This is a genomic window from Leucobacter sp. GX24907 (assembly GCF_053567335.1).
This window is the reverse complement of the sequence record NZ_JBSGPD010000001.1, coordinates 1-55634: the sequence shown is the minus strand read 5'-3', so window position 1 is coordinate 55634 and position 55634 is coordinate 1. Positions and strand designations below refer to the sequence as shown.

The 55634-nt window shown below is 64.1% G+C and carries 59 protein-coding genes and 2 pseudogenes (1 of these 61 running past the window's edge); 47 read left to right on the top strand and 14 right to left on the bottom strand.

Annotated features, from left to right (window positions below; all coding sequences use genetic code 11):
• The 7 genes from ACUYV6_RS00305 to ACUYV6_RS00275 all read left to right on the top strand — a co-directional run.
• A protein-coding gene (locus ACUYV6_RS00305) for a sensor histidine kinase (protein ID WP_449276654.1) crosses the window boundary here: on the top strand, positions 1–1011 show its 3' portion. The gene continues 273 nt to the left of window position 1, outside the view; only the last 1011 of its 1284 coding nucleotides appear in the window; the start codon falls outside the window, past its left edge; it ends in the stop codon at positions 1009–1011.
• A complete protein-coding gene (locus ACUYV6_RS00300) occupies positions 1008–1628 on the top strand; it encodes a response regulator (protein ID WP_449276653.1) in 621 nt (206 codons plus the stop codon). The genes ACUYV6_RS00305 and ACUYV6_RS00300 overlap by 4 nt, the downstream gene beginning before the upstream one ends.
• A gap of 41 nt (positions 1629–1669) precedes the next feature.
• Entirely contained in the window at positions 1670–2128 is a 459-nt protein-coding gene (locus ACUYV6_RS00295) for a DUF2871 domain-containing protein (RefSeq protein WP_449276652.1), read from the top strand.
• A 169-nt stretch (positions 2129–2297) separates the two neighbouring features.
• The gene (locus tag ACUYV6_RS00290; protein WP_449276651.1) at positions 2298–2777 is read left to right on the top strand and encodes a DUF3817 domain-containing protein; all 480 of its coding nucleotides are present in this window, start codon (positions 2298–2300) and stop codon (positions 2775–2777) included.
• A gap of 316 nt (positions 2778–3093) precedes the next feature.
• Positions 3094–3558: a hypothetical protein gene (locus ACUYV6_RS00285; protein WP_449276650.1), complete on the top strand. Its 465-nt coding sequence runs from the start codon at positions 3094–3096 to the stop codon at positions 3556–3558.
• Positions 3555–4481: an ABC transporter ATP-binding protein gene (locus ACUYV6_RS00280; protein WP_449276649.1), complete on the top strand. Its 927-nt coding sequence runs from the start codon at positions 3555–3557 to the stop codon at positions 4479–4481. Before ACUYV6_RS00285 ends, ACUYV6_RS00280 begins: the two co-directional genes overlap by 4 nt.
• Positions 4478–5302 carry an ABC transporter permease subunit gene (locus tag ACUYV6_RS00275; RefSeq protein ID WP_449276648.1) on the top strand — a complete coding sequence of 275 codons (825 nt, stop codon included), beginning with the start codon at positions 4478–4480 and terminating at the stop codon, positions 5300–5302. The genes ACUYV6_RS00280 and ACUYV6_RS00275 overlap by 4 nt, the downstream gene beginning before the upstream one ends.
• A gap of 26 nt (positions 5303–5328) precedes the next feature.
• Here the strand turns inward: ACUYV6_RS00275 and nhaA are convergent, their stop codons facing one another.
• The gene (gene nhaA, locus ACUYV6_RS00270; RefSeq protein WP_449276647.1) at positions 5329–6675 is read right to left on the bottom strand and encodes a Na+/H+ antiporter NhaA; all 1347 of its coding nucleotides are present in this window, start codon (positions 6673–6675) and stop codon (positions 5329–5331) included.
• 854 nt (positions 6676–7529) lie between these two features.
• Between nhaA and ACUYV6_RS00265 the strand changes: the two genes are divergently transcribed.
• Both ACUYV6_RS00265 and ACUYV6_RS00260 read left to right on the top strand, forming a co-directional pair.
• Positions 7530–8903: a TrkH family potassium uptake protein gene (locus ACUYV6_RS00265; protein ID WP_449276646.1), complete on the top strand. Its 1374-nt coding sequence runs from the start codon at positions 7530–7532 to the stop codon at positions 8901–8903.
• Between the two features lie 26 nt (positions 8904–8929).
• Positions 8930–9625: a potassium channel family protein gene (locus ACUYV6_RS00260; RefSeq protein WP_449276645.1), complete on the top strand. Its 696-nt coding sequence runs from the start codon at positions 8930–8932 to the stop codon at positions 9623–9625.
• A gap of 264 nt (positions 9626–9889) precedes the next feature.
• On the opposite strand, the gene ACUYV6_RS00255 is transcribed toward ACUYV6_RS00260, so the two are convergent.
• The 3 genes from ACUYV6_RS00255 to ACUYV6_RS00245 all read right to left on the bottom strand — a co-directional run bounded on the left by ACUYV6_RS00255 (position 9890) and on the right by ACUYV6_RS00245 (position 13427).
• Positions 9890–10093 carry a helix-turn-helix domain-containing protein gene (locus ACUYV6_RS00255; RefSeq protein WP_449277133.1) on the bottom strand — a complete coding sequence of 68 codons (204 nt, stop codon included), beginning with the start codon at positions 10091–10093 and terminating at the stop codon, positions 9890–9892.
• 512 nt (positions 10094–10605) lie between these two features.
• Complete coding sequence (locus ACUYV6_RS00250) at positions 10606–12333, bottom strand: hypothetical protein (protein ID WP_449276644.1); 1728 nt, start codon at positions 12331–12333, stop codon at positions 10606–10608.
• On the bottom strand, positions 12330–13427 hold the full coding sequence (locus tag ACUYV6_RS00245; RefSeq protein WP_449276643.1) for a hypothetical protein: 1098 nt from the start codon (positions 13425–13427) through the stop codon (positions 12330–12332). The genes ACUYV6_RS00250 and ACUYV6_RS00245 overlap by 4 nt, the downstream gene beginning before the upstream one ends.
• A gap of 184 nt (positions 13428–13611) precedes the next feature.
• Between ACUYV6_RS00245 and ACUYV6_RS00240 the strand changes: the two genes are divergently transcribed.
• The 4 genes from ACUYV6_RS00240 (at position 13612) to ACUYV6_RS00225 (ending at position 17713) form a co-directional block, all read left to right on the top strand.
• Positions 13612–14064, top strand: a complete 453-nt coding sequence (locus tag ACUYV6_RS00240; protein ID WP_449276642.1) for a hypothetical protein — start codon at positions 13612–13614, stop codon at positions 14062–14064.
• 608 nt (positions 14065–14672) lie between these two features.
• Positions 14673–15902 carry a hypothetical protein gene (locus ACUYV6_RS00235; protein ID WP_449276641.1) on the top strand — a complete coding sequence of 410 codons (1230 nt, stop codon included), beginning with the start codon at positions 14673–14675 and terminating at the stop codon, positions 15900–15902.
• The gene (locus ACUYV6_RS00230) at positions 15895–16275 is read left to right on the top strand and encodes a hypothetical protein (RefSeq protein WP_449276640.1); all 381 of its coding nucleotides are present in this window, start codon (positions 15895–15897) and stop codon (positions 16273–16275) included. Before ACUYV6_RS00235 ends, ACUYV6_RS00230 begins: the two co-directional genes overlap by 8 nt.
• A gap of 160 nt (positions 16276–16435) precedes the next feature.
• Positions 16436–17713 (top strand): hypothetical protein, encoded by a 1278-nt coding sequence (locus ACUYV6_RS00225; protein ID WP_449276639.1) that lies wholly within the window; start codon positions 16436–16438, stop codon positions 17711–17713.
• A 29-nt stretch (positions 17714–17742) separates the two neighbouring features.
• On the opposite strand, the gene ACUYV6_RS00220 is transcribed toward ACUYV6_RS00225, so the two are convergent.
• Positions 17743–18396: a GntR family transcriptional regulator gene (locus tag ACUYV6_RS00220; protein WP_449276638.1), complete on the bottom strand. Its 654-nt coding sequence runs from the start codon at positions 18394–18396 to the stop codon at positions 17743–17745.
• A gap of 263 nt (positions 18397–18659) precedes the next feature.
• On the opposite strand from ACUYV6_RS00220, the gene ACUYV6_RS00215 reads away from it, so the two are divergent.
• From ACUYV6_RS00215 to ACUYV6_RS00205, 3 genes are all read left to right on the top strand, one after another.
• The gene (locus tag ACUYV6_RS00215) at positions 18660–19352 is read left to right on the top strand and encodes a DsbA family protein (RefSeq protein ID WP_449276637.1); all 693 of its coding nucleotides are present in this window, start codon (positions 18660–18662) and stop codon (positions 19350–19352) included.
• Positions 19353–19374: 22 nt separating this feature from the next.
• Positions 19375–20202, top strand: coding sequence for a cytochrome c biogenesis CcdA family protein (locus tag ACUYV6_RS00210; protein ID WP_449276636.1), 828 nt, complete (start codon positions 19375–19377; stop codon positions 20200–20202).
• An 87-nt stretch (positions 20203–20289) separates the two neighbouring features.
• Positions 20290–21585, top strand: coding sequence for a bifunctional o-acetylhomoserine/o-acetylserine sulfhydrylase (locus tag ACUYV6_RS00205; RefSeq protein WP_449276635.1), 1296 nt, complete (start codon positions 20290–20292; stop codon positions 21583–21585).
• Between the two features lie 128 nt (positions 21586–21713).
• Here ACUYV6_RS00205 and ACUYV6_RS00200 read toward each other — a convergent pair whose 3' ends face one another.
• Positions 21714–22223 (bottom strand): hypothetical protein, encoded by a 510-nt coding sequence (locus ACUYV6_RS00200; RefSeq protein ID WP_449276634.1) that lies wholly within the window; start codon positions 22221–22223, stop codon positions 21714–21716.
• A 106-nt stretch (positions 22224–22329) separates the two neighbouring features.
• On the opposite strand from ACUYV6_RS00200, the gene ACUYV6_RS00195 reads away from it, so the two are divergent.
• Complete coding sequence (locus ACUYV6_RS00195) at positions 22330–23037, top strand: DsbA family protein (RefSeq protein ID WP_449276633.1); 708 nt, start codon at positions 22330–22332, stop codon at positions 23035–23037.
• 3 nt (positions 23038–23040) lie between these two features.
• Positions 23041–23895 carry a cytochrome c biogenesis CcdA family protein gene (locus ACUYV6_RS00190; RefSeq protein ID WP_449276632.1) on the top strand — a complete coding sequence of 285 codons (855 nt, stop codon included), beginning with the start codon at positions 23041–23043 and terminating at the stop codon, positions 23893–23895.
• A gap of 41 nt (positions 23896–23936) precedes the next feature.
• Here the strand turns inward: ACUYV6_RS00190 and ACUYV6_RS00185 are convergent.
• Both ACUYV6_RS00185 and ACUYV6_RS00180 read right to left on the bottom strand, forming a co-directional pair.
• A pseudogene (locus ACUYV6_RS00185) lies at positions 23937–24317 on the bottom strand (thioredoxin family protein); the annotation flags it as partial.
• A 113-nt stretch (positions 24318–24430) separates the two neighbouring features.
• Positions 24431–25129 (bottom strand): DsbA family protein, encoded by a 699-nt coding sequence (locus ACUYV6_RS00180; RefSeq protein ID WP_449276631.1) that lies wholly within the window; start codon positions 25127–25129, stop codon positions 24431–24433.
• A 111-nt stretch (positions 25130–25240) separates the two neighbouring features.
• On the opposite strand from ACUYV6_RS00180, the gene ACUYV6_RS00175 reads away from it, so the two are divergent.
• The 4 genes from ACUYV6_RS00175 to ACUYV6_RS00160 all read left to right on the top strand — a co-directional run bounded on the left by ACUYV6_RS00175 (position 25241) and on the right by ACUYV6_RS00160 (position 27435).
• The gene (locus ACUYV6_RS00175; RefSeq protein ID WP_449276630.1) at positions 25241–25813 is read left to right on the top strand and encodes a hypothetical protein; all 573 of its coding nucleotides are present in this window, start codon (positions 25241–25243) and stop codon (positions 25811–25813) included.
• Entirely contained in the window at positions 25810–26205 is a 396-nt protein-coding gene (locus tag ACUYV6_RS00170; protein WP_449276629.1) for a BlaI/MecI/CopY family transcriptional regulator, read from the top strand. Before ACUYV6_RS00175 ends, ACUYV6_RS00170 begins: the two co-directional genes overlap by 4 nt.
• Positions 26206–26207: 2 nt before the next feature.
• Positions 26208–27188, top strand: a complete 981-nt coding sequence (locus ACUYV6_RS00165; protein WP_449276628.1) for a M56 family metallopeptidase — start codon at positions 26208–26210, stop codon at positions 27186–27188.
• 76 nt (positions 27189–27264) lie between these two features.
• Positions 27265–27435, top strand: coding sequence for a hypothetical protein (locus ACUYV6_RS00160; RefSeq protein ID WP_449276627.1), 171 nt, complete (start codon positions 27265–27267; stop codon positions 27433–27435).
• 72 nt (positions 27436–27507) lie between these two features.
• Here ACUYV6_RS00160 and ACUYV6_RS00155 read toward each other — a convergent pair whose 3' ends face one another.
• A complete protein-coding gene (locus ACUYV6_RS00155; protein ID WP_449276626.1) occupies positions 27508–28293 on the bottom strand; it encodes a PIG-L deacetylase family protein in 786 nt (261 codons plus the stop codon).
• A 209-nt stretch (positions 28294–28502) separates the two neighbouring features.
• On the opposite strand from ACUYV6_RS00155, the gene ACUYV6_RS00150 reads away from it, so the two are divergent.
• Both ACUYV6_RS00150 and ACUYV6_RS00145 read left to right on the top strand, forming a co-directional pair.
• Positions 28503–29519 (top strand): alcohol dehydrogenase catalytic domain-containing protein, encoded by a 1017-nt coding sequence (locus ACUYV6_RS00150; RefSeq protein WP_449276625.1) that lies wholly within the window; start codon positions 28503–28505, stop codon positions 29517–29519.
• Complete coding sequence (locus tag ACUYV6_RS00145; protein ID WP_449276624.1) at positions 29516–30607, top strand: flavin monoamine oxidase family protein; 1092 nt, start codon at positions 29516–29518, stop codon at positions 30605–30607. Before ACUYV6_RS00150 ends, ACUYV6_RS00145 begins: the two co-directional genes overlap by 4 nt.
• Positions 30608–30610: 3 nt before the next feature.
• Here the strand turns inward: ACUYV6_RS00145 and ACUYV6_RS00140 are convergent, their stop codons facing one another.
• The 3 genes from ACUYV6_RS00140 to ACUYV6_RS00130 all read right to left on the bottom strand — a co-directional run bounded on the left by ACUYV6_RS00140 (position 30611) and on the right by ACUYV6_RS00130 (position 32907).
• Positions 30611–30940, bottom strand: coding sequence for a hypothetical protein (locus tag ACUYV6_RS00140; RefSeq protein WP_449276623.1), 330 nt, complete (start codon positions 30938–30940; stop codon positions 30611–30613).
• Between the two features lie 15 nt (positions 30941–30955).
• The gene (locus ACUYV6_RS00135) at positions 30956–32236 is read right to left on the bottom strand and encodes an MFS transporter (protein WP_449276622.1); all 1281 of its coding nucleotides are present in this window, start codon (positions 32234–32236) and stop codon (positions 30956–30958) included.
• A 200-nt stretch (positions 32237–32436) separates the two neighbouring features.
• The gene (locus tag ACUYV6_RS00130) at positions 32437–32907 is read right to left on the bottom strand and encodes an Lrp/AsnC family transcriptional regulator (protein ID WP_449276621.1); all 471 of its coding nucleotides are present in this window, start codon (positions 32905–32907) and stop codon (positions 32437–32439) included.
• A 110-nt stretch (positions 32908–33017) separates the two neighbouring features.
• On the opposite strand from ACUYV6_RS00130, the gene ACUYV6_RS00125 reads away from it, so the two are divergent.
• The 9 genes and pseudogenes from ACUYV6_RS00125 (at position 33018) to ACUYV6_RS00085 (ending at position 43817) form a co-directional block, all read left to right on the top strand.
• Positions 33018–34265: a MalY/PatB family protein gene (locus ACUYV6_RS00125; protein WP_449276620.1), complete on the top strand. Its 1248-nt coding sequence runs from the start codon at positions 33018–33020 to the stop codon at positions 34263–34265.
• Between the two features lie 146 nt (positions 34266–34411).
• On the top strand, positions 34412–35821 hold the full coding sequence (locus tag ACUYV6_RS00120; protein ID WP_449276619.1) for an APC family permease: 1410 nt from the start codon (positions 34412–34414) through the stop codon (positions 35819–35821).
• Between the two features lie 35 nt (positions 35822–35856).
• Positions 35857–36936: a branched-chain amino acid aminotransferase gene (locus tag ACUYV6_RS00115; RefSeq protein WP_449276618.1), complete on the top strand. Its 1080-nt coding sequence runs from the start codon at positions 35857–35859 to the stop codon at positions 36934–36936.
• Positions 36937–37012: 76 nt separating this feature from the next.
• Positions 37013–37900, top strand: coding sequence for a LysR family transcriptional regulator (locus ACUYV6_RS00110; protein ID WP_449276617.1), 888 nt, complete (start codon positions 37013–37015; stop codon positions 37898–37900).
• Between the two features lie 117 nt (positions 37901–38017).
• The gene (locus ACUYV6_RS00105) at positions 38018–38299 is read left to right on the top strand and encodes a hypothetical protein (protein ID WP_449276616.1); all 282 of its coding nucleotides are present in this window, start codon (positions 38018–38020) and stop codon (positions 38297–38299) included.
• A gap of 222 nt (positions 38300–38521) precedes the next feature.
• Positions 38522–40585, top strand: coding sequence for a cytochrome c oxidase assembly protein (locus ACUYV6_RS00100; protein WP_449276615.1), 2064 nt, complete (start codon positions 38522–38524; stop codon positions 40583–40585).
• Positions 40572–42836 carry a heavy metal translocating P-type ATPase gene (locus ACUYV6_RS00095; protein WP_449276614.1) on the top strand — a complete coding sequence of 755 codons (2265 nt, stop codon included), beginning with the start codon at positions 40572–40574 and terminating at the stop codon, positions 42834–42836. The genes ACUYV6_RS00100 and ACUYV6_RS00095 overlap by 14 nt, the downstream gene beginning before the upstream one ends.
• 473 nt (positions 42837–43309) lie before the next feature.
• Positions 43310–43420 (top strand): annotated as a pseudogene (locus tag ACUYV6_RS00090) (cytochrome c oxidase assembly protein); the annotation flags it as partial.
• Between the two features lie 67 nt (positions 43421–43487).
• A complete protein-coding gene (locus tag ACUYV6_RS00085; RefSeq protein ID WP_449277149.1) occupies positions 43488–43817 on the top strand; it encodes a hypothetical protein in 330 nt (109 codons plus the stop codon).
• Here ACUYV6_RS00085 and ACUYV6_RS00080 read toward each other — a convergent pair.
• Positions 43814–44275 (bottom strand): MarR family winged helix-turn-helix transcriptional regulator, encoded by a 462-nt coding sequence (locus tag ACUYV6_RS00080; protein ID WP_449276613.1) that lies wholly within the window; start codon positions 44273–44275, stop codon positions 43814–43816. The two genes, ACUYV6_RS00085 and ACUYV6_RS00080, sit on opposite strands and share 4 nt — an antisense overlap.
• A gap of 165 nt (positions 44276–44440) precedes the next feature.
• On the opposite strand from ACUYV6_RS00080, the gene ctaF reads away from it, so the two are divergent.
• The 9 genes from ctaF to ACUYV6_RS00035 all read left to right on the top strand — a co-directional run bounded on the left by ctaF (position 44441) and on the right by ACUYV6_RS00035 (position 49632).
• Positions 44441–44857: an aa3-type cytochrome oxidase subunit IV gene (gene ctaF, locus ACUYV6_RS00075; RefSeq protein ID WP_449276612.1), complete on the top strand. Its 417-nt coding sequence runs from the start codon at positions 44441–44443 to the stop codon at positions 44855–44857.
• 215 nt (positions 44858–45072) lie between these two features.
• Positions 45073–45351, top strand: a complete 279-nt coding sequence (locus ACUYV6_RS00070) for a hypothetical protein (protein ID WP_449276611.1) — start codon at positions 45073–45075, stop codon at positions 45349–45351.
• Between the two features lie 423 nt (positions 45352–45774).
• Positions 45775–46035, top strand: coding sequence for a helix-turn-helix domain-containing protein (locus tag ACUYV6_RS00065; protein ID WP_449276610.1), 261 nt, complete (start codon positions 45775–45777; stop codon positions 46033–46035).
• A 79-nt stretch (positions 46036–46114) separates the two neighbouring features.
• The gene (locus ACUYV6_RS00060) at positions 46115–46363 is read left to right on the top strand and encodes a hypothetical protein (RefSeq protein WP_449276609.1); all 249 of its coding nucleotides are present in this window, start codon (positions 46115–46117) and stop codon (positions 46361–46363) included.
• Between the two features lie 76 nt (positions 46364–46439).
• The gene (locus tag ACUYV6_RS00055) at positions 46440–47213 is read left to right on the top strand and encodes a metallophosphoesterase (protein WP_449276608.1); all 774 of its coding nucleotides are present in this window, start codon (positions 46440–46442) and stop codon (positions 47211–47213) included.
• 122 nt (positions 47214–47335) lie between these two features.
• Positions 47336–48301 (top strand): beta-ketoacyl-ACP synthase III, encoded by a 966-nt coding sequence (locus ACUYV6_RS00050; RefSeq protein WP_449276607.1) that lies wholly within the window; start codon positions 47336–47338, stop codon positions 48299–48301.
• A 51-nt stretch (positions 48302–48352) separates the two neighbouring features.
• Positions 48353–48802: a MarR family winged helix-turn-helix transcriptional regulator gene (locus ACUYV6_RS00045; protein WP_449276606.1), complete on the top strand. Its 450-nt coding sequence runs from the start codon at positions 48353–48355 to the stop codon at positions 48800–48802.
• Positions 48803–48877: 75 nt separating this feature from the next.
• Complete coding sequence (locus ACUYV6_RS00040; protein ID WP_449276605.1) at positions 48878–49351, top strand: hypothetical protein; 474 nt, start codon at positions 48878–48880, stop codon at positions 49349–49351.
• The gene (locus tag ACUYV6_RS00035; RefSeq protein WP_449276604.1) at positions 49348–49632 is read left to right on the top strand and encodes a hypothetical protein; all 285 of its coding nucleotides are present in this window, start codon (positions 49348–49350) and stop codon (positions 49630–49632) included. Before ACUYV6_RS00040 ends, ACUYV6_RS00035 begins: the two co-directional genes overlap by 4 nt.
• Positions 49633–49838: 206 nt before the next feature.
• Here ACUYV6_RS00035 and ACUYV6_RS00030 read toward each other — a convergent pair whose 3' ends face one another.
• Positions 49839–50327 (bottom strand): hypothetical protein, encoded by a 489-nt coding sequence (locus ACUYV6_RS00030; protein ID WP_449276603.1) that lies wholly within the window; start codon positions 50325–50327, stop codon positions 49839–49841.
• Positions 50328–50870: 543 nt separating this feature from the next.
• On the opposite strand from ACUYV6_RS00030, the gene ACUYV6_RS00025 reads away from it, so the two are divergent.
• The 5 genes from ACUYV6_RS00025 (at position 50871) to ACUYV6_RS00005 (ending at position 55289) form a co-directional block, all read left to right on the top strand.
• Positions 50871–51098 (top strand): hypothetical protein, encoded by a 228-nt coding sequence (locus ACUYV6_RS00025; protein WP_449276602.1) that lies wholly within the window; start codon positions 50871–50873, stop codon positions 51096–51098.
• Positions 51095–52183, top strand: coding sequence for a DUF6414 family protein (locus tag ACUYV6_RS00020; RefSeq protein ID WP_449276601.1), 1089 nt, complete (start codon positions 51095–51097; stop codon positions 52181–52183). Before ACUYV6_RS00025 ends, ACUYV6_RS00020 begins: the two co-directional genes overlap by 4 nt.
• Before the next feature lie 275 nt (positions 52184–52458).
• Positions 52459–53313: a sce7726 family protein gene (locus ACUYV6_RS00015; protein ID WP_449276600.1), complete on the top strand. Its 855-nt coding sequence runs from the start codon at positions 52459–52461 to the stop codon at positions 53311–53313.
• Positions 53314–54255 (top strand): sce7725 family protein, encoded by a 942-nt coding sequence (locus ACUYV6_RS00010; protein ID WP_449276599.1) that lies wholly within the window; start codon positions 53314–53316, stop codon positions 54253–54255.
• Positions 54252–55289 (top strand): RES family NAD+ phosphorylase, encoded by a 1038-nt coding sequence (locus ACUYV6_RS00005; protein ID WP_449276598.1) that lies wholly within the window; start codon positions 54252–54254, stop codon positions 55287–55289. The genes ACUYV6_RS00010 and ACUYV6_RS00005 overlap by 4 nt, the downstream gene beginning before the upstream one ends.
• Positions 55290–55634 lie beyond the last annotated feature (345 nt).

Here is a 55634-nt window from a genome sequence, read left to right as displayed (position 1 = left end):
ATCTGGATCGCCGCGGTCGCAGTCTCCGCCGAGTTTGTCTGGCTCGCGTTCCTGCTCTGGCTCCTCGCCGGGCACCTGCTGCCGCTTCGTTGGGGACTGCTGTTCTCAGGGTTCGTGCTCGCGGTCGTGATCATCGCCCCGATCCTGCATCACGGCACCACCAGCTACGCCAACATCTTCGGGCCGCTCATCGGCGGCATCTTCGCCTTCGGTATCTCCCGCGGCTACCTGCAACTCCTCCGCGACGCCGCCGAGCGCGAACGCCTCGTCACCTCGCTCACCCGAGCCCAGGCCGAGACGGCCGAGCTGCAGGACGAACTCGCACTCGCCCAACGCCATTCGGGAGCCATCGCCGAACGCACCCGCATCTCACGAGACATTCACGACACCATCGCCCAAGCCCTCTCCTCGATCCGACTCCTCGCCCACGCCGGAGCTGGCCGCACCGACGACCCCGATGCGGCACGCACCCTCGAACAGGTCGAAACACTCGCAGGCGACAGCCTCGCCGACGTGCGCCGGATCGTCGCCGCGCTCGCACCCGCGGAACTCGATGACGACGCCCTCGCGTCCGCACTGCAACGGATGCTCGACCGTATCCACGACGAGACCGGGCTCCAAGGGGAGCTGCACGTGGATGACACGCTGCCGATCTTGCCGACCGAAGTAGAAGTCGCACTCCTGCGCACCGCGCAGTCGGCGCTCGCGAACGTACGCCTCCACGCCAACGCGACGCGTGTCGTCATGAGCCTCATCGACGCCGACGACACCGTGCGGCTCGACATCCTCGACGACGGCACCGGCTTCGACCAGCCCGCCTGGGAAGAAGGCACCGATGCCGGATCGAGCTACGGCCTGCGCTTCATGCGAACCCGCCTCCGCGAACTCGGCGGCGGGCTCGACATCGAGAGCACCCCCGGTGAGGGCACCGCGCTCTCCATCCACCTCCCGATCCATCCAGACCAGGCCTCAGTCACCGTCGCCGACCCCACCACAGAGGAGAAGCCATGACCACCACCGTGCTCCTGGTCGATGATCATCCGGTCGTACGCAGCGGGCTCCGTGCTGTGCTCGACTCAGCCGAAACCGTACACATCGTCGGGGAAGCCGCCACCGGCGAAGAAGCACTCACCCTGGCAGCACACCTGCACCCCGATGTGGTGCTCTGCGACTTGCGACTCGGCAACGGCATCGACGGCATCCAGACCACTTCCGCGCTTCGTGCTCTCGATCCCGCCCCTGTGGTGCTCATCCTGACCACCTTCGATCGCGACGCCGAAATCCTCGGCGCAATCGAAGCAGGCGCAGCGGGCTACCTCCTCAAAGACATCGACCCCGAGGTCATCATCGACGGCATCCAGCGCGCCGCCGCAGGCGACACCGTACTCGCCCCCGATCTCGCCTCCCGGGTGATCAAGGGCATGCGCAGCCCGCTCCCGAAACTCACCGACCGCGAGATCGAAGTGCTCCGTCTCCTCGCCACCGGATCGGCGAACAAAGAGATCGCACGCGCACTCTTCGTCACCGAGGCCACCGTCAAAAGCCACCTCGTCCACATCTTCACCAAGCTCGGCGTCGACAGCCGCTCCCGCGCGATCCACGTCGCACAAGAGACCGGACTGATCTGATCCGACTAGACATTCACCCCCTCGAAAGGAACCCCCGAACTGTGAAGAAACTACTCAACGCCTCATTCATCTACATGCTCGCCGGTGTCGCCGCCGGCGTGTTCTACCGCGAGTTCACCAAGTTCAACGACTTCCCCGAAGGCCAGTTCACGCAACTCGGCCTCGCCCACACGCACCTGCTCACCCTCGGGTTCATCGTGCTGCTGATCGTGCTCGTCATCGAAAAGGTCTTCGCGATCTCCCGCAGCCCAAAGCTGTTCGCTTGGTTTTTCTGGCTCTACAACGCCGGCGTGATCATCACTTCTGGCATGCTGATCTGGCACGGCAGCCTGACCGTACTCGGCCAGGAGTCCAACGCGATGATCGCGGGGATCGCGGGCCTGGGACACATCGCGATCACAGCGGGCATGATCGTATTCTTCGTTGCCCTCCGCCGCGCCGTCACTGGCCGTACGCCTACACCCGCCGAAACCGCACCCATCAGCATCACAGCAGCCTGACCATGGCCACACTGACCGACCAGGAGAGCGCACCGATACGGCGGATGGCTCGGCCTCACCGTCCTATCCGTCGGGCTCTAGCGTTCGGACTCATCGGCGCGCTTCGCCTGCGCCGCGTATGGGCTTCAGCTCCCACCAACTCGTCAGCACAGCAAGAGGCTCAGCGTTCATGACCACGACAGAAAGACCCAAGATTGTCAGCCCGCGCGTGCTCTTCCGGAGCTTCGCCATTGCCGAGATGCTCACCTGGGCCGGTCTCATCACCGCACTGATCCTCCGCGCGTTCGATGTCGCCGACCTTGTCCCAATCGCCGGAGGCATCCACGGATTCATCTTCCTGTGCTACTCCGCGAGCACGATCTTCGTATGGGTGAACCAGAGATGGCGTTTCCGAATCGGCCTCACGGGGCTGCTATTGGCGATCGTGCCCTTCGCCACGGTGCCGTTCGAGATCGTCGTTGATCGCAGAGGACTGCTGACTGGCGATTGGCGGCTCGCGCCCGGCGGTGAAGCACCGCAGGGGTTCATCGAGCATGTCCAGGCCTGGGTGCTACGACATATACTCCTGTCGATCATCCTGCTGATCCTGCTCGTGGCGACGCTCTTCATGGCCCTGCTCTGGCTGGGGCCACCCGTACCCCGAAACTGAGGAAGAAGGACGATACGTTGGCGGCCCAGTCCTCACCGCGAAAAGTGCTAACGAAAGTGCTAAGCAACCTGTAGCTCGGCGTATCGCACTACCGGGCGGTCCTTGATCCGAACCCGGCCCCCGCAGACGGGGCATCGGGAAGCCACCTGGGCAAGCTCGACCAAGAGCTCCGCTCTGGGGCCGGTGCGCTGATATGAGAGCACGCGTATGTTCTTCAACCCGACCAGGGCGTGCAAGACACGGGTAGGCTCAGTGAGGACGAGGGTATTCCGATTTTTGATGGTCACACTTCAAAGATGGCAATGCCCTCGTTCTCATGTGTGAACGCCACGCCCAGGCAACGCCAACGAATGAGGAGTCAGCACCCCGCCAAAATCCGAAGCGCCACCGAACTGGCGGCTACTTAGATCGATCGTGGTCCAGTGATGCCTACCCCGCCAATATCCGAAGCGCCGAACTGTTCGTCCGACTCGTAGCGGGCACGCAGCAAAATTTTGCCGACGGGCGCGAGTCGGGTTCGATCCAGCCTGCGTTTGACCCCGAGGTGACCGCGCTTTTGGTGACGGTGTTCGGGCTTGCACAGTTCCTCGTGCGTGACCGCTTGGCAGGGGTACTGGGTGCTGACCCGTTCTCGGTTGAGGGGGCTGCTCGGCTTACGCTCCCGACGCTTGAAATCTTCACGAACGGTATCTACGCTGACACAGGGCTGCTGGATGCGGCTCGAATCGCCCTCGCGCAGCAGGGTGAAGCAGTAACCAATGACGGAAGGGATGAATCGTGACCACCGTTATTGAGACACGCGAGTTGCAAAAGAAATACGGCAAGCACCTTGCCATAGACGGGATCGGCCTGCGAGTCGAAGAAGGCTCAGTGTTCGGGCTGGTCGGCCCCAACGGCGCGGGCAAGACGACCGTGCTCCGGATGCTGGTAGATATCATCCGCCCGACAGCGGGAGATTTGACGGTGCTCGGTTCCGTACCGCGACGCTCGGGTGCCTCGTTGCGCCGCCGTATTGGGTATCTCCCCGGCGAGTTGAAACTTGCGGAGCGCATTCAAGGCGGCACTCTCTTGCGCCACCTTGCACGGCTCAGTGGCCCGGTCGAAACTGGCACGATCGAGGCGCTTGCCGAACGACTAGGGCTTGACCTGAACCGCCCGGTACGCGCTCTATCGAAAGGGAATCGGCAAAAACTCGGACTGATCCAAGCATTCATGCACCGGCCCGAGTTGTTGATTCTCGATGAACCAACGAGCGGACTCGACCCGTTGATGCAACGCGAGTTCCTGACAATGGTGCGCGAAGCCCGCGAAGCCGGCCAGACAATCCTGCTCAGTTCACACATTCTGAGCGAGATCCAGCACACCGCCGATGATGTGGCCGTACTCGCACAGGGCAGGATCGTCGCGCAGGGCGATGTGTCGTCGCTGACACTCGCCAGCGTCTCTCGGTTGCGTGCTGTGCTCTCCGACACGACAGATGAAACCGTGAGGGCAACTCTTTCCACGTTACCGGTGCTGCACAACCTCGACACGGAATCGACTACCTCAGGTGGCCTCGTGAGAATCACGGCCTCCATCAGAGGTGAAGCCGATGCGGTTGTGAAAGCACTCGCGCAGTTCACTGTGCGCGATCCTACCATCGAAGACCCCGATCTGCAAGAGTCGATCCTCGACCTCTACGCGCGGGCGGAGGGCACGAAATGATCACTGCAACACTTACCCAAGCTTTCAAACCCACGTTTCCGATCTTTCTTCGACTTCTGCTTGACGGGTGGCGTGGGCAAGTCGGATGGTCGCTCGGTATCGCGGCGGTCATTGGCCTGTATCTGCCGTTGTTCCCGTCGTTGCAATCGCCAGAGCTTGGGCAATTGATTAACAGCCTTCCGGCTGACTTGGTGAACGCCCTTGGGTTCGATCAGATCGCCAGCGGCGCTGGTTACACGCAAGCCACGTTCTTTGGTCTACTCGGTTACTTGCTCGCAGTGATTGCCAGTATCTCTTGGGGTGCGGCCTTCATTGCGGGCACCGAAGAAACCGGACGTCTTGAACTCACCGTCGCGCACGCAGTCGGTCGCACACAGTACGCACTCGAAAGCGCGGCAGCACTCATCGTCAAGATGCTCGCCCTCGGTGTAGTGGCATTCCTGCTGATCCTCGCCATCAACACACTCTCCGAACTCGACCTTGAAGCGACGAACCTCCTGGCTGTCACGCTCGCGTGGGCGAGTCTCGGCCTGCTGTCCGGTGTTGCCGCTCTCGCATTCGGTGCACTCACCGGGCGGCGACCCTGGGCTATCGGAGCCGGAGCCGGTATCGCTGTCCTCGGATATGCTCTCGATGCTGTAGGCAGCATGAACGAGGAGCTGGACTGGCTGTGGAACCTCTCGCCATATCACTGGGCCTTCGGTAATACTCCACTCGCGGAGGGGTTCGACTGGGGCGGTCTTGGTCTGCTTTGGGGTCTGTCGGCTGTGTTCATTGGTCTCACTGCCTGGGCGCTCTCCCGCCGCGACATTCTGGGATAACCACCTGATGCCCGAGGGATTCTGGCCTACTTGCGCGGCGCTTCACTCTGATACACATCAGGGATCCCGTCATCATCTGCGTCCACGCGGTCGCGTGCGCGGATCCTGCCGTACTGGTGGTTGCGGATGCTGAGCAGGATCGCGGCCAGCAGTGCGGCGATGAGGGAAGCTATCAGGATCCCGACCTTGGCATAGTCGTATTGGGCAGCACCTGCCGCGAAGCTGAGCTCCGCGATAAGCAGCGACACTGTGAATCCAATGCCCGCAAGTAGCCCGACACCGGTAATGTCAATCCACCGGAGCGCGGGATCGAGGCGGATACGAGTGATTTTGGCGAGTACCCAGGTGGTGAGGGTGATGCCGAGAGGCTTACCGAGGACGAGGGCACCGATGATTGCGAGAGTGACAGGGTCTGTCATCGCTGTTTGAAGCCCTGCCCAACCTCCGACGGACACGCCGGCGGCGAAGAATGCGAATACGGGCACAGCGAAGCCAGCCGAGAGGGGTCTGAACCGGTGCTCGAACTCTTCCGCCAACCCCTTCCTTGCTTTGGAAGAATCGCTTGTGAATCGCTTGTGGAGCACGGGAATGGTAAAGCCCAGTAAGACTCCGGCAATGGTTGCGTGGACACCCGAAGCGTGCATGAACGCCCATGCCACAACACCGATCGGCAGCAGAATTGTCCACGCAGCGAACGGGCGGAGTCCGAAGAATGCACGGTAGCGTTGTGCGATAATCCCATATATCACGATGACGGCGAACGCGATGCCTAGGGGCAGGATCTGGATCTCGTCAGTGTAGAAGATCGCGATAATGCCGATCGCGAGAAGGTCATCAACCACCGCAAGAGTCAATAGAAAGATGCGCAGTGCACTTGGGAGGTGCGAGCCAATGATAGCGAGCACCGCGACAGCAAACGCAATATCGGTAGCTGTAGGAATTGCCCAGCCCTGCACGAGGGCGCTATCACCACGTACCAAGAGCAGATAAACAAGGGCGGGTACGGCCACTCCGCCGACCGCGGCGGCAATGGGTACAACTGCGGTGCTGAATTTGCGAAGATCTCCAGCGACGAATTCGCGTTTGAGCTCCAGCCCAACGAGAAAGAAGAAGACTGCGAGTAATCCGTCTGCTGCCCAAGCTCCGAGGCTGAGCTTGAGGTGCCAGGGTTCATAGCCGATCTCGAAGTCGCGGAGTGCGAAGTACACGTTCGCGGCGGGGGTGTTTGCCCAAATGATCGCAATCACCGCGGCGATGACGAGAAGGATTCCGCCAACGGTCTCCTTACGCAGGATGCTCCCGATGCGTCGTGCCTCCGCGAAAGTGCCGTAGCGCGGGAACAATCGCTGGAGGTTCTTGGTGGGCTCAGTCATAGATTCTCCTGTGGGGCGAGCTGTGCCGTTGCCGATGCAGTTGTCGGTTCTGTCTGTTCAGAGGGTATCGCTAGCCCATGCATCAAGCACGCTACTGTCAGCGATGGTTCCCCAGGTGAGCGTGAGATCACTCCATGGCACCGGCGCTGTGAGCGCTTCACAGAGCCGGTCATAGAGGAGCTCCTGGTCGCTGCAGCCGGAGAGGTCGATTACGAGTACGCACACATAGCGGGCCCGATCGCGCTCAAAGTCGTTGTGTAGTCGGCGCGCGAGTCCCTCAGGCATTCGTACAAGAGCTGATTGCGGAAAGTGCGTTGGTCGCTTGTACGCGAGGCAGATGCGCCGAATCTCGGGGTGAGCGTCAAGCTCTGCTCTGATCCCAGATATTGCCTCATGCCAGACGTTTCGTGCCTGCCGGCGGGTTCCACATTCGGCGAGGTCGACTTCCCACAGCAGCCCGCGCGCGCGTTCACTCCTTGACCCTTCCGCAAGGCCTCCGAGTTCCGGCAGCGTGTCACCGCGCACAAGGAATGGTGTGGTCATATGTGGGGCTTTTGCTCCTTCAAATCTGGTTCGTTGGATCTATCGCCGACCAGACTTCCCGGCACCCCGTTCGTTGCGAAACTGCGCCTAGCAACGATTTCCCATCCTACGCTTTCAACGGCCGTTGTGCACCGCACAGAGGGCGGCACCCCCAGCTGATTGAGCACTCGTTCTTCGAACGTATTCGCCTGAGGGGGAGTAAGATTGGTGCGGTGCGGGGGAAAAACCGATCGATACGCTACTTCAAACCCGAGACGACATCGAAGAAGCAGAATACGAGACTGGTGAGCTCTGGCACCCAAATCGATCGCTTGCTGAGGCTGCGCGAAGTGTTACAGCGTCTGAAGAATCGCGTCAGTTACGCGGCCGGACACGCACCAGCGAGAATTGCGATCATGGTGTTTGTCGCCGCCACGCTTGTGTTCACCGGGCTCCTCTCGCTGCCCGTGGCCTCGGCAAATGGCACTCGAACCGAACTGCCAGATGCCCTATTCACCGCCGTGTCGGCGGTGACCGTGACTGGGCTTACGACGGTTGACACCGGCGAACATTGGTCAATGTTTGGGCAGGTCGTGATCCTTGTCGCGATTCAGACTGGTGCTCTCGGCGTCGTGACGATCGCTTTACTGCTCACGATGATGGTTACTCGCCGCCTCGGACTTTCTGGTCGTTTCTTTGCCAAAGAGAGTATCGGTGCTGACGGGATCGGCCGAGTCGGGCATCTTCTGCGCGTTGTTGTAACGACCACGCTGGTCATAGAAGGCACCATAGCCGCATTCCTAATACCTGCCTTCATTGTCGCGGAGGACTCATGGGGGTCGGGGCTCTGGTACGGGATCTTTTATGCTATCTCTTCGTTTGGAAACGCGGGTTTCACTCCACATGAGGGTGGTTTGGCGCTCTTCGCAGACAATCTATTTGTGCTCACCCCAATCGCGGTCGGTGTCTTCGTCGGCAGCTTTGGGTTTCCGGTGTATCTCAATCTCATCCGAGCGAAATGGATGAGGCACAAGTGGACGCTGCACACCAAGCTCACACTCATCACCACCACAGTTCTTTTGGGCCTCGGAGCAATCGCGTGGGCAGGATTCGAATGGAACAATCCCGAGACAGTCGGATATGAACACTGGTGGGAAAAGATCGGGCATGCGTTTTTCGCATCCACGATGCTGCGCTCGGGCGGGTTCTCCCTCGTCGATATGGAGTCCTCAACAGCGACCACAATGCTGCTCAGTGACGCACTCATGTTCGTCGGCGGAGGATCCGCATCGACCGCGGGCGGCATCAAAGTCACCACCCTCGCCGTACTGTTCCTCGCGATCGTCGCCGAAGCCAAGGGCACGCAGAACACGAACGCACTCGGCAGGCGGCTTCCGAAGGGAACTCTTCGACTCGCCATCAGTGTGGTGTTTCTCGGTGCAACTCTCGTGTTCGTCGCCGCTGCGCTATTGACTATAGTGAGTGACGCGAAGCTCGACCGGATTCTGTTTGAGGTGATTTCGGCTTTCGCCACTTGTGGACTGTCGGTCGGGATATCTTCCGAGGTCGGAGCGTTCGGAAAATTCGTGCTCTCAGCGCTCATGCTTATGGGGCGTGTCGGTCCCATCGTGCTGGCTTCGGCACTGGCTATCCGGCAGCGCCGTGAACTCTACGATCTCCCAGTCGAACGCCCCATTATTGGCTAATCTGATTTAAGAAGGAACTCGTACTCATGACTAGACGTTCGCACAATGTTGGTTCGATGCATCGCATAGCCGAAGCGGATTCCGTCGCCGTGATTGGTCTTGGGCGCTTCGGCACCTCCCTCGCACTCGAACTCATGGACACAGGCATCGAGGTTCTCGGAATCGACGTCGACGAAGTCATCGTGCAAGCGCTCAGCGGACGCCTCACCCAGGCTGTTCGCGCTGACTCCACAAAGCTCGAGGTGCTAGAAGAGCTCGGTCTTGGTTCATTCGATCGCGTTGTCGTCGCTGTCGGCTCAGACATTAAGGTGTCGATCCTCACTGCATCGCTTTTATTGCAACTCAAAGTTCCTGTTGTGTGGGCGAAAGCTGACGACGAACAGCACGCCATCATTCTCGAGCAGATCGGTGTACATCGGGTTCTATCCCCGGAACGCGACATGGGTCGACGCGTTGCTCATCTCGTGCGCGGGGCTGCAGCTGACTACGTTGAGATCGATTCCGGCTATGCGATGGTGAAAACTGCGGCACCCTCTGCTCTCCAGGGGATAACGCTCAGCGAAGCTGGAGTACGCAGCGATCATCATGTCACCGTTGCTGCCTACCGCACGAGCGACGGGCAATGGCAAAATGCCGAAGCCAGTACGGTGCTGCATGCCGGAGATACACTGCTTGTGGTGGGCTCGACAGCTCGAGTCGAAGCATTTGCGCAACTGCGCTGACCCCACAACGTCAGGCTCAAGCTCAGCACAGATCAGAGGAAGCGACCTTGGCGCATGTGTTGTCATGAGCAGGTTCTTGCGGTATATGGTCCTCGACCTTCTCGACGTGCGTTTGCGCACTTGCACATTCGATTAAAATCCATGGAAGCAATGAAGTGAAGTTTACCGCCTGAGGCAGAAGAGACACCCAGATGATCAAGGATCTGGTTCGAACGGGATACTGGCGGGTCACGTAGGTTAAGGTTCTATGATCAGCATCTGACATTACTTCTGTGTCTGACGCTGAGTCTGAGAACGCAATTCAACCCCTTCCCGCTTCAAAGCTCGCCAAACCATCGCATGACCGACGCCCAACTCCTTGGCAATTTCCCGCGTGGTCAATCCAGATGCATATCTCCGAATAACGTGCGCAGTCTGGCTGTCATCGAGGCCTTGGCGTCGAATTCTGATGCCGGCTTCAGTGAGCATTCGCCGAACGGTCTGCTTGCCGAGCTGCCAATCTCGTCCAATCGCGGCGAGGGTCGCACCTGATTCATAAGCTGTAATCATCTGTTGCAGATGCTCAGCAGGGAACGGGGTTACAGTCGTCCCAATTGGCGTTACTACTGGGCCACGATCGTCGCTTCGAGGTACAGATTGACTGAAATCAATCGCATTCTGATTACCGGAAGATCCGCGTGAAATCAACGATTTCAGGGTATTGAACGAGGTTACAGTTTTGTCCACGTTGGGGCACGCGGGGTGTTTCACGTAATGTGAGGCCCCGAGTTCACGAAATACAGAAGCGGGTCGGATTTCTACGGAGATCCGGCCCGCTTCGTCGTTTGCGGCGGTGCTGCGGGCGGTCTGAAGCCGTCGTACCGGGGCTTGGCCCCGTCATCCTGCGCCCAGTCGCAGGATCCCGGTGTGCTGCTGAAGCACTTGTAGCCCCTCGCGGGGCTGGTATCAGCTTTGTATGAAGTTCCGGGGTGAGCTAATAATTAGCTCGTGCTGCCCGGCGGTGACTTGTCGTCGGTCGCAGCGACGAGGTCGTGTTCGTAGGGGCGTCTGAGCGGCTGGCCGCTGCTGTCTTTGCGGCGTCGGGCACGGGTTTTCTGGCCCGAGGCTTCCGCGATGGTGTTCTTGATGCCGGTGATGATGCGCTGGATGTTCGTCGCGACGACGGCGAGGGCGGCAACGAGGTAGGTGTAGGCGTAGCCGCGGCCAGGGCGGCTCTTCGGATCTCCCAGGTTCGACGCCCACGCATCCTTGAGGGTCTTGTTGCTCGTCTCGACCTGGTTGCGCTGACCATAAGCGCGGTACCAGTCCTCGGATTTCCAGGGGTAGCGCTGGAGGTGTTTGATGACTTCGGCGTCGAGGCCGATCTGGATCGTGCCGGTGGGTTTGTTCTTCGTCTTCTTCCCGGTCGCGGGATCAAACGCGAGGTAGTTGGCGGGATCGGGATAGGTGAAGCGCTGGTAGCCGTCGGCGTCGACGCGGCTGTGGCGCTTCATGAGGTATCGCTCGCGGGCGCGCATGATCTTGTCGCGATCCGTGATCGTGTAGGGGAGACTCGTGGCGGGGTTGGTTTTCTTCTCTGCGACCCAGCGGCTGATCTGTCGGAAGTTCTCGGGCATGCGGTCGACGTAGAGTGCTCCGTCGACGACGATCACGGGGTGTCCGGGGACTTTGCCCTGCTGGCCGAGCTGGTTCGTGCGGTAGTCGTAGACGGTCTCGAGTCGCGATGCGCGTACGGGTTCTTGGAAGTAGTGCGGTGTGAGGTTGTTGAACGCGCGGTCGACGACGACCAGGCCGCGCTGCTCGGTGAACGCGATGTGCTGTTCGATGGTCGAGCGCGGGCCGTGCTTGAGCTTGCCGGGGTGGTGCAGGTTGATGCCCGTGATCAGTGGGAAGTCGAACGACCCGTTCCTCGTATCGACGAGCACGGTGGTGTCGAGTTCGTAGGCGGCTTTCGATCTGGCGACTTTGGTGCCGTCGTGGTCGTCGTGCCGGGTGTACCAGCCGCACTGATAGTCACCGTTGAGGCGGTCTCGTGCCGGGGCGTTCTCTTTGTCGTTCGGGTTCGGCGGCCCTTGTACGAGGAGCGCGGTCGAGTCGAGCGCGAGATCACCGCGGTAATGCTTCAGGTACTTGCGGGGGAGGAGCTTGATGCTCGCCCGGATCAGGGCTGCGGCGAGCTGATCGGCTCGCGCTGCCCGAGCAGGGTCGTAGTGCTCGCGGGCGCGGTCGAATTCTTCGCCGGTGAGTTTTTGTTTCAGAGGTGTGTGATGCCAGGGGTCAATGAGTTTGCGCAGGCGTGCAGTGCTGCGCCAGAAGCGGTGGTACCAGTCGCTCGAGCTCGTACCGGTGCCGGTGATGCCGAGCTTCTCGCGTTGCTCCGGGGTGAGGCCGTGGGCGAGGGTCTTCGCGGTGGCTTCGAAGCCGTAGTTCTTGTTCCAGAACGCGTTGAGCAGGATCACCATGAGCACGGCCTTCAGGGGGATCAGTTCGGGCCTGCCGCTGTTGGCTTTGTGGTCTTCCTGCCGCCAGGTCTTGAGGAGTTCCACGGCACCCGAACGCTCGATCACGGACAGGAACTTGTTGAACAGCGCGTTCGGGAGGTGGCCGCTGACGGCTTGGGATCTCTCGATGCCGCTCGCGTCGAGTCCGAATACTTCGGTGAGGGCTGCATCGACAGTGAGGCGCAGCTGGTTGGTCGGGGCGCTCATGCGGCCTCCGTTCCGCGAAGCCGGTCGAGGTAGGCGTCTCCGAGCAGCGGTTCGCAGTAGTCGAGGAAGTTTGCGAGGTGGTCGGACTTGCTGGTGCCGGCGGCGTAGAGGAAGTCTTTGAGCGGGGTCGCGTTCCGGAGGTGCCACACGGTCCAGGTATTGCGGAGGCGGTCGCTGCGGGGGCCTTTGCCTTGGGCGTTCTCTACGAACGAGGAGAGCGTGTTCGATCCGTCGCGGCGCCCGACCGGCCCCCACACGAGCGCACCGGCAGGGATGTCCTTGATCGCGGCGAGCAGCCACTCGTCCCACTCTTTCAGCAGCGGCGTCTGGCGGGCACGGTTGCCGGGCACATCGATGATGATCCCCTTGGGGCTCACGATGATGTGCTCGCGTTCCAGGTGCGCGACCTCGTTCGAGGCGAGGCCGGCGCCGGCGCAGAGGGCGAGCATGAGCATCGCGCGGCGGCGCTTGGACGGGTGGGCCTGCCCGGTCGCCCAGGAACGGTGCAATTCCATCTCCGCCGGCGTGTATGGCGCGAGGGCCTTGTTGCGCCGGTTCAGCGGCCGGTACTCGTGCGGATGCTCATCGGGGACGAGCGCTTTACTGATCCGGTTCAGGTAGGAGCGGTAGTTGCGCCTCGTACCCTCGGCGAGGTGCGAGTACTTGTCGTTCACGAACAGGTCGATCAGTTCCCGTGACCAGATCACCTCCCCGTCGAGGGGGAGATGCTGATCGAAGTGCGCCCAGCCGACGTAGGAGGCGGCGACACCATGGAGGAGATGGGCGGAGAACTCGGTCTTCGGGAGGGCGACCGCGACTGCGTCCTCGACGAACGCCTGGATGCGCGGCCAGCGCGCCGGATCGACCCGCTTGGGTTTCTTGGTTCGCATGATGTCGAATGCTGCTTCCGGGATCTCGTAGTACCCCAACGCCTCGAGTACTCGGCACACCTTCCCGGTGGGATGCCGAAAAGTTCCGAGGTAAGCTGCCAGCACCTGCTGATCCGCGAACCCCTCTGGGGAAGACGCGAACCGCAGATGCTTGCGGCGCTCGTGGGCGTGGGATGTTCTGATTTCCGCCGTGGTCTCATTCATGCCGGAGTTCATGCGAGGGTATGCACCGCCGAACCCCGACTTTTTGAGTTAACAAGAAATCAGTGGGTCTAAAACGCAACTATAGGGTCTATTTAGCTGATATCTCAAGCGTTGGTTGCATGTTGAGTGTCGGAAGGTTTGGGGAGCGTCAGACTGGACAGGTAGTCATCTCTGGGAGGTTCGCATGGGGCGTGTGGCAAGCGGCGGCGTTGTCGGGAGTAAGCCGAAGCTGCTGTTCGCGAACCAGGCCGCTTTTTCTAAGCTGCAAGGCGAGCTTGTTCCCAGAGCTGATCTCAGCGAGCGTCTCCTGCGTGAAGTGCCTGCAGCGCAACTTCAACATCTGGTGATGTATGGCATGCGTTACCGAGCTACCCGGGATGGGATGACGGGAGAGGAGATGGCTGAAAGGATAGGAATCGCGAGAGATCGGTACTACCGCCTCATGAGGGGCGAAGTCTCACTCACGCTTGCAGACTTTCTTCTCTGCGTGCAGGTCTCAGACGTTTCGGCGAAACTGGCGGGCCAGTTTCTCGCGGTGCACGGCGAAGTGCCCGTCGAGACTTTCGTGACGCGAGAACGGCTAACCGCTGCGGTAGCCCGTCGCGTCGAACGAACCCGAGACAAAGAGGGCCGGTAAGAACCTTCGGTATTCCGCCTGAACTCAGTAAGCTCCCGGTGGCACGCGTCTCCACGCGGTGGCGTTACGCACCGATGCCGTTGGTGAAGTGCTCCCTGCGAAACTCACTTCGACTGGCTCACCGATGGCACGCGCCTCGAGTGTGACTCCGTTCGTACGTCCCGCGGCGCAGCAGTGCGAGATTTACTGCCCCGGGCTGACGAAGCCCGCCCACCTAGCCAGTTCCCCGAGAACCGCCGTAGGCGTGGACTGGAACTGAGAAGTTTGCACGCGACTGCCGCCCGATTCCTGCTGCACGATCGGGAAGTAGCCGAGACCAGCGCACAGGTGAGGGACACAGCGCGTACGGGTGGCCTACTATGTCGCCGAAGCACAACTGAGCGCCAGCTAGCACACGTCAAGGCAGCGCGACATCGGATGTGACTGAAGCCTCCGCGCGGCCGAACCGTCGACCGGGCTGGCGTGTCGCGTTCGACGCGACTCGGACCTCGGGCGCCGGAGCACCGATTCCTGAGAATGTGACGCCAATCGGGGTGGCGTCGACTTCAGATCCGGCGTGTGTCGACGGTACGGTGTCGACCCGACCTGAAGCAGAAAGGTGGCACGTCGTGGCATTTCGGAGGAACGACCAGTACTTGGTATGGCGTACGAACGGCGGCCTGTACGTCAGTTCGCAGGGGCGCACGGGAAAGTTGTGCGTGCTGCGCGAGAGCCCGTACGGGGTGGAGTGGCTCGGGCCCGACCTGAGCGCTCACTACGAGGTGATCCGCACCCGGTACGGGCGGCGGTACCGTCTCATTGAACCGGAGGAGGTGTGGCCCGGGATGACGGTCTACATCAGCCCGCTTCTGGGCGGATGGTGGGTGCAGACCTCCGAGATCCAGGAGGTGTACCGGGGTGTGCGCGTCGACTCGGTCGCCCCCGGGGCCGAGTTCCTGGTCTTCGGGCGAAACGAGGCAGCGCTCTTCACCGATCCTGACGAGGGAGCCTGCGTGATGCCGCTGTACGAGAGCGGCTGGTTCGGCCAGCCGGCGAACCAGCAGTCGTTCGGCCGGCCCGACTCGGAGCACCGAACGATCCTCCGGGTCGAACCGGCCTACTGCCTGGAGCCCGGCGGGAATGAGTCGAGAGAGACGGTGCCGGGCTGGCAGCACGTCGTGGCGACGCTGCGGCGGGAACTGAGCGCCATCGACCCCCAGATCGAGATCGAACACGTTGACGCCAACCCGTCCGACGGGCTGCTCAGAGTAGAGCTGAGCGAGGTGCCCGGCGAGGAAGGACGGCCGCTGCAGGAGGTGCGCGAAGCTGTCCTTGATGCGATGGTGGTCTCCGCGGTGACCTGCACGGAGTGCGGTAATGCGGGAACGATCACGACGATCCGGAACGAAGACGGTGCGAGCATGAAACGAGCGCTGTGCGAGGGCCACGCGGTCGAGCAGCTCGCCGCAGAGGCCGTGTTCCTGGAGGAGCCGGTGGTCGCGTTGCCGCCCGAACTCGAGCACGTCGGGCTCGAGGTCGGGCCGGGCTGGTACCGGCTCCTCGCGAAGCTCTGCCGGCAGGTGGGCGAGCTGACTCCGTACACGCTGCTGGGATGCCGGCAGGACCAGGGCGACTTGGTGACGCAGATCGATCTGCCCGCGGACACCGCCACGAACGTGAGGATCGAGGTGCGGAGGCTGGAGCAGCAGGCCCGGGAGGAAGCGGCCGTCACGTGCGAGCACTGCGGCGACCCGGGCGAACGCGACGAGTTTCCCTGGCTGCACCCGTGCTGCTCCGAGTGCGACGACGCCGAACGCGAAATGATGCAGCTCGAGACGGAGAGCGACGACGATGAGTGAGACCCAGTACCTCGACGAAGTCGACGGATCCGCCTGCGAGACAGGGATCTACCTGATCACCACGGTCAACGGCAGCGTGTACGAGATCGTGGTGACCGAGGATGCGGCAGCGACGATGCGGCGGATGGTGCACGCGGTTCCGCCGGACCCGGAGTACGGGCGCCAGGGGAACAGCCTCTACGGCGACGGCGAACTGATCCCGCTCATCGCGTGGAGCGCGCGCCGCGGGCAGGCGGGCGCAGCGTTCTACTTCTACGCGGAGGGCGCCCGCCAGGCCGAACGGGTCGAAGACTACCCCGGCACGCTCCGCCGCACGTCCGCGGTCATCTCGATCCAGCGCGTCGACCTCCCGGACGAGCAGGAGCCGGAGTAAACCTCAGATTGCCGACGAGCAGAGCCCTGAATCAGAGATAAGCGCCGGGAAGACCCGCAGCTTCGGGCGGGGTTCTGCAGGGTGCCGCGTACCGCGCATTGGGGTGAGCAAGGCGCCGACGTGGCGCCCCTCACCCCCATCCTGAAAGCAGGCAAAGATCATGAACACCTTCCCCACCGCGCAGCGCATGTCCGTCCTCCAGACCCGCGACCAGCTCTTCGCCGTCACCAGCCTCGGCGCCAAGCAGGGCATCGGGTTCGGCGGTGAAGTCACCGACCTCGCGCCCCGGCCCGGCAGCATGCGCTTCCTGGGCATGCAGCCGTGCTCGATCACCGAATACACCCATGTCGGTGACGACGTGGTCGTGCGCGAGCACCCCGACCCGCGCACGATCACCCTGTCCAGCATCCTCGAGTTCCGGTATTCCAGCACGCTCGAGGACCGGGCCCTGAACTTCGTCGCCGCCTTCCACGGCACCACCGCCACGACCCTCACCCGCGGACGCTACCTCGCCTACGACCAGCACGAGGCCTGGCTCATCGACGCCACCGCCGGCACCGCGACCCGCCTCCTGCAGCACGGGTGGGAAGGCCAGGCGGAGCCGGTGCCGGCGATGCTCGACGGGTTCACGCTCCTGCGGATCGAGGAAGACGCCCGCGCCGCGGTGCATCCTCTGACCTGGATCGCCGAGTACGCGCCCGGCTGGAGCCCGATCGTTCAGGACCTCGCGACGGCCGCTGCGCACCAGGTGCCCGGCGTGAGGATCATCGACGCGACCGTGCGCGACGCCGGTGAACTGCACATCCGCCTCGCCGGCGTGCCCGCAGACCAGGCGCCTGTCCTCGAGGAGCTCGTGGCCGAGGCGCGCGGAGCAGCGGCAGAACGGTGCATGGACTGCGGGATGCCCGGCGCGCAGGTTCCCGAAACCGAATTCCGGAGCCTGGTGCTCTGCGCCGAGCACGTGCGTGCGCGAGGCCTGGACCCGCACCCCGCGGCACGGAGCCACTGGCGGATCCTCGCCCAGCCGGTCGCCCCGCAGTTCCTCGAAGCCCCCTCTGATATCGAGATCGGGTGGCGTCCGCTCCTGGCGATCCTCAGCCGCCGTCTCTATGACCTGCGCGTGCCCTACGAGATCGAAGAAGTCCTCGAAGAACACGGCGGCATGCGCATCCAGGCCGCCTTTGGCGATGCCCCGGCCGAAGATATCGCACGCGCGCGCGAGGCCGTGCGCGCGGCGGAAGCGCAGAGCTGGCACGTCTGCGAGCTGTGCGCGGCACCTGGCATGCTCAGCGAAGACCCGACTGGCCGGTACCGGACGCGCTGCAAGGAATGCAACGATTACGAACAGGGCCCTGCGATGAGGCGGTTTAGGCCTGAAGCGGAAGAAAGCTGCTCGGATATCGACAGGGGAAGGCGCGTTCGCGGCTGCTCGAGTTGAACGTGCTGGGAAACTGGGACCCGGTTCGATCACGGTATGTGAACGGGCGGCATCCGGTCGGTATGCACGTCGTTGATGTGCCTCCGTAGGCTCTCGGCGAACCGGGCAGGATCCTCGGCCCGCAGTGCCTCAACGAGTTCTCGATGTTCGTCGAGCACGAGCTGGCACTGGTTCAGTAGCCGCGAACCCAGCCTGAACAACATGTAACGCTGTCGGTCGGCGAGCCGATCGCTAAGTTCGAGGAGTACCTGGTTTCCGCTGACCTCGACGAACGAACGGTGGAACGCCGTGGCCAAGTCGACGAAGCGGTGCACGTCCTGCTCTTCGAGCGCGGTTTGCTGCTCAGCGATCTGGTGGGTGAGTTTCTCGCATAGAGCGGTGATCTGTGAAGCGTCTGCCCGTTGCACCGCTGCGGACTCCAGAATGTAGCGAGTGTCGGAGAGGTCGGAGATCGCGCGGTCGCTGAGGCCCTTCACCAGGGCGCCGCGCTTCGGGTAGATCGTGATCCACTGCTCGTCTTGCAGCCGGACCAGCGCAGAACGGATGGGTGTGCGACTCAGTGACAGCTCCGCGGCTAGCCCCGACTCGCCGAGCATGTCGTCGGTCCGGTAGCGCCCCTCGATGATCCCGTCGCGGATGTGCTCGTACGCGCGGACGGCCGCGGACTCCGGATCCTGCACCATGGTGAGAGCACCTCAACTCGTCTCGGGCGATGGTAGACACAACTAGTATCCATGCTGCAGTACCCGGCGGGAAATTCTTGATACCGCGCGGTCTGATCCCGCTCGTACCCCGTCGTCAGTCAGTTTCCCGAAAGGTGCCCCACGGGTGCGGCGGCTTCTAGGGCTGGGAGCCGGTAAGTGTGGGATTCTTCTTGTATCCTAGATTGATGGCTTTCCCTCCTGTATCGACTGTCCCCCTGCAGAAGTACCGTCGACTGAAGATTGTGAGCCTTCTGCTTTTGGCCGTGAGCGTGTTCTTGGGCATCGCGCTATTCGCTCAGTCCACCGAGCAGGGGGTGAAAGCTCCCGCAGAGGGTGCGACGGGTTCGAACCCGTCTACCGAGCAAAGCGGGCCGGAAGCAGCGGCCTACGTGCGCGCCGACCCGAATGACCCGATGGCGATCGGCGACCCCGATGCCCCGGTCGTGCTCAGCGAATGGACCGATCTGCGCTGCCCCTTCTGCGCAGTGTTCAGTCGGGATACGCTCCCCGCCATCGTCGAGGAGTATGTTGATGCAGGCAAGGTGCGCATCGAGATCAACGACGTTTCCTACTTCGGCGACGAATCGACCAACGCTGCAGTCGCGGCTCGCGCAGCGGGAGAACAGGGCCGGTACATCCAGTACTTGGACGCAGTGTACGCGGCCGCCCCGGAAGATGGCCACCCCGAGATGCCGCGCGAGAAGTTGATCGACTTCGCCAAGACTGCCGGCGTCTCGGATCTCGCTCAGTTCGAACAAGATCTCGACGACCCCGGATTGCGGAGCGCGGTCGAAGCGAGCACGGCACAGGCGCAACAGCTCGGCGTCAGCGGCGTACCGTTCTTCGTCGTCGACGGGAAGGCACTCTCAGGCGCTCAGCCGGTCGAGGCTTTCCGGGAGCTCCTTGACGAGGCGCTCGCCGAAGCGGAGAAATAGCAGAGCGGGTCGGAGGAGAATCGTGGATATCGGCCTGCTCGGCGCATTGCTCGGCGGCGTGCTCACACTGCTGAGCCCCTGCTCCGTGATGCTGCTCCCCGCGTTCTTCTCCTACGCGTTCGCCACGCCCCACCAGGTCGTCTCGCGCACCGGGATCTTCTACCTCGGCCTCATCACGACGCTGATGCCTCTCGGGATGCTCGCGGGCACGCTCGGCGCCTTCGTCAACCAGCATCGCTTCGTGTTCGTCACGGTCGCCTCGATCGTGGTAATCCTGCTCGGCGCGATCATGCTGCTGAATCTGCCGTTCCTTCGACGACGCCGGGTGTCAGGTCTGAACAGCACCTCCGGCCTGTCGGTCTACGCCCTCGGCACGGTGTACGGTCTCGCCGGTGTGTGCGCGGGCCCACTGCTCGGCGCTGTGCTCACCTACGCCGCGATGGGCGGCAACGCACTCTACGGCGGACTCGTGCTCCTGGTTTTCGCGGCGGGGATGGCGCTTCCGCTGTTGACCCTTGCGCTCTTGTGGGGGCGGATCCCTGTAGTGAAGACACTCGTACGGCCACGTGAGATCAGGATCGGGCGGTGGCGCAACACCTGGACCGGGGTGATCGGCGGTCTGCTGACAATCGCGATCGGCACGCTCCTCCTTGTCACTCAAGGCACAGCCAGACTCGGCGGGGTGCTCGGCGCCACCGACCAGATGCGGCTCGAGGGGTCCGTGCTCGGGGCGACTGGGAAGGTCTCGGACCTGTGGGTGCTGCTCGGCGCTGCGGTGCTCAGCGGAGGTGCGCTGCTCGCCGTCCGTCTCCGCAAACAGCGCGCTACGGATCCGGCAGCCGAGGAATAGATGGCAGCCGAACCCCTTCAACCTGACACCCAGTACAGACGATACTCGCCGCGGGAAGGCCCACGGCAGTGACGGAAAGGACAGCAGATGACACAGCAGAATTGGCGATTCGAGACCGCACAGATCCATGCCGGAGCCGAAGTCGACCCGGTCACCCAGTCGCGGATCACCCCGATCTATCAGACGACGTCGTATGTATTCGATGACGCGAAGCAGGCCGCGGATCGTTTCTCGTTGTCGGTGCCCGGCAACATCTATACCCGGATGATGAACCCGACCACGGCCGTGCTCGAAGATCGCATCGCCTCGCTCGAAGGGGGCAGTGCGGCGCTCGCCCTTGCCAGTGGCCAGTCGGCGGAGATGATCGCGGTACTCAATATCGCGGGTGCCGGGGACCACATCGTGTCGGCGGCAGGGATCTACGGCGGGACCTACAACCTCTTCGCGCACACCTTCGCGAAGCTGGGTATCGAGACCACGTTCATCCGGGATCAGGACGATCTCGCCGAATGGCGCGCGGCAATCCGCCCGAACACGAAGCTGTTCTTCGCGGAATCGATCGGCAACCCCACCACAGCCGTGCTCGACACCGAGGGTATTGCGAGGGTCGCGCACGAGGCCGGGATTCCGCTCATCATCGACAACACGATCGCGACACCGTACCTGTATCGCCCGCTTGAGCACGGTGCCGACCTCGTCATCCATTCGGCGACGAAGTTCCTAGGCGGGCACGGCGCAGTGCTCGGCGGAGTGCTCGTCGACGGTGGGGTGTTCCCCTGGACGCAGCACGCGGACAAGTTCCCGGGTCTCACCACTCCTGATGCCTCCTACCACGGTGTCACGCACGCTGAGGCCTTCGGAGAGTCGCTCGCGTTCATCATGAAGGCTCGAGTACAGATGCTGCGCGACCTCGGGCCGGCGATCGCCCCGCAGAGCGCTTGGCAGCTGTTGCAGGGCGTCGAGACCCTGTCGGTGCGCATGCGGCAGCACGTCGTCAACGCACGGGTCGTCGCCGAATGGCTCGAGGCGCACCCGCAGGTCGAGCGTGTGCACTACGCCGGCCTGCCGTCCTCCCCCTGGTACGAGCGGGCCGATCGAGTATTGCCGGGTGGCGTCGGTGCCGTGTTGTCCTTTGAGATCGCCGGAGGCCTCGAAGCCGGTGTTGCGGTGGTGAACAGCGTCGGTCTGTTCAGCCATCTCGCGAACATCGGGGACGTGCGCTCGCTCATCATCCACCCCGCTTCGACCACGCACTCGCAGCTCACCCCCGAGCAGCTCGCCGAGGCAGGAGTCGCCCCCGGGCTCATCCGCCTGTCCGTCGGACTCGAGCACACCGACGATCTGATCGCCGACCTCGAGCAGGCCTTCCGGGCGGCCCGCTGAGATCCTGATCGGCCCACCGCCCGTTTCTGCTACTCCGAGCGGGTGGTGGGCCTTCCTCAGTAACACGAGCCGGATCCGGCACTCGAGGAGTGACCCGTCCCGCCCGGCGGGCTATTCGCCGAGCGGAGCTATTCGACGGGCCGGAGACCGACGAACTTCATCTTGTCCTCGCCGTAGAAGCAGGTCTGCAGGGCGAGATCCCCGTCGAGGCCTTCGAGGTCGTCGATCGTCGCCCAGACCTGCGGCGTGTGCCGGATGTCGACGACCTCGTAGACCTGGTCGCTGTCGGCCACGCGGATGTGCTGCCCGACCTCCCAGGGGAGGAGCGCGTCTCCCTGGCAGTTGTTGTGCGCGGCCCAGATGGGTGGCACGCGGGACTCGTCGTAGGACTTCATGTGGGTGAAGGTGCCATCGCAGCTGTCGAGCTCCGCGACATCACCGGATCCGCCGAGGGTGACGGTCGGCAGCTCGCCGAAGACGTCCCGCTGTACCCCGTCCACGGCCCTCCTCACCTCGGTCTTGAGCGTGCCGTAGGTGCGTTCGACCTCTGTGGGCGCGAACGCCATCGCGGCGAGAAGCCCGCCCCCGGCTATCAGCAGCGCGGCCCCGAACACGGCGAGACCGCGGTGCTTTCTCAAGTGTTTACTATGCTGCATAGTTTACTATACTGCATAGTAAGTTCGTCGATGTCCAGTGCGCTCGCGGCGTCGCCTGTCCGGCGTTTCGAGCGGGTGAAGGAGAAGCATGTCCCAGACCACCGCCCAGAAGCTCCGCTCCTGGTCCATCCCGATCGGGATCGTCGTGATCGCGGGCCTGCTCATCGCGGTCCTCATCATGCAGGTGAAGAACGGTGCGGGATCGCAAACCGCGGATCCCGCGGCGACGCAGCAGGAACAGCCGGATCTGACCTTCGTCGAAAGCCGCGACGAAGCCGATGTCGAGACTGCCGGACCGGCCGACGCGCCGGTGGCGATGGTCGTCTACTCCGACTACCAGTGCCCGTTCTGCGCGAAGTGGTCGAACGATGTGCTGCCGACGATGATGAAATACGCCGAGGCTGGCGATCTGCGGATCGAGTGGCGCGACATCGTCATGTACGGCCCGGACTCCGAACGCGCGGCCCGCGCCGCTCACGCCGCGGGTATGCAGGACAAGTTCTGGGAGTACCACGACGCGCTCTATCCCGATGGGGAGCACCTGCAGCCGGATCAGCTCACCGATGAAGCGCTCGTCGCGCTCGCCGCAGACTTCGGCCTCGACACCGAGCGGTTCACGACCGATATGAACGCGCAGGAGACCAAGGACATCATAGCGGGGTACAAGGCTGAGGCGGGGGAGCTCGGCGTCTCGGGCACGCCGACCTTCGTGCTCGGTGGCGAGCCGATCGTCGGCGCGCAGCCTGAGAGCACGTTCGTCGACACGTTCGAGAAGAAGCTCGCAGAGGCCGAGTAGCCCGTGCAGGTCGGCCTCCTCACAGCGTTTCTCGGCGGCGTTCTCGCACTGCTGAGCCCCTGCAGCGCGCTGCTGCTCCCCGCCTTCTTCGCCTCGACCGTTGGGGCGAAGCTCAAGCTGCTCGTGCACGGTGCGATCTTCTACCTCGGGCTCGTCGTCACCCTCGTGCCCTTCGGCCTCGGCCTTGGCGCGCTCGGCTCCCTGTTCATGGATCACCGCGGCATCGTCATCGGGATCACCTCGATCGTGCTCGTCGTGCTCGGCGTCCTGCAGGCGCTGGGCTTCGGCTTCGACCTCTCCCGCGCCCTGCCCGGCGTCGCGAAGACGCAGCAGAGCGCGCACCGGCGGAAGGGCCTCGTGCGCACCTTCCTGCTCGGCGCGGTCGGTGGGGTCGCGGGCTTCTGCGCCGGGCCCATCCTCGGCGCCGTGCTCACCCTCGCAATGGGGCGCGGGAACACCTGGGAGGCGGGTGCCCTGCTCGCCGTCTATGGTGCGGGCATGGTCGTCCCGCTCGTGCTCATCGCGGCGCTGTGGGGGCGGATCGGCGCCCGCGGGCAGCGGCTGCTGCGCGGACGCAGCGTCACGATCCTCGGTCGCCAGCTGCACACGACCTCGCTCATCACCGGGATCCTCATCATCGCCGTCGGGCTGCTGTTCTGGTTCACGAACGGCCTCGTCGCGATGCCCTCTCTCGTGCCCATCTCGGTGCAGGCGTGGGTGCAAGAGCAGGGCGCCCTGCTCGCGAACCCAGTCTTCGACATTGCCGCGATCGTCGTGGTGGCGCTCATCGCGCTCACGATCTGGGCGCTCGGCCGTCGCCGGGCTTCCCGGAACGCAGAGACCGAAGTACTGAAGTAACTTCAGGGTCTCGGCCTCTAGCGGGGTGTCGTTGAGCGGTCCTACTTGTCGGACTCGGCGGTCTGCTCGGCGATCTTGGCGCGGACCTCGTCCATGTCCAGATCGCGCAGCTTGCCGATGAGGTCCTCGAGCGCGGGGGCGGGCAGGGCGCCTGCCTGCGAGAACACGCCGATCCCGTCTTTGAAAGCCATGAGCGTCGGGATCGAGGTGATCCGGAAGCCCGCCGCAAGCTCCTGTTGGGCCTCAGTGTCGATCTTCCCGAAGACGAGATCCTGATGCGTTTCCGCTGCGCGCTCGAACACCGGCCCGAAGGCGCGGCAGGGGCCGCACCACGCGGCCCAGAAGTCCAGCAGCACGATTCCCTCGCCGGAGAGTGTCGGCTCGAGAGTGTCCTTGGTGATTTCGATAGTGCTCATGATGCGGTCGCGCGTTCGATGCGCGCTGCGTCCTTTCTTTGCTGGTCATGGTCTTCGGAATCCGGTGTTACAGGCCGGAAGCTTCGGTGTCCCGCGGGTGGGCTGATCCGTTTCGATGCTCACCCGCCCTGCTGGAGCGCGGTCTCGATATTCTCGATGAACGCGTCGGTGGGCTGATAACCGGAGATGAGTTCATCGTTGAAGCGAAACGAAGGCGTCTGAGTGACTCCTCGGCTTCGACCTTCCCGCTCATTCTCCACGATGGCCTGCTCGACTTCAGGGGAGGTCATGTCGATCGTGAAGCGATCGATCTCGAGGTCAAGCTTCTCGGCGAGCGCGATGAGTGCCTCCTCGGTCAGCTCGTCGTCGGGCGCGCCTTGCGGGTTCTCCATGAGCGCGTTGTGGTAATCGAGGAATCTGCCTTGGAGCCCAGCGGCGTAGGCGGCGCGTGCGCCGCGCTCGGAAGCTTCGTCGGGGGCGCTGACATCGCGCCACACGATGCGCAGCTCGCCGGTGTCGACGTAGTCGATCAAGGCGGGTAGCGTCTCCCGGTTCCAGTGGTTGCAGAACGGGCACTGGAAGTCGGAGTAGACGACCAGTTCGAGAGTGGCGTTGCTCTCGCCGAGCACGAGCGGATCCTCGCCGGAGGCGCGCTGCGCCTGCCACGCCGCTTGCTCCTGGGCGGTCGGCTGCTCCTCTTTCGGCTCCCATCCGCGCTGCAATAGGAACGAGCCGACGATGACGAAGGCGATAATCCCGAAAATCGTGAGCGGCACGCCGACGGCGACGCTCGGGGAGCGTCGTGCGCCATCGGCCACAGTGCATCCTCTCGGGTCGTTCACAATTCGGGCTGTGAGTATTGCGATCTCGGTTACTATTCTTAATAGTAGACTATGGCGCCTAGTAGAAGTTCGATGAAGGGAGACCGTATGGCCCAGCGTTTCACCTTCGCGGCCGCTCGGGAACAGCTCGTGCTCGCCGGTCGCGGTCTGCGCGCTTGGAGGGCCCGGCAATACCTCGTCGCCGGGGCTGCAGCAGTCGGCTTCGGACTGCTGGTGGGTGTTGTCACGGTGCTCATCCCGAACTCCTGGTTCGCCCGCGACATCGACACGGTGTGGTGGAACTATCCGGTGTGGATCCTCACCTCGATCGGCGCGGGCATGCTCACCGCCACGTACATCAGGCTTGCAGGATCCGATTCGAGGGTCGAGGGGAATGTTGAGGAGACACCGGCCGAGCGCCGTACGGCTCGCATGGGAATCGTCGGCGGTCTCCTCACCTGGTTCGCGGTCGGCTGCCCGGTCTGCAACAAGATCGCGCTCCTCGCGCTCGGCTATTCCGGGGCGATCACCTGGTTCGCCCCCTTCCAGCCGGTGCTCGCGGTCGCCGCGATGATCCTCACCGGGCTCGCGTTGATCTGGCGGCTCAAAGGGCAGGTCGCCTGCCCGGTGACCCCCGCACCTTCCCCGACCTCCTCTCAGCAGATGGAGCCAGCCGCATGACCCGTCCAGACGAACACGCGCAGCACCGCGTCTACAGCGGGGAGCCCGCGCGCCTCGGCGCGCTCGAATCCCAGGTGATGGATCTGCTGTGGAACGGAGACACCCACACGGTGCGCGGCATCATCGACCTGCTGCCGTCGGATCCGGCCTACACGACGATCTCCACGGTGCTCGCGAACCTTCGCAAGAAGGGTCTCGTGTGCGCCGGGAAGGACGGATACACCACGCTCTACGGCGCCTGCGTGAGCAGAGAAGAGCACACCGCCCGGATCATGGGGCACGCCCTCGACGAGAGCGGTGATCGAGAGGCGGCGATCCTCCGTTTCGTCGACAGCATGCCCGAAGACGAACTCGACTTACTCCGCCGGCATCTGCTGGGAGAGAGCGAGTAGCGATGTCTGCGGCCACCATGACGATGATCCTCTCTGGGGTGCTCATCCTGGCTGCACTGGGCGGCCCCTGGGTGGTGCGGCAGGCCGCTCCGGCGCTGGCATCCGCGCCGCGCCTGGCGTCGGTCGCGCTCACCGCGACCGCGCTCCTCTGGATCACGGCCCTCGTCGCGCTCGGGCCGGTCGTCGCCTGGATGAGTCACGGCCCCGCCTGGCTTCCGCAGCAGGCCGCCGAGATCTGCGACCGTTGCCTGAGCGCGGCCTCCCCGTTCGGCGAGTCCGCCGTCACGCTCGGAGTCCCGGCTATCGTGCCGTTGGCCCTGCCCGCGCTCGGGATGTTCGCGGTGCTCGCGGGCCTTCTCCGGGAATACTGGCGAGTCCGGCGCTCCCAGGCTGCTCTCGCGAGGACGATCCTCTCCTCCAGCGAGACGGCGATGCTGCTCGGCCGTCGGGTGCGGATTACGGGGGAGACCCGGCCCCATGCGTTCTCGCTCCCGCACCGACATGGCGGCATCGTCCTCTCGCGCGGCGCGGTCGCGGCGCTGTCGACCGCCGAACTCGACGCCGTGCTCGAACACGAGCAGGCCCATCTCGACCAGCGGCATCACCTGTGCCTCACGATCCTGAACGGTGCGACGCGCTATTTCAGATGGATCCCGTTCATCCGAGCCATTCGCGATGCCGTGCCGCACTACTGCGAGATCGCCGCCGATGAGGTCGCCAAGCGGCGCACTGGGACCACGGCGCTCGCGGGAGCGCTCGTCAAACTCAGCCAGCCCGGGACGCCCGAGACCAGCAGCCCGATCGTCGCCCATGCCGCGCTCCACGCCGCAGGATCCGAGCGCATCCGGCAGCTGCTCGGCCAGCCCCGCCCGCCCGCGAGCCTCGCCCTGGCCGCGGCCGCGGCCGCCTACGCGTTCATGCTCGCGGCTGCGATAGCCGCCGTGCACTGGCCCTACCTACTCGCCCTGCTCACGGGGTGCTGAAAGTCTCCCGCTGACGCGGAACACGACCAGACCATCTCCAACCAGACAAGACCATGACCAGAGAGGACACGAGCCTATGTCCAGCATGACCGGCCCATCCGTCGAACCGAGGATCCTGAAGAGGCCGCGCAAACGAGAGGTCGCGTTCCTCGTGTTCGGGGCGGCGGTGTTTGCGCTGGGAGTCTCGGCGGTCAGCACCATCTGCGTCATCTGCGCGCATCCCGCAACGGTCGCGGCTGTCGGCTGAGGCGAGCTGAGGAGGTCGGTACGTTCGATACCTGAAGTGTTGCCCGGCCTCCGGCACGTGGCCGTGTTCGAATTACGATTCTCCGTGCCGCGTCGACGCAGCGGCCAGTTCTGCGGCGGTCGGCTCCCTGAACATCTCGCTCGTCCACCACTCGAAGAAGCGGTCTTCGCCGAGGATCGTGACCGGCCCGACCACCTGCGACGCGTGCGCCGCCAGAGCTTCGCGCTTGATCTTCGCCTCTTCCGGCGTCGGGTGCAGGTGCATGGCGAGGGCATCGTCGGGGCAGGTGATCGGCTCGCCGCGGAGGGTGAGCGGGAACTCGGGCGGGTACTCCAGGTGGTGGCGCGCCACGAATCCGTCGGTCATGGTGGCGTAGAGCAACTGCGCACCGGCGGGCAGCCCACCGCGCCGCTCGAGGTCGAGCCAGGCTGCGGTGGTCCACCGGCTCACGGCGATGTGATCGGGATGCCCGGTGATCCCCTCGGGGCCGAAGGTCACGACGAGGTCGGGGCTGAGGTCGGCGAGCGCCGCACGCACCGCTGCGACCCCGTCGGAGTCTGACACGGTGTGGCACTCTCCGTCTGAGAAGCCGAGTAGCTGGAGATCGTGCACACCGAGCACACCCATCGCCGCGGTGAGTTCCCGGTCCCGCAGCTCGGCGACTGCCTCCCGGTCGATCTCCGGGTACGGCGCCCCGACCTCGCCGAGCGTCGCGTGGATCACGCGCACGCGGCCTCCAGCTCCGATCGTGCGGAGCATCAGAGTCGCGGTCAGGTACAACTCGTCATCGGGGTGCGCCCACACTCCCGCGATCACGCGAGGGGTCTCAGACGGCTCGTTCACGTGGTTGCTGCTCATCAGCCCCAAGATATCGGAATCGCCCATAATCCGCGGCTATGCCCGGATTCATGACAGGGGCCTACCGGCCTCCTGAGCCCGGGTCGTACCCTTGCGCAGGCAGACCCGAACGGCAGCGGCGGGACACCGCGAGCGATGAGCCCGGGCCCGGGCTAGACATCAGACCCTGCCCGGCACGGCACGAATATGAACACGGAGGCTCTCTCGTCATGAGCAGTATCGCGATGCGCGTCGACCCCGAGCAGGGCGGACTCGTGCCTCGAACCGTGGACTCGGCTTCTCCCGCCCCGGGGTGGGTGACGGTGCGGGTGGCTGCCTGCGGCGTCTGCTTCGCCGACATCGGCACCAGCAAGAACACGGCCTCCGAGGCGCCGGTGACCCCGGGCCACGAGGCCGCGGGCATGATCGCCGCTGTCGGAGACGGAGTCAACGGCTGGCAGGCGGGGGAGCGCGTGGCAGTCGGCTGGTTCGGCGGCAGCTGTGGCCACTGCACTCACTGCCTCGCCGGAGACCCAGTGCACTGCGCCGAACGGAAGATCCCCGGCGTCTCCTACCCGGGCGGCTGGGCTGAAACTGTCGCCGTTCCCGCAGACGCGCTCGCCCGCATTCCCGACGGCCTTGACGACTTCGATGCCGCTCCGCTCGGCTGCGCCGGTGTGACCACGTTCAACGCGATCCGTCGCGCGGGTATTGCGCCCGGTGGCCGCGTCGCCGTGTTCGGGATCGGGGGTCTCGGGCACCTCGCGGTGCAGTTCGCCGCGAAGCTCGGCTACGAGGTCGTCGCGATCGCACGCGGCGCTGAACGAGCTGCTCTCGCTCGCGAGCTGGGAGCCGACCACTACATCGACAGCGCGGCATCAGAACCGGGGGCGGCGCTCCGCGAGCTGGGCGGAGCGGATCTCATTCTGTCCACCGCATCCACCACCGCGCCCGTCGCCGAACTCATCGCGGGGTTGCGCACGCACGGGCGCCTCGTGATCATCGGCGTCGACGGCGGCACGATCGAACTGCCCGCGGCGCAACTCGCGATGCACTCGATCGTGGTCACCGGGCATCTCACCGGCAGCGCCCTGGACATCGAGGAGACCATGCGGTTCGCGCTGCTGAACGACGTGCGTCCGATGGTGGAGCGGATGCCGCTGGAGCACGCGAACGAGGCGATCGCAGCACTCGAAGCGGGCAGCGCGCGGTTCCGGATCGTGCTCGACGCCAGGAGCGAGCGATGAGCGCGGAGGCGAGTGCAGGAGTGAGTGTCGAGCGCGCCGACGTCATCGTCGTCGGCGCCGGCTTCGCGGGTCTCGCGGCAGCCGATGCGCTGCACGAGACCGGTCAGTCCGTCATCGTGCTCGAGGCGCGCGATCGGGTCGGCGGGCGGGCACGGAGCACGCACACCTGCGGGGGATGGGTCGACCTCGGGGCGACCTGGTTCTGGCACAACGAGCCGCTCGTGCGCGAGTACGTCGAGCGACTCGAAGTGCCGGTGTTCCCGCAGCATCTCGATGGGGACGCGGTCTTCGAACCGGGCCGTGAGCAGCGACAGCGTCTCGCCGGCAACCCCATCGACGCACCCGCCTCTCGGTTCGCACACGGGGCCGAGGATCTCGCCCAGCGCATCGCCGCGCAGCTGCCAGACGGTGCCGTCCGGCTGAACGAGGCGGTCACCGCGGTCGAAGCGACTGAAGACGGCGTGGCGGTGACAAGCGGGGCCCGGCGATACGTGGCGGATCACGTCGTGCTCGCCGTGCCGCCGGCACTCGCGGTCGAGCAGATCTCGTGCACGCCCTCGCTCCCCGACGATCTCGCCGCCGCAGCAGGGCAGACGATGGTGTGGATGGGGACCATGGTCAAGGCCGTCGCCATCTATCGGCGCCCCTTCTGGCGCGAGGAGGGGCTCGCGGGCTCCGCTGTGAGCTACGTCGGCCCTTTCCGCGAGTTCCACGATCACTCCGGACCGGGCGGATACCCGGCCGCGCTCTTCGCGTTCGCTCCGTCGCAGGCACTCGCCTCGCTGACCCGGGATCAGATCGAGGAAGCTCTCCGCTCGCAGCTGCATTCGCTGTTCGGTGCGGAAGCGGCGGACCCGTGCGAGGTGTTGCTCGCAGACTGGCGTCTCGAGGGCTACACCTCTCCGGCGCACCCGGTCGCGACCGCGGGCGCCGAGGGATATGGGGCGCCCGTGCTCCGAACGCCGGTGCACGAGCGCCTCTTCCTGGCCTCGACCGAGACGGCGCCGGGCTTCGCAGGGCATATCGAGGGCGCGCTGCTCGCGGGCCGCGACGCTGCGCGGCGCATCTGCGCGCGCGTCGCCGTGTAGGGCCTAGAGCCGGATGTAGGCAGCGCCCGCGAACTGCTCGCGCACGAGCACGACGGGCGCCCGCTCGGACCCGTCGATCCTCTCAGGCAGGTTCGCGGGGTCGATGCCGTGGCGCTCGAGGCCAACCGAGCAGGCCGAGACGACGGCATCGTCGGGAAGGCCGCTGGTGTCGAGCTGTTCGAGGGAGCCGAGCGCGGCGCCGTTGAGCACGATCCTCACCTGGACCCCGGGAAACTCTTCGCGGAGCATCGAGGCGAGCGATACCGCGCGCGTGGCGTCCTCCGCGGCCGATACGGCGTGGAGAATGACGCGCTGCTGATTCTGATCTGACACGGTGATCCCTCTTTTCTATTCCTGATGGGCGGGGATGCGGCGAATCACGAACAGCACAAGCGGCACGAGCACGACCATCGCGATGACCGAGAGCGTCGCGAAGCTGCTGACCGCGAGCAGCGGGCCGGCGGCGAACGCGGCCGTCGCCCCGCAGAGGTTCGCGAGCGCGTCAACGCCGCCCTGAGACGACGCCCGCACCTCCGCCGAGACGGTGGAGGCGAACAGCGCGGATCCCGCGACGTTGACGAACGACCAGCCGATCCCGAGCAGGATCAGCGAGGCGATGATCCAGCCGGTGTCGTCGGGCCACACCGCGCCGAAGAGCAGCGACAGTAGAAAGATCCCGATCCCCGCCCAGATGGAGAAGCGATGCCCCTGGTGGTCCGTGATCCATCCGACGACGGGGGCGAGTGCGTACATGCCGAGGATGTGCAGGCTGATCGTGATGCCGACGAGGTTCACCGTGCCGCCCTGGTGCACCATGTGCACCGGCGTCATCGTCATGATCGAGACCATGACGATCTGTGCGGTGAGGATCGCGACGACTGCAATGCGCGCCGGACGGTTCGTGCGGATCTCGGCGAAGATCGGTGCGAAGCGGCTGCCCTTGCGCTTCGAAGTCGCGGCCGGGCCCGTCTCGCTCTCCGAGTTGAGGAGCAGCAGCGGGTCGGGTCGCAAGATCAGGAACACTACGAGGCCGGCGATCGCGAGGCACACGGCGGCGATCAGGAATGCGCTGGCGTAGACGGTGAGCCCCGTCGCGTCGCCGATCAGCCCGCCCGGCGCGCCCAGGTTCGGGCCGAGCACGGAGCCGATGGTGCCGACCCAGACGATGAGAGCGAGAGACCGGGCCTTGTGCCGGGGCTCCGCCAGGTCGGTGGCGGCGAAGCGCGACTGCAGGCTGACAGCCGATCCCGAACCGATGAGCAGCAGTCCGATGAACAGCGGCACCACCAGATTCCACTGCGCGGCGGGGACGAGGATTGCGGCCCCCGCCGCGGCGATCCACCAGCCGGTGGTGAGCGCGAACCGGCGGCCGCGCCTCGCGGCCAGATTGCCCAGCGGTAGCCCGAGCAGTGCCGCGCCCAGAGTGCTCGCGGTGCGGGCGAGACCCGCCCAGGCCTCGTTCTGCGTCACCTCTCCCGCGAGCAGCACGCCGATCGACGGTGCCACCCCGACGCCGACCGTGCCGACGATCTGCGAGATCACGAGCACGATCATCGTGCGCCGCTGCACCCGCGCGAGGCGGGCTTCGCGGTCGGAGGCTTGAGGGGAAGTGATCGTACGGGGTTTCATGGGCGCTTTCTCTGCGCTGGCCGACAGCACATCTCGAATCGGACACCACCGTCTCGCACGGGGCATCGCGTCAGACATCTAGGATACAAGAAGAGTCCCAGGCTGTGTGTTCTCAAAGGTTCGAATTATGCACCCGGTCCCTGGGGGAGGCCGCGGTCCCCGTGGGAGGTGTTCGTCGGTAGCGTCCGTGACGTGTGGATTCAGAGGTTGCCCGCGGCCTTCCCGGTGGGAGGGAGGGGGCGGGTGGCTACGGCCTGCTTCATGACGAATGTGGAGTTGAGGCCGCGGAGGCCCGGTAGGCGGGAAAGCACGTCATCGTAGAAGGTTTGATACGACTTCCGGTCGACGGCCACGATTCGGAGCAGGTAGTCCGGTTCGCCGAAGAGACGTTGCGCCTCGATGATCTCGGGGACCTTCGCGATCGCAGAGTCGAACTCGGTCACCGAGTCTGCGCGCATGAGCGTGGCGAAGACGATCACTTCGAAGCCGAAGCCGACCTTTTCGGCGTCGACCACGGCGCGGTAGCCCTGAATCACGCCTTCCGCCTCCAGTTCGCGCACCCGTCGCTGGCACCGGGACACGCTCAGCTGCACCTCACGGGACAGATCTGTGAGCGTCATTCTTCCATCTGTCTGCAGCAGCGCAATAATTTTGCGATCAATGGCATCCATAGTGAGGATCCTAGCTTTCTGGGCGCGTTTTGAAGCAAAGGAGGCGAACACTTTGACGCATCTCCCTTCTAGCCTGGATGCATCCGATATTCCACGAGCAAAGGATGACCTTGAGTAACGAAGCTCAGCCGACCGACGATCCCTCGACCGCAGACCTTCTTGCGACGTTCGACGAGGTGACCGATCGCCGAACCTCGAACTCCATGAAGTGGGCCTTTGCGGAGCAGCTCCTCGCTGATGATCAGGCGGCGGCGGATCCGCTCCCTATGTGGGTCGCCGATACCGACTTCAAGGCACCGCAGGCTGTGCTCGACGCGCTGCATGCGGCGGTGGATCACGGCATCTTCGGCTACCCGGGCGGTGCCGCCGAAAGCTACCTCGACGCGATCGTCGGCTGGCAGTCGCGCCGCTTCGGCTGGGACGTGGAGCGTGAGTGGATCATCCAGACCCCGGGCATCATCACCACGCTCAAGACGGCGGTGCAGGCATTCTCCGCCCCGGGGGACACCGTGCTCGTGCAGACCCCGGTCTATGCGCACTTCCTCGACGACGTCCGGCTCAACGGCCGACACCTCGCAATCGCCCCGCTCGAGCGCGTCGCAGACGGTTACCGCTTCGACGCGGATGTCTTCGAGGCGGCAATCCGGCCGAACACGAAACTCTTCATTCTGAGCCACCCGCACAACCCGACTGGAAACGTGTGGTCGGAAGAAGAGCTGCGCACCATGGGCGAGATCTGTGCTAGGCACAGAGTCCTGGTGATCTCCGATGAGATCCACGAAGACCTGATCATGCACCCCGATAAGCGGCACATCCCCTTCGCTAGCCTGGGTGCGGACTTCGCGCGGAATAGCATCACCTGCACCGCGCCCAGTAAGACCTTCAACCTGCCCGGCCTGCAGAGTGCGAACGTGTTCGTCCCGGATCCGCGCATCCGCGCTGAGCTCGCCCGGCAGATCGAACGCAACATGTTCCCCCTGGTCAACGTGCTCGGCATGGTCGCGGCCGAGGCCGCTTACACGCACGGCGACGACTGGGTCGATGAACTGGTCCGCTACGTCCGGGCCAATCACGAGCACTTCGCGCAAACCGTCAACACCACGATCCCCGAACTCGAGGTGCTGCCGGCGGACTCGCTCTACCTGGCGTGGATCGACTGCCGCGGCCTGGGGCTCGAGGCCGAGGCGCTCAAGCACTTCATGCTGACAGAGGCAAAACTCTGGCTCGATGAGGGGCAGAAGTTCGGGCCGGAGGGGCACGGCTATATGCGCATCAACCTCGGTTGCCCCCGATCCACCGTCGATGAGGCCATCAGTCGCCTGCAGGCCGCTGTCTCAGGGTGGAGGGAGCGCGCATGAGCGCCGACGACGAGACAGGTGCCGTCCTGGAGGTCTCTGTCTAGCGCATCCACGGATTCCGGCTCTGCGCGACTACATCGAATCGATCCACGCCGCATAGCGCGTACCCGCCCCACTGCCAACTTCAACGACGAAGGACACAGATCATGACGGCATCCCATCCGCTCCCGCCCGGCGACCGCACCGGCATACTCACCGTGCAGGCTTCCTCGGGGAGGAACCAGGACAACCTCAAGCGCACTATCGGGCTTCCCGGTGCGATCGGCATCGCGGTCAACCAGATCATCGGCGGTGGCATCGTCTCACTCACCGGTGTCGCGATCGCCATGACCGGTGGGGGCGTCGCGCTCTCCTACGTGATAGCTGTGATCGCAGTGATCATCAGCGCGATCCCCTATGCTTCACTCGCCGCGGCGATGCCTGCTGCGGGCGGAACATATGCCTGGCCGGCGCGGGTCATCCATCCGGCTGCTGGATTCGGCCTGGCGTGGGTGCTCGCGCTCGGCAAGACCGCCCTGAGTCTGTACGGTCTGTCAGCCGGGGCATATCTGCATGCGATCAATCCGTGGTTCAATCCGGTCTGGGTCGCAGTGGCGCTCGTCACGATCTTTTTCATCGCCAATCTGGCAGGAGCCGTTGTCTCCGCCCGGTTCGGCGTGGTCCTTATGGTCATCATGCTGGTCGGTTTCGCCACATTCGCGTTCTACGGTCTTGCGATGGTGGATTGGCAGTTGTACCCGGAGGTCATGCCCAACGGACTCGTGGAGCTCCTGAGCGCCGCTGCTCTACTCTCCTTCGCGACCTCGGGTGCCTACGGGGTCGGGGAGCTCGGCCGCGAGATGAAGCGTCCGGGCCGCGACATCCCGATCGCCATGATCGGCGGGACCGCGATTGTCGGCGTGATCTACGTCCTCGTGGCGCTCCCCGCCGCGGGTGTGCTCCCGATCTCCGAGGTCGCGGGGGAGCCCCTGTCCACCGTCGCCGCAGAGTTCCTACCGCGGGGCCTCTGGATCTTCTTCATCCTCGGCGGAGCCCTGGTCGCGATCGTGAGCACCATGAATGCGGAACTCCTCTGGGGCACCAAGGCGCTCCTCGCCGCGAGCGACGACGGCTGGCTCCCCAAGTGGCTCGGTGCGGTGAACAAGCGCTTCGGCACTCCGCACTGGTTGCTCACCATCCTCTACTTCATCGGCATCATCCCCGCGATCGCGGGCGTCGACATCGACGTCATCGGCACGGCATCGTCGGTATTCGTGCAGCTCATGTTCGTTGTGGTCGTTATCGCTTCAGTGGTCCTGCGGTACAAGCTGCCCGAGGTGCACGCGGCCTCGCCGTTCAAGCTGCCCAAGGGCCTGCACTTCACGATCGCCGGTGTCGCGATCCTCATGTCGATCTACCAGGGCTATCTGCTGATCGTCGACTTCGACATCCGCGTCTGGAGCGCCGTGGGTATCTGGATGCTGCTCGGCCTCATCATCGGCGTCTCCCGTTACCCGAAGGTCAAGCGAATCCTCGCCGCCCGGCGGGCAGAGGCAGAGGCCCTTTCCGAGCGGTGACCTGCCCCTTCACGACCAGAATGAAAGCTTCTTCTATGCATGCCTTCACCGTGCGGCCCGCTCATCGCGAGGCCTCGCCCTCCGAGCGTTCGCGCATCCTCGCCGATCCAGGCTTCGGCAGGTACTTCACCGATCACATGGTTACCGGAACCTGGTCCTCCGGGGGCGGCTGGCATGACCTCTGCGTCGTGGGCCTCGAACCTGTCGCCCTGCATCCTGCCTCCGCCGTACTGCACTACGCGCAAGAGATCTTCGAGGGGCTCAAAGCCTACCGGCACCCGGACGAGAGCGTCTGGTTGTTCCGGCCCGACGCGAATGCTGCGCGTTTCGCCCACTCGGCACGCAGACTTGGCCTCCCAGTGCTCGGCGAACAGCTCTTTCTCGATGCCGTCGTTCAGCTCGTGCGGGCCGACCATCGGTGGGTACCGGCCCACGGCGCAGAAGACAGCCTGTACATCCGACCGTTCATGTTCGCCTCCGAGGCTTTTCTCGGCGTGCGCTCGGCAGAGGAAGCGAGGTTCTGCACGGTGGCCTCGCCGGCCGGCCCCTACTTCTCGAACGGGCCGGTGGGGATCTCGCTGCGGGTGAGCCGCACCCACGCGCGTGCCGCCCCCGGCGGCACCGGAGACGCGAAGTGCGGGGGCAACTACGCCGCCGGTCTCGCGGCCCAGGCCGAGGCGCGGGAACACGGCTGCGATCAGGTCCTGTTCTTGGACAGCGCGGAGCACGAGTGGCTCGAGGAATCAGGCACGATGAACATCTTCGTCATCACCTCCGACGGAGAGCTCATCACTCCCGAACTCGGCACTATCCTCGCGGGAGTGACCCGGGACAGCGTGATCGCTCTCGCGCCCGAGCATGGCCTCGCGCCTGTCGAACGCCCGATCGGCATGACCGAGGTGCGGGAGCGGTGCGCGAACGGCACGATCACCGAGATGTTCGCCACAGGGACCGCAGCCACCATCACGCCGATCTCCAGGCTGCACGACGGCGACGAGATCTCCGTCGGAAACGGCGTGCCGGGCCCGCAGACCCTCGCACTGCGGCACCGGCTCCTCGGGATCCAGCGCGGAACGCTGCCCGATACGCATCGCTGGCTCACGCGGGCCGCCTGAGCGGTCCTGCCTCGTCGGCCTCATCGGTGTCGTGCCCGCTCCGTCATCCGTGCGAACAGGGCGATACACTGAGGCTATGGCTGAGCGGATGAACCCCGAGAGCCTGCGATACGTGCAGGCTGTGGCGGAGGTTGGATCGTTCAGCGCTGCGGCGCGGGCCTATGGCGTGACGCAGCCCGCGCTGTCGAACGGCATCGCGCGGCTGGAGGAGCATCTCGGCGGGCCGCTGTTCGAGCGTTCGCCGCGTGGCGTCACACTCACGCCCTTCGGCCGTCATCTGCTGCCGTACATCGAGACTGCGATTCAGGGCTTCGACGGCGTGGTGGCACAGGCGCGCAGGTGGACAGCGCCCCCGAGCTCGATCGTCCGCATCGGCGTCTCGCCGCTCATCAATCCCGCTCTTATCTCCCGGGCTTACAGCGCTGTCTGCGGACTCGGTTCGTCGGAGGCTCCCCGTGAGCTTGTGCTGCGGGAGGCGAACCTCACGGAGCTGCAGAACGCCCTGGTCGCAGGCGCGCTCGACCTCATCGTGATCCCCTCGGTCGGCCCGCTGCCGCGCTATGAGCACCGGGTCATCGATTCCGAGCCGGTCGTGCTCGTGGAGTCGGGGCCCGAGACAACCGATCCGATCGACTTGCGGGAGATCGCGGATCGGCAGCTGATCCTGGTTCCCGAGACCTGCGGGCTCACGACGTTCACGCGCGACCTGCTGGCTTCCCATGACCTGCCGATGCGCACCTACTCGGGCGAAGCCCTCAGCTACAGGGTGCTCGAAGAATGGTCGACCCTGGGGCTCGGTGCCGCGCTCCTGCCCGTCTCGCGCGTCACCGAGACTCGGCACCGATCCGTCGTCGACGAGGGCACGGACGTGGAGATCTTCTATGAGGCTGTCTGGGATCCGGGATCGCAGATGGCAGACGAGTTGCGGGCCCTCGTCGATCTCCTGCGACCGTCACCGGCGTAGGGCCATATCTTCGGGCTATGTCTCCATTCGCAGGGCGGGCCTACCGAAAACGTGCGCTCCTTCCTATCGTGAGCGTGGGCACGATCTTCGCGCCCGCGAACTCAAGGAGGCCCTGATATGGCATATCTCGAAATCACGCTCCAGATCGACGATGAGAACCGCACAGCAGCGGCAGCGGTCTACCAGAAGTACAAGCAGCCCTTCCTCGAAACCATCCCCGGTGCGCAGAGCAAGGAGCTCCTCGTCCGCGCCGAGGACGTGCAGGTGCTTCACGGCTTCGACACGGCTGAGAACGCCAGTGCCTACCTCTCGACCGCGCTGTTCACGGGCGATGTCGTCGGCGAACTCGGCCCGCTGCTCGTCGCCGATCCCGAGATCCGCGTCTACGACGCGGCCTGATCCCGGCAGAACGCCGTGCACGGGCAACCGTGCATTCGATCGGTTCCGATGGCTCGTGCGCGGCACGGCGAGCCATCGGAGCTCTATCGTGCTGTTGCGGGCAGAGCGGATCCTGCCGCCCTCCGGGTCGGGATCAGGTCGGTGTGGGAGGATAGTGCACACGAATAGTTTGCGCGCTAATCATGTCGACGAATGCTTGCTGAAAGCGGGGCACACCTTCAGATGTTGCGACGGTACTGGCTGCTCGGAGCGTTGATCATCGGTGGGGCGAGCAGCTTCGTCGTCCCGCTGGTGACGACGCTGGCGCTCGGGGAGGAGCCGTTCGCGCTCCGTCAGCTCGGCTTTCCGGGTTTCGACGTGGCGGTGACGACGACGGTCTTCCAGGTGGGCGCGGAGATCAGCGGGATGCTCACCGTCGGTTCGCTCCTGCACCTGCTGTTCCTCGGCCCGGGGAGGAAAGCGCGCGACCCGGAGGTCAGCGCGGGCCGTTCCTCGAAGATTCTCCAGGCCGCCTCGGGCACGTGGGCGGCGTGCGCCGGGGCGCTGGTGTTCTTCACAGCACTCGACAGCAATGGGATGCCGTTCAGCCGCGCTGCGCAGCCCGGTGCGTTCAGCACGCTGTGGGGCGCGGTCGACGCGCCGCGGGCGTGGACGGTGACGTTCGTCGCGACGCTCCTAATCTTCTTCGCCTCGATGTTCGCCTCCCGCTGGACGGGGCTGCTGATCCCGCTCTGGGCATCGGTCTTCGCAATCCTCGCCCCGGTGGTCACGGGACAGGTGCTGGTGGGGCCCGCGCATGATCTCGGCGGGGATGCGGCTGTGTTCCAGTCGCTGACGACCTTCGCGCTCTTCGGGGCCGTACTCGTCGCCGCGATCCGAGTCGCCCTGGGGGAGCTGCTGCCGGTGGAGACGCTGCGCCGCGCGGCGACCCTCGCAGCGATCGGGATGCCCGTGATCCTCATCACCGACGTCGTCATCGCACTGTTCAAACTCGCGGGTTCCGCTCCGTGGGAGTCGCTGACCGGGCGGTTCATCGTCGCTCGGCTCGTCTTGTGGGCCGCGCTCGCCGCGATCTGGGGGCTCGCGGTCGTCCTGTGGCGGCGCGGCCGACTCCGGGCGCAGCTCATCGCGGGGCTTCTCGCCGCCGCGGCATTCGCCATCGGTGTCTGGATCGCCGTCGCCGTGGCGATGACGCGGATGCCGCCGCCGCAGTATTTCGTTCCGACGAGCATCCAGCAGGTGTTCATGGGCTTCGAGGTGCCCGACGCCCCGACCCTGGCCGTGCTGTTCACGCAGTGGCGGCCGAACCTGCTGCTGCTCGGGACCGCGCTCGTCGCGGTCGTCGTGTACCTCCTCGCCGTGGGGCTCCTGCGCCGTCGGGGTGATCAGTGGCCGGTCGGGCGGACGGTGTCGTGGCTGCTCGGCTGGGCGGCCGTGGTCGTGGTCACCAGCTCGGGCTTCGGGAAGTACTCCGCCCCTGATTTCGGGGTGCACATGGTCGTGCACATGACCCTGAACATGCTCGCGCCGATCCTGCTCGTGCTCGGCGGCATCGTCACGCTCCTGCTGCGCGCGACCAGCGGCGACTCCCCGTGGGCTCCCGCGCACGCGTGGATCACGCGGGTGCTGCACTGGCGGTTCTTGCGCGTCGTCTACAACCCGCTGCTCGTGTTCGCCCTGTTCGTCGGTTCCTACTACGGGCTGTATCTCACCGGCATCTTCGAGACGTTGATGACCTACCACTGGGGCCATCAGCTCATGAACGTGCACTTCCTCATCGTGGGCTACCTGTACTACGGTCTCGTGATCGGCGTCGATCGTCCACCGAGGCCGCTGCCGCACATCGGGAAGCTCGGGTTCGTGCTCGCGGCGATGCCGTTCCACGCGTTCTTCGGGGTGATCCTCATGACGGGCAGTCGGGAGGGCCCGTTTATCGCAGAGAACTTCTACGAGTACCTCGGTCTGCCGTGGGCCGACCTCGCCGCATCCCAGGCGATGGGCGGCGGGGTTGCCTGGGCGGGCGGAGAGATTCCGCTGATGCTGGTGGTCATCGTGCTCGGGAACCAGTGGAGTCGGCAAGATTCGCGGGAGGCGAAGCGCAGGGATCGGCACTTCGACGTCGGCCGCGACACCGAGTTCGACGACTATAATGCGATGCTCGAGAAGCTCACCGCCCGACAGCACGCGACCCGCAGCAGCGGCCCGCGCCCCGTTGCAGACCGTGCGAACGTCGGTGAGGAGCCTGTCGAGCGCGGAGCAGGAGGGAGCGGTCGTGTCCAGCGGTGACACCATCAGCCAGACCGGCCAAGACCATCAGACCGCGCCGCTCGAGTTCGATATCTCGGGGATGACGTGCGCGGCGTGCGCGAACCGGGTCGAACGCACTCTCGGCAAGATGGAAGGGGTGCGCGCCTCGGTGAACTACGCGACCGAACGCGCGATCGTCACCGGGGTTCCCGAGACCGAGGCCGCTGCGGTGGTCGCGCGCATCGAGCAGGCCGGGTACGCCGCCCGGCTCCGAGAAGACGCCGACGACGCATGGTCGCAGCGCGCGACCGAGAACCGGATCACCTCGCTGCGCCGCAGGCTCATCGTCGCAGCGGTGCTCACGGTGCCGCTGATGGACGTCACCATCATTCTCGCGCTGGTGCCGGAGTGGCGGTTCCCCGGCTGGGAACTGTTGTGCGTGCTGCTGACGCTGCCAATCGTGACCTGGGCGGCGTGGCCCTTCCACCGCGCGACCCTGCGCAACCTGCGTCACGGGCAGGCGAGCATGGACACGCTTGTCTCGCTTGGCATCGTCGCCTCCTACGGGTGGGCGGTCGCGACGCTGTTGTTCGGGGTCGGCCACACCGATGCCGGGGGCTACTGGCTCGGTTTCGGCGACACTCCGGCCGGGGCCGACTCGGTCTATCTCGACGTGGCCGCGGGGATGACGACTCTGCAACTCGCGGGCCGCTACTTCGAGACCCGCTCCCGCCGAAAAGCCGGTGACGTGCTCGGCGCACTGAACGGGCTGGCCGCCACGGAGGTGCGGATCCTGCGCGACGGCACCGAGACCATCGCGCCCGTCGGCGAGCTCCGCGTAGACGATACCTTCGTCGTGCTGCCGGGAGAGACGATCGCGACCGACGGCACCGTCACCGCAGGCACCGCGGCGGTCGACGCGTCCATGATGACCGGCGAGCCGGTGCCCGTCTCGGTCATGGCCGGTGACGAGGTGACCGGAGGGACGATCAGCACCGACGGCCGCCTCGAGATCGTCGCGACCTCGGTCGGGGCGCGCACGAAGCTGGCGCAGATGGCGTATCTGACCGAGCGGGCTCAGGCCCGCAAGGCCCGCGTGCAGGCACTCGTGGACCGGGTCACGGCATGGTTCGTGCCGGTCGTGATCGTGCTCGCGATCCTCGTCGGCGCCGTGTGGGCGGTCGCGGGCGCCGACGCGCAGCGGGCGATCGGGGTCGGGATCAGCGTGCTCATCATCGCCTGCCCCTGTGCGCTGGGGCTTGCGACTCCGACCGCGCTCATGGTCGGCATCGGGCGGGGCGCATCCCACGGAATCCTCATCAAGGGTCACGACGCACTCGAGGCCAGCGGCACCGTCACGACCGTGGTGCTCGACAAGACCGGCACCCTCACGACCGGGGAGATGCGCGTCGCCGCCACCACCCCGCACGGGGTGACCGAGGAGGAGTTGCTCAGGCGCGCGGCGGCCGTGGAACGGGGGTCGGAGCACGCGATCGCCCGCGCGATCGAACGCGCATCATCCGAACGAGGCCTCTCGCTAGCCTCCGCGACCGAGTTCACCGCGCTGCCCGGCCTCGGCGCGGCCGCCGAGGTCGATGGGAGCACCGTGCTCGTCGGCAGCCGTGCTCTCATGGCGGAGCGGGGCATCGCGGTCGACGCTCGGCTGGTGTCCGTGATCGATCAGGCGGAGGCGACCGGTCGTACCGTTGTGATCGTGGCGCGCGAAGCGGAGGCGGTCGGGGTGCTCGAGGTCGCCGACGAGTTGAAACCGGATGCGCGCCGCGCCGTCGACGCGCTGCACGGGCTCGGGCTTGAGACGATCCTGCTCACCGGGGACTCGCAGCAGGCCGGTGAAGCGGTCGCTGCCCGGCTCGGCATCGATCACGCGCGCGGAGGCGTGCGGCCCGATCAGAAGGCCGAGGTGATCCGCGAACTCCAGGAGCAGGGCAAGCGGGTCGCGATGGCGGGAGATGGCATCAACGACTCCGTCGCCCTGGCCACCGCCGACCTGGGGCTCGCGGTCGTCACCGGCTCGGATATCGCGCTGAAAGCGGCAGACATCATCCTCGTTCGTGAACAGCTCATGGCCGTGCCCGAATCGCTCGTGCTCGCGCGGAAGACGCTGCGCACGATCCGGATCAACCTTGGCTGGGCCTTCAGCTACAACATCGCCGCGATCCCCATCGCCGCAGCCGGGCTGCTCAACCCGTTGATCGCGGCGGCTGCGATGTCGCTGTCGTCGGTGCTCGTGGTGACGAACAGCCTGCGACTGCAGAACACGCGGCTCTGAGGCGGAGCTCCGGCGGGGACGGAGCTCAGGCCGAGGCGGAGCGTTGCGTTACACGGTGCGCTTCGCCGCGCTGGTGGGCATCAGTGCGCTCGTGAACCTGATGTTCCTGCGCCCCGACGGCAGAGGATCGGCTCCGGATCTGGCCGACGGGTTCGAGCTGCGGGTCTGCGGGCCGGCGCGACGGCGTGGGCGGGCTGGTGTTCTTCACTGCGTTCGACAGCAACGGCCTGCCGATTGTCCCGGTTCGCCGAGCGGGGGCGTTCGCGACACTGTGAGGCGCGACCGATGCGCCACGTGCGTGGACGGTCGTGCTCGTTGCACTCTCGTCGTGCTGTTCAGTGCACTCTTCGCAATGGGGGCCGAACCTGCTTCTCCTCGGCACCGCGACCGTCTACCTGCTCGCGCTCTGACCCCTACGGCGTCGCGGCGACGCCTGGCGCGTCGGACGCACCGTCTCCTGGATCCTCGGGTGGGTGTCGGTCGTCGCTGCGACGAGCTCTGGGTTCGGCAAGTACTCTGCCCGGGACTTCGGGGTGCACATGGTCGTGCACATGACGCTGAACATGCTCGCCCCGATCCTGCACGTGCTCGGCTGTATCATCACCCTCGTGCTGAGGGCGACCAGCTCCAGGCCGAGGGAAGCAGGTTGCGATGGCCGGCGACGGGGTCTACGCTTCCGTCTCTTTTGCCTCCGCGGATCTCGGTCTTGCGGTGGTCACCGGCTCCGACATTGCGCTCAAAGCTGCCGACATCATCCTTGTCCGCGAACAGCTCACGGCGATTCCCGAGGCTCTCGTGCCCGCGCGGAAGAGCCTGCGCACCAACCGGGCTAACCTCGGCTGGGCACTCGGCTACAGCATCGCGGCCATCCCCATTGCCGCGGCCGGTCTCCTGAGCCCGCTCATCACAGCAGCAGCGATGTCTCTGTCTTCAGTGCTCGTCGTCACGAACAGTTTGCGGCTGCAGAGTACGAGACTCTAGCGGGAACGCTGCTTCGCGGGCCCTGCCGCCTCGATCACGTGCCAGAGCGTCTCGCGCAGATGGGTGAGCTGATCAATACTCATATTCAGCTGCTCAACCACGGCTTTCGGCACCTGCGGCGCTTGTTCCTTGAGCCGCCTGCCTTTGTCAGTGAGTTCCACGTCGAGGCGTCGTTCGTCGACGTTGCTGCGTCGGCGGGTGATCAGCCCCGCCGCTTCGAGTCGCTTCAGGAGCGGGGAAACAGTCGGTGCATCCTGCAGCAGCACTTCGCACAGGTTGCTCACCGAGCGAGGACTCTCCTCCCAGAGAGTCAGCATGACGAGATATTGAGGGTGGGTGAGACCCAGCGGTTCGAGCAGCGGTCGGTACAGACTGACGATCGCGCGGTTGGCGACGGAGACGGCGAAACACACCTGGTTGTCGAGCTTCAGCGCCTCTTCAGTGTCGATATCACTCATCGCCCTCTCCTCTCGCAGCTTGCAACATGAATGAGACCAAACTAGCATCGACACAAATACTTAATGCATGAACAATTAACGCACCGCATTGCGATTGACCCCTTCGCTGGAAGCGGTGGGCGCCAGTTCATGCACCGAATCGAACACGTCGGCTGGAGGCCCCGCATGCGCACTCATATCGTTATCTACTGGATCCTCGCGATCTTTCAGATCTTCCTCGCCGCGCTCTACACCGGCTGGAACCTGCTCGAGACAGCACGGGTTGAGTGGTTCGGTACCATCGCGTTCACATTCGGCGGTGCGTTCATGGCGTGGCTGGCCTTCTACCTACAACTGGTACAGAAGAAACACGGGACACCGCTGGTCGAGGATCTCGACGATGCCGACATTGATGACGGTGACCCGGAGATCGGTCACTTCAGTCCCTACAGCTGGTGGCCCATCTTCCTCGCCCTGGGGGCGAGCCTGGTCGTGCTTGGCATAGCCATCGGCTTCTGGTTCGCGTACATGAGCGTGCCGCTGCTCATCGTCTCGGTCGTTGGTTGGGTGTACGAAGACTACCGCGGGAATTTCGCCAGGTAACCACAGTTAGGGACCAAGGCTGGACACGGCTGAGGTGAGAGGGCCGACAGCGACGATAGTCGCCTTGGGGATCCGGCGAGCAATATCGGTCCCGATTCTCGGCATGGCGAGCGAGGATATCAGGCACTTATCGCGCGGTTGATCGCTCATTACCAGCCAGTTACTCCAGCCGCATATGACTGCCATCGCGCCCTCCAACGCAAGGAGAACCCGACATGGCATATCTCGAAATCACGCTCCAGATCGACGAGGAAAACTGCGCCGCCGCCGGCATCTACCAGAAATACAAGCAGCCGTTCCTCGATACCATCACCGGCGCCAAGGGCAAGGATCTCCTGATCCGTGCCGAAGACGTGCAGACGCTCCACGGCTTCGACAGCCCGGAGAACGCGAACGCCTACCTCTCGACCGATTTGTTCACCGGCGATGTCGTTCGCGAACTCAGCCCGCCCCTCGCAGCTGACCCCGAAATCCGTGTCTACGACGTCGCGTAAAGCACCGGAGTCGGCTTCGCCGCATGGCTCTGGTGGCTCCGATGGCTCGTGCGCGACACGGCGAGCCATCGGAGTTCCGCGTACGCGCGAGATCAGCCGGGCGACCGCTATGCCGGCAAGTGCCGTGACGAAGGTTCCAGATCGTCTTGAGACGGTCGGCCATGTGCGCCCCACCCAGGACCCAGGCGATCGGCGCCGGACGATCCTCGAGTTGATGCCAGACGCGATCGCCCCTTTGTGGTCGTTTTATGGAGAAACCCTGGAGGAATCTGACGCCGTGAGCCGCCGACTCACGGAGGACTGCTTCGGGAGGGTGGCTCGATATCTTAAACCGGTGAGCGACCTCTGCCTCTCCTCGTGAGAACGAGGTCGATTGAGGGAGTTGCCCTGCGGATGCAGACAGTGAGAGTTGTAGAATAATGTGTGTCCCAAACTCCACCAGCAGCCCCCGTTCCTGCCCCGAACTTCGAGGCACTGCGGGCTCGCCTCAACCAGCTCCGCGCCGACCGCGGACTGACGCTCGACGAGCTATCGGAGCGGGCGGGGATCAGCCGGCGCACACTCGTCGGCGTATCCGGCGGGCAAGTCACCGGCTCGCTCGAAACCTGGCTGCGCTTGGCCGTCGCGCTCGAGGTCACCTACGACGCTCTCCTGCAGACCGCATTGCCGAACCCCGCGGAGTAACGTTCGCAGGGCTGCGCATTGGCCTGCCATGAACCCTTCACCAGACCCTTTTGACGTTCACGCCCGCAGGCTCGCAACAGTGATGATGCCCAGCGAACCGCCGTGCTCGGAGACTGTCGCACTCGCCGGCGCGATGGCCCAGCACATCGTCGATGACCACGCTCTCGCCGCAGACCTGACCACGGTACGGGGCCGGCTGCTCCAGCGGGCAGCGGACCACGCGGTGAATCACTCGGCCGCGGAGCGTATTGCCGTAGCGGAGTGGAAACAGGAGCGGATCACCGAACTCTGGGACGACTACTACGCGTCTACCACGTTGGAACTGTAAGCGAAAGCTGTCGGGCTGATGGGGACTCCGCCCATCATTGCCAACTACCGTGGAGCACAGCAGTAGAGAGGACGTTATGACCATCGAGCGCCTTTACGCGGTCTCGGACATCCACGGCCACGCCGCGCAGCTGCGTGCCGTGCTCGATCACATCGACCTCGACGGCGATCCTCATGCCGCACTCATCCTGCTCGGCGATTACGTGGATCGAGGCCCTGACTCGTATGGCGTGCTCGCCCAGGTGCGCGAAGTGCAGCAGCGTCACCCCGACAGAGTCGTCGCACTGCTCGGGAATCACGATGCATGGCTGCTGGACTGGCTCGGCGAATCGCACGACGATCTGCACTGGCTACTCGACGACGGATTTAAAACTCTCCGCTCATTCCTCTCACCAGCAGAAATGGCAGAGGCCATGGGGCATAACGACCCCGAGCGCTGGGATTTCACACGACTGCCCGGAGCTGTCGTCAATCGCAATCTTAAAGACACGATGCAGCGTCATCACCGAAGCCTGCTCCGCTGGCTCAGAGATCTCCCTCGCGTGCATGAAACCGAACACCACATCTGGGTGCACGCCGGCATCGACGAAGAGGCCGGCGATCTCTGGAAAGCCGTCACCCCGCCCTACGTCATGACCGAGAAATATCCGCCGAGCCGCGGGGCGCACAACCTCGGGAAGATCATCGTCGCCGGCCACGTCCGCACGGCCGAGCTGCATAGAGACCCGAACCGGCACGGGGTCTTCGCGGACGAGGGACACATCTACATAGACGGCTCAGTCGAGGTCACCGGGCGACTCAATGTGCTGTGCGTCAGGGGCGATGGGAGCTGGACGGAAGCCTCGATCTGAGCCACGCCCGTCCTGCGTTCTCCTCGCAGGCGACCCGTAGTGGATATTCGTACGTGCAGATGTACAAGAGTTCTGGTCGGCTCGTGACCATGCGAGCATGAGGCTTCAGTTAGGCTGAAGGAATGAGTGATGATTCGATGACGGGCTGGGGGCGTGGAGCGCGCATCCTGGGCGTGGGGCACTATCAACCGGCTCGGGTCGTGGGGAACGATGAGATCGCCCGCATCGTGGAGACCAACGACGAGTGGATTCAGCAGCGGGTGGGGATCGTCACCCGCCGTTTCGCGGATGGTGAGTCGGTCGCCGACATGGCGGAGTACGCAGCGCGGAACGCGCTCGAACGCAGTGGTATCGGGGCGGAGGGCGTCGATCTGGTGGTTGTCGCGACGTGCTCGAACCTCGATCGCTCGCCAAGCACCGCCGGCCGGGTCGCCGAGCGGCTGGGCGTGCCGCAGGCGGCGGTGTTCGATGTGAACGCCGCCTGTTCCGGGTTCGTGCACGCCGTGGAGATGGCGAAGCAACTCCTCGCGGGCGGCTCGGCATCGATGGCGGTCGTGATCGGCGCGGAGAAGATGACCGACGTGACCGACTGGGGCGACCGCTCGACCTGCATCCTGGTCGGCGACGGGGCCGGAGCGATCGTGCTCCAGGCCGCACCGCAGAGCGAACTCAGCCCGGTGCACTGGGGTTCGGTGCCAGACCTGGCCGATGCCGTACGCATCGAAGCGCCCGAGTCGAAGTTCGCGCAGGACGGGCGCAAGGTATTCCGGTGGGCGATCAGCGAAGCCGCCGGCGAGGCTCGCCGGGTGCTCGACCGCGCGGGCATGACCGCGGGGCAGATTCGCGCGTTCATCCCGCACCAAGCGAACCTGCGCATCATCGAGCCGCTGGCTGAACAGCTCGGGTTCACGCCGGACACCGTCGTCGCGAAAGACATCCGGGAGTCCGGCAATACCTCGGCGGCGAGCATCCCGATCGCGCTTTCGAAGCTCCTCGCCGCCGGGCGGATCGAGTCGGGCGCGCCGATGCTGCTGTTCGGCTTCGGCGGCGGCTTCTCCTACGCAGGCCTCGTCGCCTGCGCGCCCTAGAATCATGCTCGACCGATCCCGCCATCACTTGAGATCACGAGGAGTCCGCGCGTGACCGCACCTTCCGCCGCATCGCCCGGCCCCTCGCGCGCCGTCGGCCTCGCAGTCGTCGCGGGCCTCGTGCAGAAGCGCGTCGACGCGGTGCTGGCGGCGGAGGGGCTGAACTTCCGCAAGTACGGTGCTCTGCAGCACATCCGCTCCTCACCGGGCATCTCGTTCAGCGAACTCGCCCGCCGCTTCGACATCACCGTGCAGAGCATGCACACGCTCATCGGCTCCCTGGTGCAGGCAGGATGGCTGCGATCCACGATCGAGCGCCCCGGCGACCCCGCCGAACTCGTCATCACCGAAGCTGGGCAGGCGCTGCTCGCGCGCATTGGTGAGCGAGTGCAGCGAATCGACAGCGAACTGTTCGGAGAGACCGCCACGCCCGAGTGGCAGCGCCTCGGCCAAGCGATCGGCGACGTCATGCGCGCCGACCTCGCCCCACCCCGCCAGTAGCCTCGCGCGACGGCTGCGGGTTCTTGCAGTTCCGCCCTTCAGTCAAACTGAATCATTCCCGAATGAAAGGCTCTTGTGAACTCGATACTTCTGATCGCGCATGTGATCGGATCGATCCTGCTGATCGGCCCCGTCACCCTCGCCACCAGCCTGTTCCCCCGCTACGCACAGCATGCGCCCGTTCACCAGAGAGAAGCAGTTGCGGGTGAGTCTTCCGCACGCAGCGAATCTGCTACCCCGGTGGGCGTGCTGCTGCACCGCGTTACCCGGGTCTATGGAGCGATCGGCCTGCTGGTGCCCGCGATCGGGTTCGCACTCGCGGCGCGCATGGGGATCCTCGGCGATGCGTGGGTGATCGCGTCGATGACCCTCACCGCGGTCGCCGCGGGTCTGCTTGCGCTACTGATCTACCCGCTCCAACGGCAGTCGTTCGAGGCCGGGCTCTCCGCGGCCGACCTGCTGCGGCTGCGACTGGCCTCCGGTGGGTTCGCCGTACTCTGGGCGGTTGTCGTCGCGCTGATGATCCTGCGCCCCGGAGCGAGCGCATGACCGACGTGACGAAGTTGCGCAGCTTCCTCGCCGTGGCGGGAGCCGTCGAAGTGCTCACTCTCGTCTCGATGCTGGTGAACCTCGCGACGGTTGATTCGCGGAGCTTCGCGGCGACCATCGGCCCGATCCACGGTCTGGTCTGGGTCGGCATCATCGTGGTGTGCCTGCTCTCCACACGGCTCACCACTCGGCAGCGAGTCATCGCGGCGCTCCCAATCATCGGGGGTATCCTCGCCGCCCTGGCGCTCCGAAAGCGTAGCGAAAGGGCTCCAAGCGGATGACCCGGAGCACCTGAGAGGGAGGCGCTTGGTGATCCTCGTCGTCACAGCCGCCAAACACCGACTGCGCCGTGCTCGTCGGGACCAAGCAGGTTCGATCGGATCCGTAAACCAGCGTGCTGTCGACGCGCCGTGATCTTCAACCGACACAGCAACAGCAACAGTTTGAGAGGGCTATCCTCACACGACGATTAAGAACCAGCCCGGCCTCACCAATTCCGTGGGTGCTGGCGCTTCCATTGCTGCCACTCTTCGAAACTCATGTCGGGGCGCTCGCCCTGTGGCAACCAGATACGACGGAACGGATCAGACTCCACGAGATGAGTCTCTGACCATGACAAGTACTCGCCGAGGAGTTCGGCATATTCGTGGTCGGGGCCGCGCTGTGCGACGGCCTCGCGCAAGCCAGCCACGGTATCCGCCAGCTCGCGATGCCGTACGAAGTCGTCTCGCAGTTGCTCTAGCGTTTTGATCCAGTTGTCATAGCGGGCCGCGCGTTGACGGAGTTTCTCGGCGCGAAGTTCTCGTTCCTGCTGCTCGATTTCCCTCTGACGATGACGCTCGGCAATTTCACGCGCCTTGTCAGACGCCTGGTCGATCTTCTCGATCGCGCGTAGGAGCTTGTTCTCGATGCGAGTGGCGACGGTGTCATCGAGATTGGCGACGTCATAGGTATTGGGCCTGATCTCGAGACGCATCCGTTCGGTTTGGAGATAGTCGTGTGTTGGTATGCGTGTCCAGCTGTATCTGGCTTTCTCCGCCAGCTCAGCCTCTGTCGGCACGTGAGGAACTCGCTTCTGCTGCATACGTAGGCGAATTGCGACAGGAGCATCACCGGCATCGATCGAAAAGAGATCTGGGCCGGGCGAGACTCGAGTCCGGCGCCCATTCCACCGGTCGACTTCGAAACTCGAGGGGTTCGGGATGACCTTCCAGCCGCGGCGGAGAGCTTCTTGCGTGAGTGCATGGAGGATGAGGAGTGCCCGCTGCCGTTGATCGACGGGGACATTGAGGCGGGCTTTGTAATCGATGAGTTCTTTCACCGCTTTATGTGGGCGTCGCACTTGCTCCGGAATGGGGATCGTCTCATTCTTGATAACCTGTTCCGGTTCTTCCGGTGCTGACGCGTTGTCGACCGGCTCAGGAGCTATTGCTGCCGCAAATTCCGATGCCGTAGGTGCCTGCCGTTTTGGTTTCGATGGTGAAGGGAGCTTGGGCTTAGGGGCCTTCTCCTTCGGGGGATGACCGTGCTGCAGGTAGAACTGCCCAGCCTCGGTGATCGCGATGCTCCACTTTCCGCGTCGCTTGTCCAGCGCGACCAGACCGCGGTTGTGGAGCGCGACGGCGCTCGTCTTGAACGTTTCACTGGGCGGATTCTCGAGATCCGCGCCGTCGGCAACCCATTGGAGGACAAGCAGCTGCGCGTCATTGAGGCCGAGATCCATACATCCATTTTGACTGGACTATGAGCCAGAGTGCTCCTGAGTCAAAGTTGCTGACACAGGTTGCGGTAAGAAAGTATTCAGGTATGACTGCCCGAAAGACCCCTGCCATCGAGTCGTCCCTGCCGAGCCAGCCCGTTCCGGTAGCGACGATCTATCAGAACTCGGATCAGGTCGCGGGCGTTCTGCAACAGCTCTTCAGCCAGCCGCTCATCGTCGAGGAGACGCGCGACAGCAGTTCCGCCACCGGAGACGAAAGTTCGATCACTGGATCGGCTTCAGTGGAGGGCGGAGCAAAAGTGCCTTTCTTAAAGGCTCTGTCTGTGAAGGCAGCCGGGGACTTGGCGGGGTCAGGTAGTTGGACGTCCACCACTGGCACCGCAGCCCGACAGCAGTTCGTGTATTCGCAAGCGTATTATCTGCATTTGGTTAGACAGCAGCTTGCGGAGCGAGGAAATCTGCATCAGTTGCGTTCGGCAGAGGATGCCGATTCGATTTCACCAGGTGATTTCGTCGAGTACACAACTTCGTTCGATCCCGTCGAACTTACGATCGCTCTTGAGGTGATCACTCCCGAACTTGTTGATGCGATTGCCCAATGGACGGTGCGAAAGGAGTACACGGGCTCCTACCCTGAGCACGCCACGTTTGCTGAGATTCAAGCCCACGCCGAGAAGATGCGGATCGATGCGGAGTCGAAAGGTTCTTTCGCGCGAGCGATCGCGACAGCGGTGCAGGCGGATGCGCGGCAAGGTACGACGCGTGAGTACTACGGGCGAGTCACCAGGGAGCCGGCCTTGACGGCGATCACTGTCTGCGAGCGTGAGCACTTCATCACCGGAGATCCTGATCGACTTCTCGATGGAACCTTCACCGTATTCGGAAAGGTGATCTCTGGTGCTGAAGAGGACGTACCGACGTTTGCTCGTAACAAGCTTCTGCGGAACTTCTCCGCTGATGCTTTTGACCAAGTCATCGGGCAGGCTTTGGGGTCGCTTGCTGGCTCAACGGAGATCGCAGGCATGAGCGCGAAGGACTTCCTTGATTTGAAGCTTGATTCCCGCGTGCGGGGCACGTCGCTGCGAGTACTACCCCTGGCGATCTTCAGCTAACTCATGTTGGGGCGACCGGGAGCCTCAGAGTAGTTGCTTCTTATTCCTGGCCTCGATGGCCTGAAGTGATTCAGGCGGGTTTGCCTGACCTGACTACTGCCAGACCGCCGATGATCAGAAAGGAGGGCGAGACTCGATCGCGACGGTTCCGGTGGTTCTCTCCTTCTGCGACGTGAACGTCGGTGGTTCGAGATAGGCTCTGGAGTGCCCAGGATAAACTTGGACGAGTAGGACCCTACCTACGTAGCAGCCCGCGCCGAGGAGGTGAGTTCTTCTTGTCAACTGAGCAGCTTGCCGCAAGGCTTTTCTCCGCGGCATCGTTCCGGCCCATCTTCGCTGGGCGGAACTCCTCGAAAGCAGACCTCCTGATCAAAAAGCTGGGGGAAGAGCTATCCCTTCGGACTGCTTCGCGCGCAGCGGTGGTTGCCAGCGCATACAGGGTTCTTTCGCGGGGCTACAGGGGTGAATACCTCTATCGGAATCTCATCACGAGTCGCTACTTTGTCGGGAAACATCGGGCTTCTAACTCGGTTCTGCTGCACGAACTTCGCGTCGGGGGTTCTATCGCTGACTGTGTGTTAGTCAACGGGCATGGGAACGTGTACGAGATCAAGACGGAGCGAGATGACCCATCCCGGCTGGCATTGCAAGTAATGAATTACAAGATGGCATTTCCGAGCGTCAATCTTGTGGTTAACGAAGCTGATCAGCACAAATACTCAACCTGGGCCGGAGACCTTGGCCTGGGATTGATCACCTTGACAAGGCGCGGACATTTGTCCGTTCAGAGGGCCGCCGATGAGGACTATTCGGGACTTGATATACGCGCGATGTTCAATTTGCTCCGCGTTGAAGAGCTTGCAACGGTACTCAACGAGCATCATGGCTTTGTTCCCGATGTTCCGAATGGTCGACGTTACGAAGCCTTCCTCGAGCAGGCTGAAGCGATTCCGGCACCTGCCTTTCAGAAGAGCATGCAGAGCGTGTTGAAGATGCGGCATCTGAAGCACAGCAGGCCACTCTTGATGGACCGGAAGATGGAGCCATTGCGGGCGATTATCTCGCAGCTAGATCCGACGAAACTTCAACAAGACCGGCTGCTCGACTGGCTGAGTGTTAGAGAGGCCTGAATGTACTTCCCTTATCTCCGCGGAAAACAGTACGAGCTCATTGCGCTTAGAGAAATGGCAACCGTACTGGGGGATCTTATCGTTCCGATTATCGAGCCGGTTAGGGGGGTCGAAGGATCCGGTCTGGAACGGTGTCTCAGCGAGTTTGCCCATGCTGGTGCGCAGGGACCCGTTGTGATCCTCAATCCCACAGTGGGTGATCTCGCGAACGGCACCGTCGTGCCTGAGATTGCTGACCTTGTTGGCCGGTTCAATGGTTACTCCCTGCGGGTGGGCCTGATCATGAGTGAGTACACAAATGTCACTGCAATCGTGCGGGACTTTCAAGCGTCTGCGGCCAATGGTGCCGGGTTGACACTTATTTTCCAAGCGATCCCGGAAGGACCGCTTGCTGATCTGCAAGCTTTGAATCCGGAGTTCGCAGTGGCACCGGACCAGCGGGTACTTCAACGCAGGATCCAGAGAGAACTGCCTGGCGTGAAGCGAGTATCCATCACTGATGGGTTCAGTCCGGCGCCTCGGAATTCAGACTATTTGAGTCGATCGTGCTCAGTGTTCTCTGAGGAATATCTCTTCTATAAAGACGACGGATTAGCAGGTTTCTCGGACTACCTGACGATCGGGGCCCCTTTCAACGAAGGTGGTTTCTCTCCCCGTGCCGTTGCGATTCATTGGACGTATGTTCCTCAGCCCGGCGACCCAGTAATGATTCGTCACTTTACATCTGAGAAGCTTCCGGACGAGGTGGCGGATGTCGCAGGTAAATTCCTCGAAGCTGCAGAAAAGCTAACTAAATTTATGGCTACCCAGGAAAGCACTGGGGCAACTGAGAAGCTCAATCAGCATGTTGAAAAGGGGACTTACCCAGGACTTGGCGTGGTGAAGAAGCTGTCCATCCAGAATCATCTTGAACTTATGACTCGCGTGATGGTTGCTTCGTGAAGAATGCTTGCAGCGAGTGCTTCTCCGCATCGACTTGGGTGGTAAATGCTGCAGCTCAACCCTCGCTTGGTGAGTGCGATTTTGGCCACACTCAAGCCAGCAACGTGTGGCCAGCCAACGCGTGGGAGGATCCCGTATCCCGGCTCCTCTCCTTTTATGAGCCAGCGGATGATGGGGCAGAACATGCAAAACCTATCGAAGTTCTGGTCCAGGAAGACTGGGGTGTCTTCTCATACGAAAAACCAGAGGATGTGCGCCAGTTTCTCGAGCATGCGGTTGTAGATCACCTGATGCTGAAGCCAGGCGTTCTGGCACGTCTGCATGTGGATCATGGAGTCGCAGATCACGTTGCCCTATGGGAGGAATTCTCAAAGGAGATCCGTCGTCAGAACCGTTACTTCCCTTCAACCACGCTCGACCTCAACGACCTTGAGGAGTCCTTCGAATCTTGTGCAGATCACGTGCGTATGGAGAATTCACTTTTCAGGGCACGCGTGTTCGAAGCTGACCGAGAAGTAACCGCAGGCGAGATGGGTGCCCCGCCTGCACGATATGCGTCCGCGGGGCGAGCGAACCCTGCGGGTATCCCCTACCTCTACCTGTCGTTCGTCGAGCGAACCGCAAAACATGAGGTGCGGGCACCTAACCAGGGAGAGATCATCGTCGGTGATTTTCGGGTACTGGAAGATCTGCGTGTCCTGAATCTAGCGAATTTTCACTTGCCTGACATCTTCGAAGATGATGCAGTAGCTGGGCTCCTTCAGTACCGCTACTTGAAGAAACTGGGCAGCGAGCTAGGGAAGCCGATCAAGGAAACTGACCAGCAGACTGACTATGTTCCGACGCAATATCTATGCGAGTACGCTAAGGATCGAGGGTTTGACGGGGTGGTGTACCCGAGCGCCGTAGATCCGAATGAATCGCCAGGTCGGAATCTGGTACTTTTTCAGACCTCGAAGGTCGAGTGGAAGGGTACCTTTCGACGTTACAGGGTGACTAAGGTGCAGGCTACCTTTCAGCAGTTTGAGTCGTAGCCGTCGCCGAGGGTGACGATCGGTGCGAGCCAAGGAAATCTGCGTGTGTGATCTTGTGCCGCTTAACCTGTGATTCTGTACTTGACTCGCTTCGCGATCCCTTACGGCGCAAGGTCTTCTGGATTTCGTGAAACACCCCACGCGAACGAAATGGCCCCTGACCTGGGATTAAGTTCTCCGGGTTGGGGGTCTTTCGCATCGGAAGTGCTAGAGAAGGTGCGGGTTACCGGCCAAAAGGAGTGGATGGGTTCGGGCGTGTTCATCCTCGTCCGGCCCACCCGCTGCGTTGCCAGAGTCCTTCGCTGGCGTCGAGGCCGGTGTCGTAGAGTGCTGGCCCGTCGGGTT

Coding starts and splice junctions, on each gene's coding strand:
- ACUYV6_RS00030 (WP_449276603.1), bottom strand. CDS start 50,327: ATGCGTCTCGAGATCAGGCCCAATACCTATGACGTCGCCAATCTCGAT.
- ACUYV6_RS00250 (WP_449276644.1), bottom strand. CDS start 12,333: ATGAGCGCCCCGACCAACCAGCTGCGCCTCACTGTCGATGCAGCCCTC.
- ACUYV6_RS00035 (WP_449276604.1), top strand. CDS start 49,348: ATGACCGACGTGACGAAGTTGCGCAGCTTCCTCGCCGTGGCGGGAGCC.
- ACUYV6_RS00115 (WP_449276618.1), top strand. CDS start 35,857: ATGCATGCCTTCACCGTGCGGCCCGCTCATCGCGAGGCCTCGCCCTCC.
- ACUYV6_RS00150 (WP_449276625.1), top strand. CDS start 28,503: ATGAGCAGTATCGCGATGCGCGTCGACCCCGAGCAGGGCGGACTCGTG.
- ACUYV6_RS00220 (WP_449276638.1), bottom strand. CDS start 18,396: ATGGTGCAGGATCCGGAGTCCGCGGCCGTCCGCGCGTACGAGCACATC.
- ACUYV6_RS00165 (WP_449276628.1), top strand. CDS start 26,208: ATGTCTGCGGCCACCATGACGATGATCCTCTCTGGGGTGCTCATCCTG.
- ACUYV6_RS00275 (WP_449276648.1), top strand. CDS start 4,478: ATGATCACTGCAACACTTACCCAAGCTTTCAAACCCACGTTTCCGATC.
- ACUYV6_RS00070 (WP_449276611.1), top strand. CDS start 45,073: ATGGCATATCTCGAAATCACGCTCCAGATCGACGAGGAAAACTGCGCC.
- ACUYV6_RS00105 (WP_449276616.1), top strand. CDS start 38,018: ATGGCATATCTCGAAATCACGCTCCAGATCGACGATGAGAACCGCACA.
- ACUYV6_RS00195 (WP_449276633.1), top strand. CDS start 22,330: ATGTCCCAGACCACCGCCCAGAAGCTCCGCTCCTGGTCCATCCCGATC.
- ACUYV6_RS00110 (WP_449276617.1), top strand. CDS start 37,013: ATGGCTGAGCGGATGAACCCCGAGAGCCTGCGATACGTGCAGGCTGTG.
- ACUYV6_RS00155 (WP_449276626.1), bottom strand. CDS start 28,293: ATGAGCAGCAACCACGTGAACGAGCCGTCTGAGACCCCTCGCGTGATC.
- nhaA (WP_449276647.1), bottom strand. CDS start 6,675: ATGACTGAGCCCACCAAGAACCTCCAGCGATTGTTCCCGCGCTACGGC.
- ctaF (WP_449276612.1), top strand. CDS start 44,441: ATGCGCACTCATATCGTTATCTACTGGATCCTCGCGATCTTTCAGATC.
- ACUYV6_RS00050 (WP_449276607.1), top strand. CDS start 47,336: ATGAGTGATGATTCGATGACGGGCTGGGGGCGTGGAGCGCGCATCCTG.
- ACUYV6_RS00085 (WP_449277149.1), top strand. CDS start 43,488: ATGGCCGGCGACGGGGTCTACGCTTCCGTCTCTTTTGCCTCCGCGGAT.
- ACUYV6_RS00205 (WP_449276635.1), top strand. CDS start 20,290: ATGACACAGCAGAATTGGCGATTCGAGACCGCACAGATCCATGCCGGA.
- ACUYV6_RS00260 (WP_449276645.1), top strand. CDS start 8,930: ATGACTAGACGTTCGCACAATGTTGGTTCGATGCATCGCATAGCCGAA.
- ACUYV6_RS00175 (WP_449276630.1), top strand. CDS start 25,241: ATGGCCCAGCGTTTCACCTTCGCGGCCGCTCGGGAACAGCTCGTGCTC.
- ACUYV6_RS00160 (WP_449276627.1), top strand. CDS start 27,265: ATGTCCAGCATGACCGGCCCATCCGTCGAACCGAGGATCCTGAAGAGG.
- ACUYV6_RS00135 (WP_449276622.1), bottom strand. CDS start 32,236: ATGAAACCCCGTACGATCACTTCCCCTCAAGCCTCCGACCGCGAAGCC.
- ACUYV6_RS00010 (WP_449276599.1), top strand. CDS start 53,314: ATGTACTTCCCTTATCTCCGCGGAAAACAGTACGAGCTCATTGCGCTT.
- ACUYV6_RS00120 (WP_449276619.1), top strand. CDS start 34,412: ATGACGGCATCCCATCCGCTCCCGCCCGGCGACCGCACCGGCATACTC.
- ACUYV6_RS00285 (WP_449276650.1), top strand. CDS start 3,094: ATGTGTGAACGCCACGCCCAGGCAACGCCAACGAATGAGGAGTCAGCA.
- ACUYV6_RS00020 (WP_449276601.1), top strand. CDS start 51,095: ATGAGCCAGAGTGCTCCTGAGTCAAAGTTGCTGACACAGGTTGCGGTA.
- ACUYV6_RS00145 (WP_449276624.1), top strand. CDS start 29,516: ATGAGCGCGGAGGCGAGTGCAGGAGTGAGTGTCGAGCGCGCCGACGTC.
- ACUYV6_RS00230 (WP_449276640.1), top strand. CDS start 15,895: ATGAGTGAGACCCAGTACCTCGACGAAGTCGACGGATCCGCCTGCGAG.
- ACUYV6_RS00100 (WP_449276615.1), top strand. CDS start 38,522: ATGTTGCGACGGTACTGGCTGCTCGGAGCGTTGATCATCGGTGGGGCG.
- ACUYV6_RS00255 (WP_449277133.1), bottom strand. CDS start 10,093: ATGCTCACTGAAGCCGGCATCAGAATTCGACGCCAAGGCCTCGATGAC.
- ACUYV6_RS00025 (WP_449276602.1), top strand. CDS start 50,871: ATGACCGTGCTGCAGGTAGAACTGCCCAGCCTCGGTGATCGCGATGCT.
- ACUYV6_RS00300 (WP_449276653.1), top strand. CDS start 1,008: ATGACCACCACCGTGCTCCTGGTCGATGATCATCCGGTCGTACGCAGC.
- ACUYV6_RS00055 (WP_449276608.1), top strand. CDS start 46,440: ATGACCATCGAGCGCCTTTACGCGGTCTCGGACATCCACGGCCACGCC.
- ACUYV6_RS00080 (WP_449276613.1), bottom strand. CDS start 44,275: ATGAGTGATATCGACACTGAAGAGGCGCTGAAGCTCGACAACCAGGTG.
- ACUYV6_RS00225 (WP_449276639.1), top strand. CDS start 16,436: ATGAACACCTTCCCCACCGCGCAGCGCATGTCCGTCCTCCAGACCCGC.
- ACUYV6_RS00170 (WP_449276629.1), top strand. CDS start 25,810: ATGACCCGTCCAGACGAACACGCGCAGCACCGCGTCTACAGCGGGGAG.
- ACUYV6_RS00245 (WP_449276643.1), bottom strand. CDS start 13,427: ATGAATGAGACCACGGCGGAAATCAGAACATCCCACGCCCACGAGCGC.
- ACUYV6_RS00240 (WP_449276642.1), top strand. CDS start 13,612: ATGGGGCGTGTGGCAAGCGGCGGCGTTGTCGGGAGTAAGCCGAAGCTG.
- ACUYV6_RS00290 (WP_449276651.1), top strand. CDS start 2,298: ATGACCACGACAGAAAGACCCAAGATTGTCAGCCCGCGCGTGCTCTTC.
- ACUYV6_RS00130 (WP_449276621.1), bottom strand. CDS start 32,907: ATGGATGCCATTGATCGCAAAATTATTGCGCTGCTGCAGACAGATGGA.